This window comes from Streptomyces sp. NPDC004610, assembly GCF_040609715.1.
Lineage (GTDB): Bacteria > Actinomycetota > Actinomycetes > Streptomycetales > Streptomycetaceae > Streptomyces.
In genome coordinates, this window is record NZ_JBEXLA010000011.1 from 113,096 (window position 1) to 163,479 (window position 50,384).

A 50,384-nucleotide genomic window follows, 5' to 3' on the forward strand; every position below is an offset into this window, starting at 1 on the left:
CCCCGTGCAGGAAGGGCAGATACGCCTGGTCCAGATCGCGGGGCCGCCAGGCCAGCAGCGGGGTGTCCAGCGTGACGACCAGCACCGAGAACCCGGACTCCCGCGCCCGCCCGAGAAAACTCCGGGTCACCTCGCGGTCCTTGGACCAGTACAGCTGGAACCAGCGCTCCGCGTCCCCCATCGCCTCCGCGACCTGCTCGATCGGGGTGCTGGACGCCGAGGACAGGATGTACGGCACACCCTGCGCCGCGGCGGCCCGCGCGGCGGCCGGTTCGGCGCCCGGATGCATGATCGACAGCACCCCGATCGGCGCCAGCGCCAGCGGGGCGGGCAGCGGTCTGCCGAGCACCTCCACGGACAGATCCCGCTCATGGACATCGCGCAGCATCCGCGGCACGATGCGGCGCCGCCGCAGGGCCTCCCGGTTGGCGCGGGCGGTGCTGCCGTCCCCGGCGGCGCCCGCCACATAGCCCACCGGGCCGGGACCGAGCCGCTGCTCGGTGAGCTGCTCCAGCCGGGTCAGATCGGTGGGCAGCCGGGGTACCGCCCCCGTCATCCCCTGGAGATAGATCTCGTACTGGAAGTCCGCCCAGTGCTTGGCCATCCGTGCCTCTCCCGTCCCGGGGGTTCGTGGCCATACTCACCGGTCGGTACGGGGGTGTCCAGGGGCGGGGGGCAGGGGGCGGGGGTGGGAGGGCGTGAGGTGGTGGGGTGATGCGGACGGGGGCGGTCCTGGTGCGGTCGTCGCCCGGCGGAGCGCCGCCCGCTTCCCCGCCGTCCTGGGCCGCAATCGCCCTCAGGCGGAGGGCGTGCCTCTCCCGGCCTCCGCCAGCACTCCGGCCAGCTCCGCCGGTCTGGACAGCATCGGCCAGTGGCCCGTCGCCAGTCTCACCCACTCCCAGCGCTCGCCGCGGAGCAGCTCCGCCAGCCAGGGCGAGGGGGCGTCGCCCTCCCGCAGGCATTCCACATAGGTCGCCGGGAGGTCGCCCAGCGGGCGGGCGAGGACCGCCGGTTCGGTGAGCGTCGCGCCGGGATGCGGGGTGCCGTGCGCCACCAGGCGGGCGATCTGCTCCTCCGTCAGATCCTCGCCCGCGTAGCGGTCGGCGCCGGGCGGCGGCCAGAAGCCGTCGTTCTCCTCGATCGACCGCACCACCTGCTCGCTCGGCCAGGCGTCGAGGAACGACTCGCCGTCCACCGGCACATTGGCGTCCACGAACACCACCCGCCGCAGCCGCTCGCCGATCCGCTCCGCCGCCTGGCCGACCGGGACACCGGAGTAACTGTGGCCGACCAGCACCACATCCCGCAGATCAGCGCGCTCGACCTCGCTGACGATGTCCTCGACGTGCGTCCGCTGCCCCGCCGGGACGCCCGAACGCTCCGCGAGGCCGGAGAGGGTGAGGGCGCGCACCTCATGGCCCGCCGCCCAAAGGTCCTCGGCGACCTCGTCCCAGGCCCAGGCGCCCAGCCACGCGCCCGCCACCAGTACATAGTTCGTCATGCCGCCAACGTAGACGGCGGCACTGACAATCACCGGTGCGCCGCCGCGCGACTCCCGTTGCGCCCGCCCGCCTCACCCGCCTCGTGGAGCCCGGGAGCAGCCTGGGCGGGCCCGCGCGCCCGCCCGCCCGCCTCAGGCCACCCTCGCGCGCCGAGCCGTTCTGGCGTCCGGCCGCCTCCCCCCCCACAACGCCCTGGCGTCCGACCCGCTCCCTTTACAACGCCCCGGCGTCCGGCCCCCCTCCCCTCACGACACCCCGGCGTCCAGCCCCCTCCCCTCACGACACCCCGCCGTCCGGCCCGCTCCCTCCACGCGCCCCGCCATCCGGCCCCTGCGCCCTGACCCGCTGCACCTGCTCCAGGGACGCGCGCAGTTCCGTCAGCCAGTCGTCCTCGTGGCGCCGCACCAGCCGGACGCACCAGGCGAGCGCCTCGCTGCGGCTGCGGGCGACCCCGGACGCGACCAGTGTGTCCAGCACCCGCCGCTCCGGCTGCCGCAGCCGGGTCATCACGGGCGCGGCGACATGGGTGAACAGCGCGCGTTCCGGTCCGCACAGCACACCCCAGGACACCTTGCGGCCGAACCGGTGCTCGGCCTCGCGGGCGATCCCCATCCGGGTCTCCCGGGTCCGCTCCCGGAACTCCTGGACCCGGCCCTGCACCGCCGCCTCCCGCTCGGTGTCCGACACGTCCTCGGTCAGCCGGGGCCGGGGAATCCGCCCGATGACGGTGATCTCCTCACGGTCGACCGTGACCTCGGCCAGCTCCTCGAAGAGATCCTCCGGCAGCCGGCCCGCGAACCAGCCGCGTACCTTCTCTGTCTGCTCAGAAGTAATCATGTAATGACGATTACTCCGGAATTTCGGGAAGGCAAGCGCGGGTGGGGCCGGTCCGCCGAGAGCGGAATCGGAATGTTTCAGGCCGATTAACGAGCCGGGACGAAACGACCATCCGGCCAACTCCGGCGATCAAGAACCTTGGGGAATCGCGGCGGTGTGGCGCGCATTCCGTCACTTCACGCCACTGATTCAATACGCAAGGTTACTGAAATCGATGGGGTCGAGATGAGTTTCCGGGCCGGACTCGGCAGACTCGCGCTCGCCGCTCGCCCCACCGGGCAGTGGCCCCCGTTCCCTCAAGCGGAAGGATGCACACAATGCGGAACACCGCGCGCTGGGCAGCGACCGTCGGCCTCACCGTCACGGCCGCCGTCAGTGGTCCGTTCACCGGAGCCGCCCTCGCCACCCCCGCCGTCACCCCGGTCACCACCCCCGCCGCCACCCCGGTCACCACCCCCGCCGCCGCCCCCTCGTCGCTCTACGCCCCCACCGCCCTGGTGCTCACCGTCGCCCGCGGCGAGGCCGCCACCGCGACCGCACCCGACCGGGCCGTCACCCTCAGTTGTGCCCCCGCCCCCGGTGGCACCCACCCGGCGCCTCAAGCCGCCTGCGCCGAACTGACCCGGGTCGGCGGCGACTTCGACACCCTCACCGCCGACGCCGCCGTGATGTGCACCCGGGACTACCGGCCGGTCGTGGTCACCGTCTCCGGTGTCTGGCAGGGCAAGCGGGTCGGCTATGAGCGCACCTTCCCCAATGACTGCATGATGCGCGCCCACGGCGCCGGGGTCTTCTCCTTCTAGGCCGCCGCCCAAGGACCGGGATCGCCGGTTCCCGTGAGCGCAGCGGGCGGCCCGTGAGTGGGGAGAGCGGGTGCCTGTCACGGGGTCGCCGGGATCCCGCACAGGGGGTCGGTGGGCGGAGTGGGGCCGCCCGCCAACCCCGATGGCCTCTCGCAGGGGTCATCCTCGTATGCCTTGACTGGCATATAACCGGTGAGGCATATTGAAGCCATGTCCGACGACTCGCTCTGGACCGCCCTCGCCGATCCCCATCGGCGGACCATCGTCGCGCTGCTCCTGGAGCGGCCGAGGTCCGTCGGTGAGCTGGTGGAACGCACCGGGCTGAGCCAGCCCGGCACCTCCAAGCACCTGAAGGTGCTGCGCGAGGCGGGCCTCGTACGGGTACGGCAGGACGCGCAGCGCCGGGTCTACGCCCTCGACCCCGCGCCCATCGCCGCCCTCGACGCCTGGCTCACGCCCTACCGCAGCCTCTGGAACCGCAGCCTGGACGCCCTCGGCCACCGCCTCGACGCGGCGGACCCGGCGGACCAGGCGGGCCCGGTCGACGGCCCGGACCAGCCGCACGGAGCGCGCCCCCGTCCGTCGGACCGCACCGAATCACCTACCGCCCCGAAGGACTGATCCCCCATGACCGCCGACCTCACCGGCACCTTCCTCACCCTCGACGACGGCCGCCCGGCGATCCGCTTCAGCCGTACCTACGCCCACCCCGTCGACCGTGTCTGGCACTTCGTCACCGACCCCGCCGAACTCGCCGGATGGTTCCCCGCCCGCGCCGAGATGGAGCTGCGGCCCGGCGGCGTCGTCGCCTTCCCCGGCGACCCGGGCATGGCGGACCACCCCGGCCGGATCATCGCCGTGGACCCACCCCGCCATCTCTCCTTCGAGTGGGGCGGCGACGAACTCCACTTCGACCTGGAACCCCTGGACGACGGACGCACCCGCTTCACCCTCACCAATGTGCTGGTCGCCGAGGACACCGCCGCCCGCAACGGAGCCGGTTGGGAGGTCTGCCTCTCCGCCCTGGACGCCAGGGCCGAGGGCACCCCCTTCGAGGGCCCGCACGCCGGACCCACCGCCCCCTGGCAGGGCTTCTACGACGGCTATGTGGCCGCCGGTTTCCCGTCCGGCGCCGCGATCCCCGGCACCGGCTCCTGACCCGGACGGACCCCGGCCCCGCGCCGCGACGGCCCGCTCACGCCGGTTCCCGCAGGACACCAGCGGTCACGCCAACTGCCGTCGCACCAGCTCGTGCAGCCGCCCCCCGGTGTCCGCGAGCAGGGCCGCGGGCGGCCCCTCCTGGGCGATCGTGCCGTTCTCCATGACGATCACCCGGTCCGCGTCCAGGACCGTCGACAGCCGGTGGGCGATCACGATCCGGGTGGCGTCCAGGGCCTTGGTGCTCTCGATGACCCGGCGCTGGGTCCCGTTGTCCAGGGCGCTGGTCGCCTCGTCGAAGAAGAGGATCCTGGGGCGGCGGATCAGGGCCTGGGCGATCATCAGGCGCTGCCGCTGGCCGCCGGAGACCGCCCCGTTGCCCGCGACGACGGTGTGCAGGCCCATCGGCATCCGCCGGATGTCGTCCGCGAGGCCCGCCAGCTCGGCCGCCGCCATCGCCTCCTCGGGCGTGTACGGCTCGGTGCCGCAGATGACGTCCAGGATCGAGCCGGAGAACGGCTGGGCGTGCTGGAGGACCACCCCGCACTGACGGCGGACCGCCGACCGGTCCAGCGCCGCCAGGTCCTGGCCGTCGTACAGGACGCTGCCCGACAGGGGGCGTTCGAAGCCGATCAGCAGGCGCAGCAGGGTCGACTTGCCGCAGCCGCTGGGGCCGACCACCGCCACGAACTCGCCCGGCCGGACGCTGAAGGACAGGTCGTCCAGGACGAGCGGGCCGTCGTCGGAGTAGCGGAAGGACAGCCCGCGTGCCTCGATCGCGCCGGTCAGCGGGCCGGGGCTCGTGCCGGTGCGGGGGACCTCGGGCACCGCCGTGAGCACCGGCTTGAGTTCCTCGTACAGCGGCAGGGCGCCCACCAGGGAGACGAACGCGCCGGTGAGCTGGGTGACCGAGGTGAGGAGCATCGTGACCGAGGTGAGGAAGGCGAGGAAGTCGGCCGCCGACATGCTGCCCCGCGCCGGGCCCGCCAGCAGCATGAACATCAGCAGGGAGCACAGCGGGAGATGGACCGCGCCGAGGACCGCCGTCAGATTCCTGATCCGGCCCACCCGCCGCTGGAGCTCCCGGCCGCGCGCGAACTCGCCCGCCCAGGCCGCGTAGGCGTAGTTCTCGGCCGCCGCGACCCGGAGTTTCGGCAGTCCGCGCAGGGTCTGGAACGCCTGGTTGTTGAGTCGGTTGGTGAGCACCACCAGCCGCCGCTGCCAGCGCACCTGCCACAGGCCGAGCCCCAGGAACACCCCCGCGATCAGCACCAGCACGCCCAGCGCCGCCAGCGCCATCGGCACACTGAACCAGAGCAGCAGCCCCAGGTTCATCACCGCCACCGTCACCGACTGCGCGACCACCGGGCCGACGCCCGCCAGCAGCCGCCGGATCGCGCTCACCCCCATCGCGGCGGAGGCCAGTTCGCCGGTGGAGCGGCCCGTGAAGAAGGCGGTCGGCAGCCGCAGCAGCCGGTCCCACACCGCGGGCTGGAGGGTCGCCTCGATCCGGCCCTCCAGCCGCAGGATCGTCATGTTCTGGAGCAGCAGGAACGCCGCCGCGACCACACTCGACACCATCACCGCCACACAGACCCGGGTGATCAGGTCCGTGCGCGCCGCCGGTACGAACTCGCCCAGCACCCGGCCCGTCGCGATCGGCACCAGCGCCCCGATCGCCACCGTCACCAGAGCGGTCAGCACCAGCGCCGCCCCATCGCGGCGGGTGCCGCGCAGGACGAACCGCAGCAGCCCGAGCGGGCCGAGGGGCCGGTCCGGCAGCGGACGGTAGAACATCACCGCGCGCGGCTCGAACTCCGCCGCGTTGCCCTTGCCGACCGGGGTCTCCCGCCCGCTCGCCGGATGCACCGCCGCATAACCGCCGCGCCGCCACAGCAGAGCCACCGGCGCCCCGGACAGCGCCCGGTGCCCCACCAGCGGACCCACGTCCTCCCGCCACCAGCGCCCGGCCAGCCGGACCGCCCGGGTCCGCACCCGGGCGGCGCGCGCGATCCGCTCCACCGGGTCCAGCCGCTCGCTCCCGGTACCGCCCCGCTCGGGCTCCGCCAGCACGATCCCCGCCGCACCCGCGACCAGCTTGCACACGGCGTGGGTGGCGTCCGCGTCGGCGGCCGTCGCCCGGCGCCCCGCGCGCGGGCCGATCGCGGCCAGCAGCGTCCGGTCCGCCTCGGCGCGCACCGCTTCACCGGCCCTGATCCCGGCGGCCGTCCGGGTCTCATGGGTGCGTTCCAGCTGCTCGATCCAGCGGTCCAGGGCGGTCAGCAGCCGGTACTGCTGGTCGACCAGGCTCTGCCACAGCGCCGGGTCCATCAGCAGATCGGCGGCGGCCTCCGCCCCGTGCGCCGACCCGTACTGGACGCTGCCCGGCGGGACCCGCATCCAGAAGACCTCGTCGTCGCCGACCTCCGCCCGGCCGTCCGGGGCCGTCGTCGCCTGGAACAGCACCGCCAGTCCCCGGCCCACCCCGAGGGCGAGCGCGTACTCCAGCGGACTCGTCGCCGGTGGCACGTACTGCGGGACGCCCTGGGCGTCGTACGCCCATGTCTCGGTGGGGGTGGGCCCGTACAGCTCGCGCAGGGCGATCCGGTGCATCACGCAGTCGCGGGACGGACGGGCGACCAGGGTGTGCTGGGGGCCGGTCACCGGGCCCAGCAGCAGCGACCCCGCCGACAGCCGGCCCAGATGGTGCCAGTGGCCCTGCCCGGCCGCGTCCACCGCGAACAGGTCCAGCGTCCCCGCCGCCACCAGCCACAGCGTCTGCGGCCCGCCCAGGTCCAGCCGCCCGAGCCCGGCGCACTCCAGCCGGGTGCCGAGACCGCCCAGCGCGTCCCGCACGAGGTCGCCCTCGCCCGCCTCGGGCATCTCAGCGCTCCCCGACCAGGGCCGCGTACGCGCCGCCGAGTGCCATCAGGTCGTCGTGCCGACCGCGTTCCACCACCGCGCCCTGGTCCAGGACCACGATCTCGTCGCTGTCGCGGACGGTGCTCAGCCGGTGCGCGATGAGCACACAGGCACAGCCCCGGCGGCGCAGATTGTCCATCACCGCCCGCTCGGTCTCCGCGTCCAGCGCGCTGGTCACCTCGTCCAGCACCAGGACGCTGGGGCGGCGCACCAGCGCCCGCGCGATCTCCAGCCGCTGCCGCTGCCCGCCGGAGAAGTTCCGCCCGTCCTGCTCCACCCGGCTGCGGATCCCGCCCGGCCGCCGCAGCACCACCTCGTACAGCTCCGCGTCCTTGAGCGCCGCCACCACCGCCTCGTCCGGCACCGACGGGTCCCACAGCGCCACGTTGTCCCGCACCGACCCCTCGAACAGGAACACCTCCTGGTCGACGAAGGACACCGACGCCGCCAGCGCCCCGCGCGGGATGTCCGCGAGCCGCCGCCCGTCGATCCGGATCACCCCGTCCCAGGGCGCGTACAGGCCCGCGATCAGCCGGGACACCGTCGACTTGCCGCTGCCCGAGCCGCCCACCAGCGCCACCTGCCGTCCCGGACCGACCGTCAGATCGAACCCGGTCAGCAGCGGCGCGTCCAGCGGGCTGTAGCCGAAGGACACGTTCACCAGCTCCACATGGCCGTGCAGCCGCCGGGCCGACCCGGCGCCGGTAAGGGTGTGCGGCGGGTCGGCGCGGAAGTTCTCCACGTCCTTGAGCCGGGCCACGTCCGCCGCGAAGTCCTGGATCCGCCCCGCGACCCCGTTCAGCCGGGTCAGCGGCGCCGTGAACCGGGTCACCAGCGCCTGGAACGCCACCAGCAGCCCGATCGACAGCTGCCCCTCGACCGCCCGCATCCCGCCGATCCACAGGATCAGCGCGCTGTTCAGCATCGCCAGCGTCGGCGCCACCACCCCGAGCCAGGCACTCGGCACCCCCAGCCGCTGCTGCTCCTCCAGGGTCGTCGCGTGCTGCCCGGCCCAGGTGCGGAAGTAGCCGTCCTCCCCGCCGGTCGCCTTCATCGTCTCGATCAGCTGGAGCCCGCTGTACGCCGTGTCGGTCAGCCGTGCCGCGTCCGCCCGCAGCTTGGCCGTCCGGGTCGCGCGCAGCCGGATCACCACCCGCATCGCCACCAGGTTCATCAGCGCCACCCCCACCCCGACGAAGGTGAGTTGCGGATCGTAGGAGTAGAGGAGCAGGGCGTACAGCACCACGACCACCGCGTCCACGCCCGCCGCCGCCAGATCGCGGGCCAGGGTCTCGGCGACCGCGTCGTTCGACTGGAGCCGCTGCACCAGATCGGCCGGGCCGCGCTGGGCGTGGAAGGTGACCGGCAGCCGCAGCAGATGCCGCAGGAACCGGGCGCTGGACAGGGTGGAGGAGATGATCCGGCCGTGCAGCAGATTCGCCTGCTGGAGCCAGGTCAGCACCGCCGTCAGCAGCACACACCCGCCCATCGCCGCGAACAGCACCCCCAGCAGCGAGGTCTGCCCGCCGATCAGGAACATGTCGATGTAGGTCCGGCTCAGCGCCGGGACCGCCGCGCCCACCAGCACCAGCAGCAGACTGGCCAGCACCGCCGCGGGCAGCGTCCCGGCGGTGCCGCGCAGCCGGGCGGGCATCGCGCCCCACACCCCCGGCCTGCGCCCGCCCCGGGTGAAGCCGTCGCCCGGCTCCATCGTCAGGACGATCCCGGTGAAGCTGCCGTCGAAGTCCTCCATCGGCACGAACCGGCGGCCCTTGCCGGGGTCGTTGACGTACACGCCCCGGCGGCCGAGGCGGCGGCCCGTGCCGTCGTAGACGACATAGTGGTTGAACTCCCAGAACAGCACCGCCGGGGCCCGCACCCCGGCGAGCGCGGCCAGGTCCATCTGCATGCCCTTGGCGGTGAGCCCGAAGCCGCGGGCCGCCTTGAGGAGATTCCCGGCCCGCGAGCCGTCCCGGGAGACCCCGCACGCGATGCGCAGCTCCTCCAGCGGGACATGGCGGCCGTAGTGGCCGAGCACCATCGCGAGACAGGCCGCGCCGCACTCGACGGCCTCCATCTGGAGCACGGTCGGCGTACGCACGGCACGGGCGCGGCTCTTCCCGGGGGCCGTGCGGCGGGGCGGCGGGGCGGCCCGGCGCCTGCCCCGGGTGCTCTGGTCGGTGGTCACGGCGGGGGCTCCGGGCTCGCGCAGGGGGTGGTGGGGTTCATGGCAGCAGCCAGTCGACGGGCCGCTGACCGGCCAGCCGGACGGTACCGGTGGCCAGGGTCATGGACGTCAGCCGGTACGGCGGTCCGTCGGCGGACGACCAGCGGTAGCCGCTCTCGGTGGCGGCGGAGGCGTCCAGCCGGACGGTCACCGCGACCGGACGGCCGTCCGCGGTGAACTGCTCGCCGAGCGCGCTGTCCCCGAGGAACGCACCGATGCGCTGCGCGGACTGCGGGGAGCGGTCCACCGACGCCACATGGCCGCGCAGCACCCCGTACTCCTGGCTCGGCACGGTCTGCACGGTGAGGTCGACGGGCGCGTCGGCGGGGATGGCGGCGGCGCTGTCGGCGGGCACGTACACCGTGGCGTACAGCGGGCCGTCCGCGCGGGCCGTCCTCTCGACGGCGGCCACGTCGGCGCCGGTGGTGATGATCTGGCCGACGGTCGCGGCCAGCGTGGTGAGCCGCCCGGCGGCGACCGCCCGGACCTCGCGCTCACCGTCGGCGGTGCGGACGGTGAGGACGGGGGACCCGGCGGGAAGCTGCTCGCCCTCCTTGGCGAGGACGGCGGTCACCTGCCCGGCCACGGGGCTCTGGAGGACGTAACTGCCGCCGCCGTGGGTGAGGATCGCGGGCGCGCTGACGGTGGAGGTGACCGTGCCGGTCAGCGCCCACACGGACGCGGCGGCCAGCGCGGCCACCGTCACGGCGAGTGCCGCCCGGCCCTGGGGACGGGCGAGCCGGACCGGGAGGTCGAGTTCCTCGGGGGACCGGAGCTTGGTGAGGGCCTGCTGACGGAACTTCATGGGGGGACGTCCATGGCCGCAGGGCCCCGGAGCCGGGCTACGGCTCCGGGACCCGACGGCACAACGGGCCGGATCAGAGACCGGCGACCAGGTTGGTGACCGGGGTGGTGCTCAGACCGGTGACACCCTCGACCGTGCCGACGACCGTGTCGACCGCACCGGACAGCGGGGCGATGCCGTCCACCGCGCCGGTGACGGTGCTGACGGCGTTGACCGAGAGGCCGCCGGAGACCTGGTCCAGCTCGGCGTCGGAGATCTCGGCGGTCTCGACCTGGGGGGTGGAGGTCATGGGGGAACTTCCCTTCGCATGGTGCGTACGGATATTTCACATGGGGGGAGAGCGGCCTCCTCTGGGGACAGACGGAGGGCCGCCACCGCGAGGGGCCCGGCGCCCTTTCCGGAGCACCTTCCGGCCCCCGCGATGCGATGGATCAAAGCACGCCCCGCGTCCGCCCAGCCACTCAACCACCGCCCCCACCAGGCGACTTGAGGCCAGCGGGTGACCGGCCCTGCACGGGCGCGCACCACATGGTGGCGACTTCTTCACACCGGCCGACGCATATCCGCGGCGCCACCGTCACCGGCGCGGCGGCGAATCCGGAATGCCGGAATCAGTGGGTGGGGAGGGGGGCTCACGCATGTGCAGAACCGCGGAATCCGGTGCCCTCGATGAGTATCGGATGTGCAGATTCACCGAATGGAGGATTCGGGCGGGGGAATTCGGCGGTGCGTGCGCGGACGCCTGCGGAACGTGTCGGCGGGGTGGGTCTGCCCGGAGGGTCCGGAACGGGTCGGCCGAGTGGACCCATCCGGAACGCGCCGCCGCGAGAAGGGGCGGTCAGCCGAGCAGCGCGTACACCGTGCTCGCGCGGGCCGCCAGTTCCCCCGACCCCGCCTCCGTCAGGGTGATGTCGGCGAACGCCGTACGGCGGCCCAGCTTGGTCACCACCGCCTCGATCAGCACATCCGCGCCCACCACCGCCCGCTGGAACGACGTCGACTGCTGCACGGTCGTCATCGGCCCGTAGCCGCCCCGCGCCGCCGCCACCGCGATCACCGTGGCGGTGTCGGCGGCGGCCATCAGGGCCTGCCCGGACAGCGCACCGCCCTCCCGCGCCAGCCGCCCGGACCACGGCAGCCGCAGCACGGCCCGGTCCCCGTCCACCGCCTCCACGGTCAGGCCGAGTTCACGGACCCAGGGGGCCAGGTTGTCGGCGAGGATGCGGTCGGCCTGCTCGGGCGTCAGCGTCATGCGCGGATCGTTCCCGCCGCGCGACGGGATTGAACGCCCCGCCCGCCCCGCGCGTACCAGTGGCCAGTCAGGCGCCCCCAACCGCCCCCGCACGGAGGCGGAGCCCGTCCCCAGGAGGTCGAGTAGGTTGAGTCACCAGCGAATCCCGAAGCGCAAGGCCGCCATAGCGGTGGGCGGTGTCGCCGCGCTGGGGGCGGCGGCCGTTCTCCTGCCGAACGCCAACGCGTCCCAGGACGGCGCGTCGCAGCCGGCCGCGCCCCGCACGCTCAAGGCGGGCGACGCCTCGGACCTCGCCTCCCGGCTCGCCGGCTCGCTGGGGGACGCCTTCGCCGGCTCCTACTACGACGCCGACAACCAGCAGCTCGTCGTCAATGTCGTGGGCGACGACAACCAGCTCGTCGTCCGGGCCGAGAGCGCCGGGGCCGCCGTACGGCAGGTCGACAACAGCACCGCCGAACTCACCTCGGCCGCGCGGACCCTGACCAGCGAGGCGACCATCCCCGGCACCTCCTGGGCCGTCGACCCGCGCACCAACAAGATCCTGGTCACCGCCGACTCCACCGTCACCGGCGGCGACTGGGACACCCTGGAGTCGGCCGTGCGGCGACTCGGCGACGGCATGGCCACCCTGAAGAAGTCGTCCGGCACCTTCAAGACGTTCCTCTCCGGCGGCGACGCCATCTTCGGCGGCGGGTCCCGCTGTTCGGCCGGTTTCAATGTCACCGCGGGCGACGGCGCCCCCGCCTTCCTCACCGCCGGGCACTGCGGCGTCGCCGTCGAGCAGTGGTCCGACGCCCAGGGCGGCGCCCCCATCGGCACCGTCGACCAGGCCGTCTTCCCCGGCGCCGGTGACTTCGCCCTGGTCCGCTACGACGACCCGGCCACGGTCGCCCCCAGCGAGGTGAACCTCGGTGACCAGACCGTGCCGATCAGCGCCGCCGCCGAGGCGACGGTCGGCCAGCAGGTCTTCCGGATGGGCTCCACCACCGGGCTCTCCGACGGCCAGGTCCTCGGCCTCGACGCCACCGTCAACTATCCGGAGGGCACGGTCACCGGGCTCATCCAGACCGATGTGTGCGCCGAGCCCGGCGACAGCGGCGGCTCCCTGTTCACCCAGGACGGCCTGGCCCTCGGCCTCACCTCCGGCGGCAGCGGCGACTGCACCATCGGCGGCGAGACCTTCTTCCAGCCGGTGACCACGGCCCTGGCGGCGGTGGGCGCGACGCTGGGCGCGGGGGACGGCGGCGACTCCGGGACCGGCGGGGATGTTCCGGGCGCCGGTGACGACGGTTCCGGGACCGGCGGCGACGCCCCCGGCCTCGGCGGCGACGCCCCCGGCTACGGCGCCGGGCAACAGCAGCAGGGCGGGCGTCAGTCCGACGGCTCCGCCCTGACCAGGACCCACTGACCGCACCCCCCGCCCGCGGTCGGTGGCGGTGAGTCGGCCCGGCCCCCACGAGAGGGCCGGGCCGCTCGCGCGAGGACCGCGACGACCGTCCCCCGTCAGCCCGCCAGCCCGCGCGAGGACCGCGACGACCGTCCCCCGCCAGCCCGCCAGCCCGCCAGCTCGCGCGAGGACCGCGACGACCGTCCCCCGCCAGCTCGCCAGCCCGCGCGAGGACTGCGACGACCGTCCCCCGTCAGCCCGCCAGCCCGCCAGCCCGCCAGCCCGCCAGCCCGCGCGAGGACCGCGACCACTGTCCCCCGCCAGCCCGCCCGTCAGCCCGTGGCGCGCAGTACCAGCAGGGCCACGTCGTCCGGCCGTTCCCCCTGCGCCGAGCCCCGCCGCATCAGCTCCTCCGCCAGTTCGTCCGGCGGCAGATGGCCCGCCCGGCAGAGCCGCTCGCTCAGCTCGGCGAGGGCGTCCTCGATGTCGATGCCGGGGGACTCGATCAGCCCGTCGGTGTAGAGCACCAGCACCGAACCCGGCGTCAGTTCGACCTCCGTCGTCGGATAGGCCGCCGCCCCGTCGATGCCGAGCAGGGGACCGCCCGCCAGATCCAGCACCCGCACCTGGCCGTCCGGCCGTCGCAGCAGCGGCGGCGGATGACCGGCCCGCGCCATCACGGCCCGGCCGCGCGCCGGGTCCAGCCGCAGATACAGACAGCTCGCGAAGAGATCCGAACCCAGCTCGATCAGCAGCCGGTTGGTGCTGCGCATCACCTCGTGCGGCGGCTGCCCGACGGTCGTGTAGGCGCGGACGGCGGTCCGGATCTGCCCCATCAGCCCGGCCGCGGTCACATTGTGTCCCTGGACGTCACCGATCACCGCGGCGGCGGCGGCCGTGCCGGTGGCCGGGACGAGGTCGTAGAAGTCGCCGCCGATGTCCATGCCGCGGGTGCCCGGCAGATAGCGGGCCGCCGCGTCGACGCCGGGCAGCGGCGGCAGCGAGCTGGGCAGCAGCGCGGCCTGGAGACCGTGCGCGAGCTGGTGCTTGGCGTCGTAGAGCAGGGCCCGCTCCAGGGCGAGCGCGATCAGTCCGCCGAGGCTGCTCAGCACGGCCCGCTCGTCGGTGGAGAACGCGTGCCGCGCGGCGTAGGCCAGCACACAGGTGCCGACCTGGCGGCCGGAGGCGATCAGCGGGAGATAGGCCCAGGCCGAGAAGCCGTCCGGGGTGGTGTGCCGCGCCGGGTACAGCCGCTCCAGTTCCTCCCGGGACGCGAAGAACGCCGGGACCGCGCTGGTCAGGGCCTGGACGCCCGGGGTCGGTTCGGACATCGGGGTGCCGTCGAAGCGCTCGACGGCATGGGTGTCCGGGTAGCCGCGGTGGCCCAGGACATGCAGCCGCCCGCCGCGCGAGGTGAGCAGGGCGACGCCCTGACCGCCCACGGCCGGCGCCACCTCGTCCGCGACGAGCTGGACGATGTCCTTGACGCTGGCCGCCCGGGTCAGCGCGCTCGCCAGGCTGAGCACCGTCGAGATGGTCACCAGCCGGGACTGGGTCCCGTCCCCGCCGCCCGGCCCGGAGCGTACCGTCTCGGCCACCGCGCGGGCCCGGCTGATCCGGACGCTCAGCCCGCTGCGGCCCGGGTAGAGCCGGAACGACAGCCAGTCGCCGGGTGGGCGCAGCGCCACGAACGAGGTGATGCGCTGGCTGATCAGCGCCGCCCGGTAGCGGTCCTCGTACACCGGGTCGTTGAGCCAGGGCACCGCCGCCCACAGCTGGGTGCCCAGCAGGGCGCTCACCGGGACCCCGATCAGCTCGGCCGCCGCAGGGTTGGCGAACCCGATCCGGCCGTGCAGATCCAGCGAGCACAGCCCGTACGGCAGCCGCCCCGCCATCCGTACCGCCTCGACCGGCCCCGGGGTCCCGGCCCCGTCGCCGGGCGGCCGGGCACCCGGCAGATCCGGCTCCCGGGGCAGCGGGCGGCTCTCGTGCGCCAGCTGTTCCAGGCGCTGCGCGAGCGCCCGGCAGGCCGTCGTCAGCCGCTCCCGCTCCCGGTCGGCCAGTTCCTGGGGGTGCGAGCCGGGCCAGGTCACGAAGACCGCCCCGTACACCGCGGTGTCCGTGGCCAGCGGCAGCGCGGCCACCGCGAAGGGGTACGGCAGCACCACCGCGACCCGGGGATAGCGGCTCGCCATCTCCTCCTCGCCGCCCACCCACACCAGCCGCCGTTCCCGCGCCGCGTCGGCGACCGGGATCGGGGCGCTGAGCCCCACCCGCTCCCAGGGCGCCGCGAAGGTCCGCGGCAGCCCCGCCATCACCGCGATCTCCAGCACCGGCTCGTCGTGCGCGAGCAGATACACCGCGCCGGAGTGCGCGTGCACGCCCTCCATCATCTCGATCAGGGCGAGGGACAGCAGCGGTCGTCCGGCCGGGCCCCTCGGCCGCCCGGAGGGCTGCCCGTCGGACATGCCGACCACCTCCTCGACCGGCCTCGGGACGGCCTTCAGGCAACACACTCTCTCCCGGCCCGGCGCCGGGCGCACGGCGAGCGGTGGGGGACGCGGACGAGCGCGGTCCCACCCGGCCGGGAGCAGGCCGTCATACCTAGTTTTTGGCGTGCTTTTATCCTATTCTCACCAATTCTTGGCGAGAGTCGATGGTTGCGATGGGTTGCGATGAGTTCCTATGAATTCTGATGGATTCCGGTGGGTCCGTCGGCCGACCGCACCGGCTGCTGCACGGGGGCTGCGCCACCGTCGCATACGCGCTGTAATGACGGACGTGGTCGAAGAGGGCGCTACGGGACGTGGGACGCGGGTCGCGCGTGCCGGGGCGGCCCTCCAGGCGCTCGCCGCCGAGCCGGACTCCGCCGAGCGGCGCCACCGGGTCCTGGAGCAGGTCCTCGCCTTCACCCCCGCCGCCTTCGCGGCCGTCTACACCCCCTCCGGCGACACCGGACACCTGCGCCTGACCGACTCCGCCGGAGCCCCGCGCAGCCTCTACGGACTGCCGGACAGCTACGCCGCCGACCGGCCCCCCGTGCCCGGCTCCGCCGCGCACCGCCTCGCCGTGCTCCCCGCCCGCGACGGCGACCGGCTGCTCGCCGTCACCGAGGCCCCGGGCGGCTTCGGCGCCGAGGACCGGGCCTGTCTGGAGCTGATCGCCGACGCCGTCACCCCCGCCGTGCCCGAGCGCCCGCCCGCCCCGGCGGAGCTGCCGCCCGGCGGTTTCGTGCTCGCCACGGACACCGGCCGTATCGACGCGGGCCGGGAACTGCTCGACCTCTTCGGGCTCGGCCCGCAGGACTTCGACGGCCGGGTCGAGACCCTGCTCGGCCTGACCGTCCCCGAGGACGTGCCGTCCCTGATGTCCGTGGTCGAGGCCGGCCACCGGCCCGTCGGCGAACGCGAACTCGACTTCCGGGTGCTCCGCCCCGCCGGGCCACCGCGCTGGCTGCGGCTGCGCGGCCGTCCGCTGCCCGCCGCCGAGGGCCGCGGCGCCCGGCTCGTCGGCACCGTCACCGACGCCACCAGCGGACGCTCCGACGCCACCGACGTGGCCCGCGTCCAGCGTCTCGCCGCCGCGCTGGCCGCCGCCGGAACCGTCCGGGACGTCAGCCACGCCGTCGTCGCCGCGCTGCGCGGGCCGCTGCGCGCCGACCGGATCGCCCTGGCCGAACTGGAGGGGGACCGGCTCGTCGTCACCGTCCTCGACCCGCCCGAGCCCGAGTCCTGGCCCGAGCTGTGGCGGCTGGAGTGGCGCACCGAGTGGCCCGAGGCCCCGGTCCGGGCGATGCCCACCCTCGCCGCCGCGCTGCGCGAGGGCCGCGCCCGGATATGGCCCGCCGGAGCGGCCCTGGAACCGGCCCTCGCCGAGGTCGGCCCCGGCGGTCTCGCCGTACTGCCGCTGCCCGCCGGGACCAGGATGGCCGGGGCCTGTCTGATCGGCTGGGACGACCCGCACGACTTCGGCCCCGACGAACGCGCCCTGCTCACCGCCTCCGCCGGACTCGCCGGACAGGCCCTGATGCGCGCCCACGCCTTCGACGCCGAGCATGAACTCGTCGGCATGCTCCAGCGCCAGCTGCTGCCCCGCCGCCTGCCCCGCCTCCCCGGCGCCACCGCCGTCGCCCGCTATCTGCCCGCCACGGCCGGTCTGGAACTGGGCGGCGACTGGTACGACGTGATCCCGCTCCCCGACCACCATGTCGCCCTGGTCATCGGCGACGTCCAGGGGCACAGCGCCGCCGCCGCGACCCTGATGGGGCAGATGCGGACCGCGCTGCGCGCCTACGCCGCCGAGGGCCACCCCCCGGACGTGGTGGTCTCCCACGCCAACCGGCTGCTGCTGGAGATGGAGACCGACCTCTTCGCCACCTGCGCCTATGTCGATGTCGACACCGAGGAGGGCTCCGCCTGGTGCGTCCGCGCCGGACACCTCCCGCCGGTGCTGCGCCACCCCGACGGGACCACCGAGATCGCCGGGGCGGAGGGCGGGCCGCCGCTCGGGGTGCTCGCCGGGGCCGAGTTCCCGATGACCGAGCTGCGGCTGCGCCCCGGCACCCTGATCGCCCTGGTCACCGACGGTCTGGTGGAGGTCGCCGGGCACGACATCGACGAGGGCATGGACCGCCTCGCCCGGGATCTGTCCGGCGCCGACCCCGCCCACCTCGGCCTGGTCGCCGACACCCTGCTGGTCGGCGCCCACCGGGGCGACGACATCGCCCTGCTGCTGATGCGCTACGACGGCCTCGCGGTGCGCCCGAGACGGGAGAGCTGGACGGTGTGGCGGGTCCCGGAGGCGGTCCGCCACGCCCGCCGCTTCACCCGCCGCACCCTGCGCGCCTGGGGCGTCACCGACCCCTGCGACTCCGCGCTGCTCGTGGTGTCGGAACTGGTCACCAACGCGCTGGTGCACACCGGCGGACAGGTCCGCCTGGATCTCACCCTGGTCGGCGCCCGGCTGCGGGTCGCGGTCGCCGACTCCTCCCCGCGCAGCCCCGTCAAACCCACCAGCATCGGCTGGGAGGCCACCGGCGGACGCGGACTGCTCCTGGTGGAGGCCCTCTCGGGCACCTGGGGCACGGTCCCCGTCAGCGGCGGCAAACAGGTCTGGAGCGAACTCCCCATCGACGTGCCGTGATCACTCAACTACTCGGCGTCAGAAGTCGTCCGCGCCGGCGCACGCCCCAACCGTCCCGCGCGGCGCGCGTTTTCCCCAGATGACGCCTCGGGAAACAGCAGTCGGAATGGAGTGATACGGAACCACAACGGAGCACCTCCATTCCGGCCGTTCCTTGGCTATGGTGTGCCAGATGAAGGCACTTGTGCTGGCCGGCGGCGCCGCAACACGCCTCCGGACGATCATCCACACCCCGGCCGGGCACCGCGTCCCGGCCGCCCACCGGACCGTGCCGCTCCACGGCCCGCAGTCACCCGCCGGAGCCGGGATCACCGGGGCGGGTGCCGTCGAGCGGCGGATCGAGGGCGACACGGACGCGGTCCCCGGGGCCGGGACCGGCGGCGGGGCGGACGCGGCCCCCGGGACCATAGGCCGGGTCGTGGCCGACGACCACAGCACGGTGCGGATCCTCCCCTGACCCCGCGGTTCCCGTACCCGTATCCGTACCCGTATCCGTACCCGTACCCGACGCACCACCTGCAATCCCCCACCGCGCCCGGTCCGAGCCGGTCGCGCCCCCCGCAGTCCCAGACATGACCAAGGTGCAGATCCCTACATGAACCTCCTCGTCACCGGCGCCGCCGGGTTCATCGGCTCCACGTATGTCCGCGGGCTGCTGGCCAGGCCCGGCGGACCGCGGGTCACGGTGCTCGACCGGCTCACCTACGCCGGCACCCGGGACAACCTGCCGGAGAGCCACCCCCGGCTGGAGTTCGTCCACGGCGACATCTGCGACCCGGCCGCCGTCGACCGGGCGATGGCCCGCGCCCGGCAGGTGGTCCACTTCGCCGCGGAGTCCCACGCGGACCGGTCGGCGGACGGCGGCAGCGAGTTCGTCCGCACCAATGTGCTGGGCACCCAGACACTGCTGGACGCCGCCGTGCGGCACGGCGTCGAGACCTTCGTCCAGGTCTCCACCGACGAGGTGTACGGATCGATCAAGACCGGGTCCTGGCCCGAGGAGCACCCGCTGCGGCCCAGCTCCCCCTACTCCGCCTCCAAGGCCTCCTCCGACCTGCTCGCCCTGGCCTACCACCACTCCCACGGCATGGACGTACGGGTCACCCGCTGCTCCCACAACTACGGACCCCACCAGTTCCCGGAGAAGGTGATCCCGCTGTTCATCACCAACCTCCTGGAGGGCAAGAAGGTCCCGCTGTACGGCGACGGACTCACCGTCCACGACTGGCTGCACGTCGAGGACCACTGCCACGGCATCGAACTGGTCCGCACCAAGGGCCGCCCCGGCGAGATCTACAACATCGGCGGCGGTACCGAACTGACCAACAAGGAACTCACCTCCGTCATCCTCGACGTCTGCGGCGTCGGCTGGGACATGGTGGAGTTCGTCAGCGACCGCAAGGGCCACGATCTGCGCCACAGCGTGAACTGGACCAAGGCCCGCGCCGAACTCGGCTACTTCCCGCTGCACGACTTCGAGTCCGGCATCGCCACCACCGTCGCCTGGTACCGCACCCACCGCGCCTGGTGGCGCGCGCTCAAGCAGCGTGTGGTGCCCACATGACTCAGATGAGCCAGATGAGCCAGATGAGCCAGATGCGGCAGATGAGCTACCTGAGCCACCTCAGCCACATGAGCCCGGCCCGCCCGCACCGGCCGTCACCCGAGAACCACCCCCGGTATGAAGCACTGCCCCTGATCCGCGAGGAGTCACCTGCGTGAAACGCCATGAGTTCCTGCGCGGCCTGCACAAGGCCGCCGCCAACCGCAACTACCTGGAGATCGGCGTCAACGACGGCCGCAGCCTCACCCTGTCCCGGGTGCCGAGCATCGCGATCGACCCGGCGTTCAAGGTGGTCAGCGAGATCCGGTGCGATGTCCATCTGGTGAAGGCGACCAGCGACGACTTCTTCGCCCGCGACAACCCCCTCGCCCACCTCAAGGGCGGCCGGCACCCGCTGCGCAATCTCGCCCGGGGCCGCAGCCCGATCGGCCACTGGCGGCGCACCACGCTCGATCTGTCGTTCATCGACGGCATGCACCTCTTCGAGTATGCGCTGCGTGACTTCATCAACATCGAGAAGCACTCCGACTGGGCGAGCGTCATCGTCTTCGACGACATGCTGCCGCGCAGCATCGACGAGGCCGCCCGCGACCGGCACACCAGCGCCTGGACCGGCGATGTCTACAAGCTGGTGGAGATCCTCAACCGGCACCGCCCCGACCTGGTGACCGTCCTGGTCGACACCGAACCCACCGGCCAACTCGTGGTGTTCGGCGCCGACCCCGGCAACACCACGCTCAGCGACACGTACGACGAGATCATGGCCGAGTTCGACGTCCCGGACCCGCAGAAGGTGCCGGAGGCCATTCTGGACCGGGTCCACGCGGTCCGCCCCGAGGATCTGCTCTCGGCTGGCTTCTGGGGCCCGCTGGCCCGCGCCCGCAACATCGGCGCAGGCCGCACCCGAGGCTGGCCGGCCCTGCGCCGCGCCCTGGAGGGCTACGCGGTCAACCGCTGACCTGGCGCCGCTCGCGGTAGGGGGGAGGGGCGGCGGCCCGGAAGGGGGTTCCTTTCCGGGCCGCCGCGCTTGGTCTGTGACCGGGATCGGGGTGGCTGGTCTGTTGCCGGGATCGGGCGGCTGGTCCGTCATCAGGACCAGGGCGGCTGGTCCGTTACCGGGATCGGGGTGGCTGGTCTGTCACTGGGACCAGGGTGGCTGGTTCGTCACCAGGAGCAGGGTGGCGGGTTCGTCACCGGGATCGGGGCGGCTGCCGTCGTCCGTCCGTTCGTCGCCCGTCCGTTTGTCGTCCGCCCGTCCCTCGTCGCCGCCGCCCCGCGCTGATCACCAACGGCGGCGCTCGTCACCGTCCGCTGCCGCGCAGCACCCGACCGATCCGCCGTGCCAGCCGGGCCAGCGGCCCCGGTCGGCTCGCCCGCACCACCTCGACACCGCCGCCCGCGCCCGCCCGCAGCCGCACCGGGAGCGCGTGGAACCGCGGCTCGTCCGCCTTGGGCACCAGATTCAGCGACGGCCGCCACTCCCGGCCCCCCAGGGACTCCACCGGCAGCTCCGCCTCCAGCAGCGCACCCGGCGTCCGCGGGGCGAGCGTGCCCGGCACGTCCAGGGTCGCGTCCGAGCCCACCGCCGTCAGCCGCAGCATCACATCGGTGCGGGCCGGCACATACAGCGGCAGCCCCGCCTCCAGCCGCCGTCCCGCGCAGGACGGCACCGACCGGTCCAGCGCGAGCCCCTTGCGGGCCCGGTCGACATCCAGCGAGAGATTGCCGTGCGGCTGCGTCCAGTACGGCAGCACCACACGTCCGGCGACCACCCCGGCCGGGGGCAGCGTCCGGTGCGCGGACCGGGCCGGGCCGATCCGGCGGCTCTTGGTCCAGCCGCCCAGCTTCAGCCGGGCGTCCAGGTCCCACAGCCCGCCGGGCGGCGGGGCGCCGTCCACGCCGGTGGCGCCGTCGAGGGAGGCCGTGCCGCGCAGGACCAGCCGCACCCGCGAGCCGTCGCCGACCGGCACCCGCTCATGGGTGAACTCCACCGGCTGGAAGTGGACGGCGGAGCTGGCCCGTTCGCGCAGCAGCACCTCCAGGGTCGCCCGGTCGAAGCGGGCGGTGGTGTCCGCGCCGACCCAGTCGATCGCCGCCGCCACATCGAGGGGCGGCTCGGCGGACAGCTCCGCCGGGGCGTCGGCCGGGAACGTCAGCGGCTCGCCGTGCACGGTGAACTCCGCGCTCAGTCCCACCCGCAGCGTCCCGTCCGCCCAGCTCACCTCCTCCGGCACCGCCTTGAGCGCCACCCCCGACTCCCACTCGGCGAACGCCTTCACCTCGTCGTAGCGGCCCGCCGCCGCCAGCGCGGCCACCACCCGCTGGGTCGGCTGGAGCCCCTCGTACACGCCCGGCCCGAACCGCTCGCCCACCACCCGGTGGATCTGCGCGAACAGATCCCGCCGGAAGTCCTCCGGCGCCGACAGGAAGCGCTGCCCGCGCAGCCGCTCCACCATCTCGTTGCGCAGCCAGCGCCGGTACAGCCGGTCGCGCACCGCGCCCGGCTCGGTGTACCGCTCCACCACGTCCAGCGCCTCGCACAGATTCCCGAAGTACCCGGCGGGGTCGAACCGCTGGAACCCGGCGTTGGAGGAGTCGTCGCGGCGGACGTGGTAGTAGCAGACATAGTCACTGAGCACCGAGACATTGGCCGCGCGCAGAAACGCCTCGGCGACGAAGACATGGTCCTCCAGCCGTCGGCGGCCCTCCGGGAAGCGCAGCCCGCTCCGCTCCAGGAACTCCCGGCGGACCATCTTGTGCGGGGTGAGACTGTCGATCAGCGGGGCGTTCTCCACGGACGCGCGGGGCCGGTTGACCCGGAACAGCTCGACCGGTACCCCGCGTCCCTTGCCCGCCATCTTGCCGATCACCACATCGGCGCCATGGGCCACCCCGTAGTCGTACATCCGCTCCAGGGCCTCGTCGCCGAGGTAGTCGTCGTTGTCGACGAACATGACGAACTCGCCCCGCGCGGCGGCGATCCCGACGTTGCGGGGCTTGCCGGACCAGCCGGAGTTCTCCTGGTGGATGACCCGCACCCGGTCGTGCTCGGCGGCCACCGCGTCCAGCTTCGCCGGGGTGGCGTCCGTGGAGCCGTCGTCGACGAAGATGACCTCGTAGGCGTCATGGGGCAGGGACTGCCGCAGCAGCGAGTCGACGCAGTCGTCGATGTAGTGCCCGGGGTTGTACACCGGAACAATGACACTGACCTTCACCGGCAACGTCAGGCCCCCCTCAGGGTTCTTTCGCCGTTCACGCAAGAGAAATTCGAATGGTGCCCGATGCTATCCCGGTGCGCTGTGCGGGGGCCGTGGGTGGGTGTCGGGGGTGGGTACCGGGGGTGGGTGCCGGGGGTGGGTCGGAGCCGGGCCGGAGCCGGATCGGGGGTGGTCAGGGGCGGTCCGGGGCGGTCCGGGGCGGTCAAGGATGGGTCTTGGCGAGCAGCTCCAGCACCTCACCGGTGGTGCCGGTCTCACCGAGCCTCGGGAAGATCCGCCGGACACTGTTGTCGTGCGCCTCGGCCACCCGGTCGCCCATCGCGTCCACGGCCAGGGTGACGTGGTAGCCGTGCTCATGGGCGGCGCGCGCGGTCGACTCCACCCCGATGCTGGTGGAGATACCGGTCAGCACGATCTGGGTGACGCCCCGGCGGCGCAGCTGCACATCGAGATCGGTGCCGTGGAAGGCACCCCAGTTGTGCTTGGTGACGACGATGTCCCCCGGGTGGCCGCCCAGTTCGGGCACGATCCGGTCCCAGCCCTCGGGCCGCGCACCGCCCGCCCCGCCCGCCTCGGTACGGCCGGGCACGGCGTCCGCGAAGTCCGGCGCGAAGGACACCCGGACCAGCACCACCGGCAGCCCGCGCGCCCGAAACGCCCCGGCGAGCGCGGCGGACCGCGCCACCACCTCGGCCGCAGGCGACGGCTGGACGGGCATGGCCACCACCCCGGCCTGGAGATCGACCACCACGAGGGCGGTACGGGGGTCGAGAGTCGTCAGAGTCATGGTCAGACCTTTCGGGGAGGGCGGGAGGACATGGGGGTGAGCGAACCGAGCGAGTGTTCGGCGGCGGTGGTGCACGGCAGAAGCAGCACCGAGCCCAGCAGCATCGGGGCGATCAGCCGGCGGTCGAAGGCCACAGGGGCGATGAGGGAGGGGGTGCGTGCGGGCCGCCTCCGCCGATGAGGGGACGGACGAGGGGACAGGCGGGGGACGGACGGGGACAGAGGCGGGAGCACGGACGGGCGGACATTGGGATCATGGCCGGGTCAGCCGGTCCAGCACGGTCAGTGCCTCCAGCACCGCGAGGCGCTCCGCCTCGGTGCACCGGTCCTGGAAGGCCCGCGCAAGCCACTCCTTGCGGGCCTCGCGGTTCCCCTCGACCCGGTCGTGCCCGGCGTCCGTGAGTGTCACCAACTGGCGGCGCCCGTCGTCCGGGTCGGGCCGCCGCCGGATCAGCCCGTGCGCCTCCAGCGCGCCGAGGGTGGCCGCCATCGACTGCGGCCGTACGCCCTCCAGCGCGGCCAGCGCGCTCGCCGTCGCGGCGCCGTGCTTGCCGATCACCACCAGCGCGGACTCCTGGGACGGGCTCAGATCCTCGCCCCCGGAGATCTCCCGGCTCCGGCGCCGCAGCCGGTTCAGCACGAGCCGCAGCTTACGGGCGGCACGTGCGGCGGAGTCGGAGAGGGGGGCCGGGGAGGGGGGAGGGGATTGGGGTGGGGATCCGGGTGGGGGTGCGGCTAGGGCCATGTCCGTCAGGGTAATTCAACAGCCGGGACTGCGCAGTTGCACCTGAACAGTTTTACCTGGCGATACCAGCAGCTCTGACACCGTGGCGCAAGCCTCATGCGGTGCACGCCCGGGGAAGATCCTGCTGGATGTGACACGTGCGGTCGCGCTCGGCGCAGACTGTCTCGCAGACACCCGCCAGGAACCGTAGGCGCCGCCACAACGATCGTCTCTCTGCGGCGGGACTCACGCTTTCCCACCGGACGTCGCGTGATGGTTCGGCGCAGCCGGACGGAACAGGTCGTGCGCGGGCCCCTGGTGCGGTCCTTCTCCGGCGGCGTCGTCCAGGCGGCGTGGACGCCATGGCGGCGGCGGAGTCGGCGGTTCGCGGCATGCCGATGGAGCATGGAACGACAAATGACAAACGACAACGGCGTAACTGGGCAGCGAGCGGGCCTCGATGTGGACGGCCGTCCGCCGGGCCCCGCGACTGGCCGTGGCGCTCGCGGGCCGGGACCCGGACGCGAGTGAGGAGAAGGGCCGGATCGCGCGGGCGGAGTACTTGAGGCTGCTCGCGCTGGGGCTGACCCCGTCGCGGGCCGAGCTGGTTCTCGGTCGCACCGGGTTCGGCGGACTGCGTGGTGGTGACCCGGTGTTCGAAGGTGCCCGCGACGCCGTCAGCGCGGTCTCGGAAGCGTTCGCATGCACCGGGCACGTTCCGGCTCCGGCTCACCCCGGCACGGATCCTCCGCTTCCTGGAGGCGCTGAGCGAGCCCGGCGCGACGGTGGTCGGAGCGGCGGCAGGGGTGAGCGGCCGTCGTTCGACGAATCCGCGCCGAGACCGAGCCCCTTGAGGCTGCCCGGTCCGGCCCGGCTCGCAGCAGTCCCGTCGGCGGCAGGACCCGTCCATCCCGCTCGGGGTCGCGGGCGGCTGGATCATCCAGCGAGTGGCATTCCTTGGTGCGCCGGGCCCGTCATGATCGAGTTCCGGGGGTTCAACACTGGGAGTGTGGTGTGAAGGACTGGCGGACCGATCCGGCGTTCGCGATGTGCCGGGAAGTGGCGGCGGGGGCGGACCCGGACTTGTTCTCGGGCGGCCCGTTCGACGTGCGGGCGGTGGTGGCCGGTGTCCTGTCCGAACCCCGGCAGGACCTGGACCTCGATGCCGTCCCATGGGGCAACTTCCCTCACGGGCACGACGCCCGGAAGGCCGTTCACCTCCTGCGCACCGGCGGCGAACCCGGCGTGGACGCGACGGGTGTGCTGTGGGACCTGTGCGCCCATGACAGCCGCGCCGCTGCCGCCCTGGCCGTGCCGTTCCTCATCCCCCTGGCCACCGACGCCCACCACCCGCACCGCGCCGCCGTCCTCGCCGTGCTCTCCGGCCCCGCCCGTGCCCGGCACCACGGCATCGCCTCTCGCGAGGAACTCCTCCTCCACCGCATCGAGCCCCGGCGCGACGCCCCCGGCGCCCACGACGACTACGGCTACGAGGTGACCGGCTACCCGGCAGGCTGGTCGGTGGCCGCCGCCCGAGCCGCGATCACCACGGACACCTCCGCACTCCTGCCCCTCCTCGGAGACCGAGCCCCCACCATCCGCGTCGATGCCGCCTACGTCATGGCGACCGCCGCCGACCCAGGCCACACCGTCCGGACCGCCTTGGCCAACCGATTCGCCGCCGAAGGTGACGCCATGGTCCGCGCCGCCCTGCTCCTGGCCACCGCCGAGGTCACCCGGGCCCGCCCGCACCCGCCGACCGCCACATGGCTGAGTGAACGGTGGCACGACCGGACGGAGGCCCCCGAAGCCCGCCTGGCGGCGGCGGTCGGCTGGCTCTGCCTCACCGACCAACCCGCACCCGAGGCACTCCGCCGGACCGTCGACGCCCTCGCCGACGACAAGCGCGCACACACCATGGAGACCCTGCCGTGGATGAACGCCGCCTCCGGCACCAACGAACCAGGACTCCTACGCTGTACACGCTGCATGCTCCGCCCGGCAGAACCCGACCCGGAAGCCGCCCTCTGGGACTCCCTGTTCTGAGCAACCGCGCTGCGGCTGTGCATCTGCTGTTCCGCAACCACTCCGCCGCCCGGGTCGCCGCCCGGGTCGCTGCCCCGCGCCAGAGTCTGCCGGACGAGTTCGACCCGGCCTTCACCGATGGGTCCGCCGCCCGCCCTGAGGCACTGTGCGAACACACCCTGACGACCCTCAAGGCGGCGGAGTACGCACCGTCCATGGGAGGCCACCGCGGCCCGAACCTCCCGGGCCGCGTCCACGCCACCTTGCCCCTGTGCCGATGCGCCGACCTTGGCCGTGCCGCAGGTCATCTCCAACCACCTGGACGGCGTCGACTCCCCCTACGACGACGACGCCCGCAGCCCCGTGCACGTCCGCGCGCGGCGCGCCGCGCGGTTGGGCGGTCCGCTGTGGCTCACCGGCCCCGGAGGATCAGCGGGCCGACGAGGGCACTGACCGATCACCTGCGAGACCCGGTCGCGCGGAATGAGGACCAGGTGCTGAGCACATCGCAGCCGAGCAGTCCGAGGTCCGCCGGAGTCATCCCCGCCGCGGCGAACTGCGCGGGACTCGGACCTCCCGTACCACCGAAACCGGTCGCGGTTCTGGCGAAGGGCCAACCTCCGCGCACCACCCCTGCCGCACTGCTCCAGGGGCGGGCTGCACGTCGGAGACTTCAACGGGACCGACGACGACCCCTCTCCGGCAGGGCCAGGACCCCTATGGGGACTGTGACTTGATGTGATGTCAGGGATTCGTGGGATAATCGGCTGCCAGGGTGTGTGAAGTGTGATCGGGGGGCGCAGTGACGCCGGAGGTTGCCGGGGATGGTCCCGGCGGGTGTGCAGCGCATGCCGGGCAGGTCGCGTGAGCCGCGCAGCCGGCTGGACCGGCCGGGCCCCCGCTCCCGGCCGGACGGCCACGACCGTCCTGACGGCGCCCTACCGGGACACCGACGCCGACCAGCTCTCGTTCTCCCTCGACTGCACCGCACGGGACGCGCTCGCGGTGCGTGAACTGGTGGTGGGCGGACTGGATGTCCGGCTCAGGCTCCTCGGCGCGTCGCATCAGGTGTTCGCGGGACCGGTCGCTGAGACCGTCGCGTGTCTGCCCGGCGCGGAGGGAGGTCTGCCGGACACGGCCCGGGACTTCGACGGCTGGGGCTACCGCTTCGCCGCGCGCGTACGGACCTTCGCCACCGGGGAGTTCAGCGCGCGGGTGACGGACATCGTGGAAAGGTGCGCGGCGCATCCGCGTGCGCTCTGCGGTGTCTTCCCGGGCGTCCCGGACGCGGTCACGGCGCTGGTCGCCAACCCGCTGGACCAGGGCGGCCTCGACTGGCACACCTGGCACACCTACCCGCAGAGTCACCGGATCGTGGCGACGCGTTCCCGGCTGGAGGCCCGATGAAATCCGTACGACGCGATGCAGCGCTCCGGCGCGGCACCCTGCCCCGGCGTGCCGCGATGACCGGGCGCGGCCCGGTGACGCTCCTCGTCATGGGCGCCGTCGCCGGCGTGCTCGGGGCGTGTTCGGGCGGCGGTGAGACGCACAACGCCGTGCCCCAGCAGTGGATCGGGGACCAGTACGCGGTGAACCCGAGCCCCATCGGCTACCGGGACGCGGCAGACGGACCCGCCGAGGTCGCCGACGAGATCGACGGCCGGGCGACCGCCGTCGCCCGGAGCAGCGGAGGGCGTACGGTCTACCTCCGGTACCGCGATGACATCGTGGCCGTCGCCCCTCTCGGGTCGGGCAGCCTGATCGAGATCGCCGACTACCGCACCGGCTACCAGCGATGGCAGACCAGTCTTCCGTCCTCGTGGCCGCACCCGGACTCCGACAACTTCCGGGGCGGGGGTCCCGGCTCCGGAAAGTGACCAGGCGGGGCCGCAGCCACCGCAACCCGTACCAGCCGCTGTCACCCTCACCCTCACCCCCCCCGCTCCCGGTCCGAGGCCCTCCCGCCCTTCCTCTCCTCCCCGCCCTCCCCGAAAGGCTTTCCGTGACAGAGATATTTGAGTCGACTGGTGTTGCGCTGCTCTACGGTCTTGTCGGATTCGTCGTGATGGGGGCCGGATTCGTCGCGCTCGACCTCGTCACCCCGGGGAAGCTGTTCCATGTGGTGTGGAGTGAGCGCAACCGGGGCGCCGCCGTTCTCCTCGCCGGTCAGACGGTCGCCATCGGTCTGGTCATCGAGCAGTCCATCCGGGCCAGCGAGTCCGAACAGGGCCTCGGCTACGGCCTGTTGAGCACCCTTCTGTACGGTCTGGCCGGAGTGGTCATCATGACGCTGGGCTCGTGCGTGGTCGGCCTGCTGAGCCCTGGGCGGATGGGCGCCGCGGTCCTTGAGGACAACGGTGACCGTCCCCATCCCGCGGCCTGGGTACAGGCGGCCCTGTATCTCGGCACGGCCTTCATGGTCGGCGCCGCCGTCTCCTGACCCCACCATGAGCACCCTCACCACAACCACCACCGCCGCCGACCGGCCTGCCGCGACCGAGTCTCCCCGGCCCGGCACCCCGTCCCGGGGGCGGGGGTCACGGTTCCTGCTGCTGCTCGCCGTGTTCATCTGCGCGGCCTGCGGGCTGACCTACGAACTGGCGCTGACCACGCTCGGCGGCTACCTCATCGGCAACACCGTCACGCAGACCTCCGTGGTGCTGGCGGTGATGGTGTTCGCCATGGGGATCGGCTCGCTGGCCGCAAAACCGCTCCAGCGGCGGGCGGTCGGGGGGTTCGCCCTCGTCGAGGGGGCACTGGCGCTGGTCGGCGGCCTGTCGGTGCTCGTCCTGTACGTCGCGTTCGCCTGGCTGCGGATCTACACGCCGGCCGTGGTCGTGGTGTCCTTCGCGGTCGGTCTGCTCATCGGCGCCGAGATCCCCTTGCTGATGACACTGCTCCAGCGCATCAGACGGCAGGAGGCGGGCAGCGCCGTCGCCGACATGTTCGCCGTGGACTACGTCGGCGCCCTGGTGGGCGGCCTGGCCTTCCCCTTCCTGCTGCTGCCGGCCTTCGGCCAGCTCAGAGGGGCCCTGGTGGTGGGCGCGGTCAACGCGGTGGCCGGCGTCGCGGTGGTGCTGTGGATCTTCCGCCGGGAAACCCGCCGGGCGGTGCGCGCCGGTCTGCTGGCCGGGATGGCCGCGGTCCTGACCGTCCTCGGCACGGTGTTCGCACTGGCCGACGACATCGAGGTCAGCGCCCGTCAGCAGCTCTACCGCGACCCGATCATCCACGCGCAGACCAGCCCGTACCAGGAGATCGTCTTCACCCGGTCCGTGGCGTTCACCGGGACGCCGGACACCCGGCTCTTCCTCAACGGCGACCTCCAGTTCTCCTCCGTGGACGAGTACCGCTACCACGAGGCCCTGGTCCACCCCGCGCTGTCGGGCAAGAGGTCGTCGGTACTGATCCTGGGCGGCGGCGACGCCCTCGCCCTGCGCGAGGTCCTGCGCTACGACGATGTCGAGGACGTGACCCTGGTCGATCTCGACCCCGCCATGACCGATCTCGCGCGCACCTTCGGGCCGCTGGTCGACCTCAACGGCGGCGCGCTCGGCGACCGGCGGGTCACCGCCGTGAACGCCGATGCCTTCAACTGGCTGCGGGACGCGAGCCGGCGCTACGACGCCGTCGTCATCGACTTCCCCGACCCCGACACCGCAGCGCTGGCCAAGCTCTACAGCGTGGAGTTCTACCACCTGCTCGGCCGGGTCCTGAACCCCGACAGCCGGATACTGGTCCAGGGCGGCTCACCGTTCTTCGCCCCCAAGACCTACTGGTCCATCGCCGCCACCCTGGAAGAAGCGGGCTACACCACCACCCCCTACCAGGTCGATGTCCCCAGCTTCGGCAACTGGGGCTTCCTCCTCGCCCAACCGGGCGCGGACGGCCCGCCCCCGCCCCTGCGGCTGGCCCCGGACGCGCCGCCCCTGCGGTTCCTGGACGCCGCCGTCCTGCGGGCATCCACCGTCTTCCCCCTCGACCGACGCCCGCAGGACGTACGCCCGAGCACCCTGATGGACCCCAGGGTCCTGGAGTACTCCCGCCACGAATGGCAGAACTACTAGTAGCGCTTCGTCGGGTCTTTTCGTTGTCGCGGATCAAGAGCAGGTTGGGGTGTGTGGTCGCGCGTGAAGTGAAGCGCCGACCCGCCGACCGGCGAGGACCTGCGCGAAGTCGTCCGTTACCAGCACGAGCACCCCGGCGACATGCTCCACGTCGACGTCAAGAAGCCGGGCCGCATCCCCGCCGGTGGCGGTTGGCTGATGCACGGCCACGGCACACGGGTCCGGATACAGGGAAGGTCGACTTCACACCTACCTCCACTCGGCGATCGACGACCATTCCCGGCTGGCCTGCACGGAGGCGCTGGACGACGAACGTGCCGTGACCGCATCAGCGTTCTGGCATCGGGCCGTCGCGTTCTTCGCCGTCCACGGCATCACGCTGATCCACAGAGTCCTCACGGACGACGGTTCCTGTTTCCGCTCGCGGGACTGGGCCGCCGCGCTTGCCGATGCGCGCACCAAGCACAAGCGGACCCGGCCGTACACGCCGGGCGGACCAACGGGAAGGTGGAGGGGTTCAACGGGACGCTGGCCCGCGAGTGGGCTTGCGTGCGCGCCTACACGTCCGAGCGCAAACGTCGGGCCGCGCTGGCCGACTTCCTGATGAGACACCACAGCTAGACGCGTCATTGTCGGGACGGCATCGGTGAAGCGCAAGTGTCACTGGTGGATCCCCTGGGCAGTGCGAGAGGGTGACGGAACTGAAGCCCATCACCTTTCGTTTCGTGCTTACTTGAACCCTGCGGAGTGCTGCATCAGATCCAACTCCGTCCCGTTCTCAGAGTCCAGCATCCTCGAGAGGCGGGCGGTGACCAGCTAACAGGCGCTCAGCAGCAACCGGGTCTCGATCAGCAGGAATTTTGAGTGAAACCGCGGGCCGCCGGGTGCGGTCGGTCTCCTCGTCGACGCTGATCTCGGTGTCCATGCCTCCTTCCTCCAAGCCGGGTTCGTCGGTAGCCCGCGGCGGCGGTTCGAGATTGGCGGGGTGGTCGACCGTGTTGCTGCCGATCCGCGCGGGCTCGGCGATGAGGCTGCGGTTGACTCTGCTGTCGCTCGCCGGGGTGTGCGGGATGCCGTTCGAAGACGTGATGATCCCGTACTCCACCTGGTGACTTCCACCAGTCCCACTCCTGGCAGCCGCTTCCGGACAGCGGCCACCGTGCCCTGACGGGCTACCACGCCGCCATCATCCTCCTGCGGAGTATGGCGAAAGGCCGTGGGTTCGAGTTTTCCGAAGGGGGCTCGTAGCCGAACTCGCGGGTGGTGCGTCCAGAACGGCGCCGGAGCGGGCTCGGGTACGTCTCGGGTCACCGAACCGTCGGTACCAGACGTGTAGGCGGGCAGAATGCTTGGCATGGATCAAGCGTGAGCAGCCTTGCTCGGTGCCGCAGTCGGATCTGCCGGAACTGCCGCGGCAGCGGCGCTTACTGGAGTCTCTGCTCGGTGGCAGGTACGGACACAGGGGGCTCTGCAGCACAGGCAGGCACAGCGCCAGGCTCGTCGGGAGGCCTACAGCGCCTTTCTGGCCGATGCATCGCGTGCTCGGGACGACCTGTCTGCCGTTTGGCACCAGCTGCGTGCCGATCACGTCGACCTCGCCGAGACTGAGCGCCTGCGCCACCGCAAAGACCTCTGTGCACGTGGCGCAGCGGGCTGGTGCGACGGTGACCGTCGAAGGGCCGCCCTCCATGGTCGACGCCACTCGGGACGCATTGGCCAACCTAGCGGTGCTCTATGCGGCCCTGGGCGCCTACAGGGTCTGCCGGGTCGAAGACGGGGATGCTTCCGAGTACATCGCGACCTGCGTTCTGCAGCGCCGCGATGTGCGCCTGGCCATAGACACCTTTGCAGCGGCTGCACAAGCCGCGCTCAGCGACCCGGGACTGGAAGGGCGAAGGCTGTGACCCAGGGCCCGATTCGGAGCATCTGGCCTGGCTCCAAAGCATCTACGCGGAGCGGATTCACATGGAGGTCCAAGCTGGTGACAGGCCCGGGGACCTCGGTTTGGACTCCATCAGCGCTATCGCCGTGGGGGGTGAAATACGGCGGCGCTACGACATCCCGCTGATCGTTTCCTGGGAATGGCTCATGACCCTCACCGCAGAACAGATCGCTGCTCAGCTCGCTTCCGCATCGGCATACCCAGGACAGGAGTCGCACGGCGCAGGTAGTTGAGGACTTCGTTCGAGACACAGGAGGCCACGCGGCTACTCAGTGTCCTCACCAGTTGACCTTGGAGGCGGCGCCGCATTGCGGAGGTTGAATTCAACGAGTCCGGGCTGGTCGATCGCGCAGGGCAGTGGTCTTCAGGCCGCGCAGCTGGCCGGAGGTGAGCGCGTGGAAGATGATCAAGGCGGCCAGGGCGGCCCGCGGCGCATCCTGGTCATGGAGGACTTCTCGGAGGGCATCGACCTCGATGGGCAGGGGAATGGTGGGGGTCGGCATGCCGCAGAAGATCCAGGTGGTGGGGTCGGTGAACATGATCCGCCGGTTCTTGAGCGTTCGCAGGATGTGCCGCAGGCCCTGGAGCATGTCCACGCGCGGGGTGCCGCTGTCAGGCAGGACTGCGAGGACGTCGGCACGGGTGACGGACCGGAGGGAGTCCGTGCCCTGGTCCGCCCAGGATCGCAGGGCGGGAAGCGCGTGTGTCACCATCCGCTGAATCCACCCTGGCGGTCGCGCTTTGACGCGCGGCGTGGTGGTGCTGCCGGACAGCTTCAGTTCGAACCAGCTGGTGAGTTCGCCGAGCATCGGTTCGGAAAGGTCGGTGGTGCGCTTGTGGAACCAGAGGACGATGCCGGGGGTGCGGTCGTCGTCCAGTATGTCGAGCTGGGCCAGCAGCTTCAGCAGGGGTCTGGCCGGAAGGAGCAGGTCGCGCAGTAACAGCACGTCGGAGGCCCTGAACCGGGTGGAGCGGTCCACCCGACAGCCCTCGGCGAGGGAGAGACACGGCCCTCGGAGACAAGGGGCGCCACCCGTTCCTGGTGTCCGCCGACTTGTCCAGGTTCGTGCGGTGGCCGGTGCAGCCAGGCGGCCACCACCCGGGCGGCAGGAGGCGGCGACGGGGTGGCGGCCTTGCCGAGGTAGAGGGCGGTGAACATCCTGGTGTGCTGGAGCAGCGAGTGGGGTGCTTGGACTCGCTTCCTGATCACCAGCCGCCGCGCACAACGGATGCGCGCGTCGGCCCCTGGGACCCGTCTTCCCCAGGGTGGCGGCCCTGGCGGTGCAGGTCGGCTGGCGGAGCTGACCGTCGCCGGGCCGGACCCGGACAGACAGATCGGGTTCCGGAACCTGACGGGGACCGTGAAGGGCGGTCGGTCCCCCGGTGAGGAGGTTGCCCGCGGGTTGGCCGTAGACGACCATTCGGCCATGAGATCCGAAGTGCAGACGTTCGTCGCTGATGGCCCGCTTCCCGGCTGGGATGACGACGAGGAGGAGATCGACAGGCGTGACCGGCAACTCCGCGCGATCCGCAGGCCGGTCACGGGAGAGGAAGCGAAAGCGCTCCTCTCCTGCTTCGGACCGGACGACTGCTACGGCATCGCCTGGACGCTCCTCCATCTCATCGAAACCGGCCCGAATCCCGTTCTGGGCGCCGACCCCGGGCCGGACGCCAACGAGTGGCACCAGCGCCTCTACAACCGCGCCGCGAACTCAGGACTCATCTCCTGAACCTGACGGTACGTCCGCCCGCCGGGGCGCCTGGCTGACAGGTACGCCCCCGCGGCGGGGCGGTCCGGCGCGTAGGTGTCCCGCGGCGGTGATGAGGCGGCGGAGCGCGGCGCGGGTCGCGGTCCGCCGCAGGACCGGCCCGGTTACAGCAGTCCCCCCACCGGAAGGACCCGTTCGGCGAGCCGTCCGCGCAGTCGGCCGCCAGCGGTTTCGGCCTCGGTGAGCCAGTCGGCGGCGACCAGCAACTGCGCGTACCCGGTGATCTCTGCGGGCGGGAGTGTGGTGAACTCCGCGGCCCGGTCGAGGTCGAGCCCGTCGTCACCGGGTCCGAGGCGGCCGTCGGGGCGGGAGTGGGCGGCGGTGTACAGGGCCAGGAGCCGGTCCGGGGTGGTGGCTTTCTTCTTCCGCGGGTTTCCGGTCGCCGACCGTCTTCTGGGCCCAGCCGGAGATCTTGGAGCGGGTGGTCTTGCCGAAGGCGAAGGGGCGGGGCCCACCGGGTAGCAGGGCGGGCACGGTGTAGGAGGTGGGGTCTTCGGACCGGGAGGCCATCACTGCGGCGACGGTACCGGGCAGGCTCAGCCATCTGGCCGCCACGAGCCGGAACCGGTCCGGCCCCGTCCTGGAGCCAGCCGGTGAGGTCCTGGCCGGTCACGTTCCCCGTCCCGGCGCGCGCGGCCCGCAGTGTCAGCACCAGGACGATGAGACGCGCTTCGGCGTCCGGGTACGGGGTGCGGAGGCGGACACGGCCGAGCACGGTGCGGGCGCGTTCGGCCTGGCTGCGGGTCAGCAGCCGCTCCACCACCGGCCCGTCGCCGACATCACCGTCATCATCAGCGTCGGCGATGGTCTGGCCGGTCCGGTTCCGGTGCAGCCCCCGGTGGTCCGCGCCGCCGCCTCGGCCCGCCCGTCCCTCAGACGCAAAGGCGCGTCACCGCTCGCCCCGGCCCACAGGGCGAAGGCGCGGGCTTTGCGCTCGTGGAGCCACGCCAGCAGGGCGAGATCGGGCTCGGCACGCTGCTGATCGGCGCGGAACGCGGCACCGAGGTCGATGAGTTCCGTGGGCAGGGAATCGGGCTGGAGGGTCGTGGGGCACGATCCGCTGAGCGATTTTCCTCCCTCCCCACGGCTTCGCCCGCCGTGACGGGCCGCCGGGGGTGGCGGTGCGGGCACCCGGGGCCGGTACGGGTCCGGCGGGCGCGGGCGGGGCGGGGGAGGGGGCGTGGTCGGAGAACACCGCCGCGCCTCCTGCCACCGCGGCCCGTGCGGGTGTCCCGTCCGTGTCCGCTCCTCCCGCGCCCCCGGCCGCGCCCGGCTGGCACGGGACGGGGTGGGGCTGGGCGGTGTCCAGGACACGGCAGCCGGGTGTCGCGGCCGCGCACCGCGCGCACATCTCCGCGATCCGCCACAGCCTCCCGGCGGGGATGTTCCCTGGCGGACGGTGCACTCGCCCGTCTCGACCCCGCCCGTCCCGCGCTGCGGGGATGCTCAGAAGGTCCGGAACGTGCTCCGCGACTGCGCCGAGTCGGTCCCGCGCTGCGGGGATGTTCCGACGCAGGGGGTGTTCGGTGTGCTGTTCGAGCTGTCGGTCCGGCTGCGGGGGTGTTCCGATGGTCCTGGGCGACGGCGCGATCATGGCCGGGCCGGGCCTGCCCGGCCGGGGTGTTCCGGCCTCGTCCAGCATCGGGGCGCTCATCGGGTCGTCGGCCTCCGTGCGTAGGTGAGGGATCCGGTTGAGCGGCGCGATCGAGCGGCAGGAGGCGGCGGCGCGCCGAGGCGAGGAGAACGATCTCTCGGGCTGTCCAGGGGGCAGGCGGTCGAGCGGGCATGGAGCCTGGCACGCCATCAGACCAGCGAGGCTGGATGCCGTCCTCGCTCCGGTGGTCGCTGTCGTGGTCAGGAGCGGCGCCTGCCCCGGAGCCAGCGCCTGTCACATGTCGTCGACAGGGCCAGGGCCAGGGCCAGGGCCGAGCCGGGCCGTCTCTTTCTGATCCAGCATGATGATCGGCATGAACACGGAAGTCTGCGACCCGGCCGAGTTGGCCACCCTCCGGGAGATCTTCGCACCCCGTCCCGAGGCGGCGCCGCCGACCGGCTGGGAGGCGGTGCGGTCCTTCGAGGCGGGGCACGGCATCGTGCTGCCGGAGCCGTACCGCACGTTCGTGGCGGAGGTCTGCGACGGCCTGCGGGCCGGGCCGCCCTACTGCGGTCTGCTGCCTTTCGCGCAAACACCCTCGGACTGGGGCTCCGGCCGCCCAGAGCGTCTGCTTGCCCAGCCGTTTCCCCTCACGGCGACGTGGATATGGGAGAACGACGAGGAGGCGCTGTCGGAGCAGGAGCTCGAGGCCCGGATGGACGCCGTGTTCGGCCACGGCTCCCTGTTGCTGGGCACCGACGGCTGCGGCATGTACTGGCACCTGGTCGTCACCGGCCCGCAGCGCGGTCAGGTCTGGCTGATCGACGAATACGGCGCGATGCCCTTCGGTACCTCACCGGGCACCTCCCCGATGCCGGGCAACCCTGGATTCACCGGATGGGTGACCCACTGGGCCCAGGGCCGCTCCTGGTTCACCAGTGCTCCGGGAGGTGATCCGGAAGAAACGGCCAAGTGATGTGAGTCGGAGATTCGCAGGGAGTAGCGGGCGACTTCGTGTGGATATCACTCTCCTGCGGACAGCCATGATCCCGGGCTTCTTCAGCTGGTCAGCCCGCCGATTCTGCTTGGCGTCGCGGATGCCGATGCCCGCAATGCCGCCGCGTCACGAGGCCCAGGCAGCAGCGATCCGGTCCACAGCCGCCCCGGAAGCCGACGTCCACGGTGTGCCAGGGGCTGGACTGCGCAGTGACGCCCCTCAGCGGAAACAGCGGAAACGCGGCCGATGGCGCGGTGCTGTTCAGTTATCCGCACCACCGTCAGCTCCGCGATCATGGCGTCCAATCATCGTGATCAAGGAGCTGAAGATGGACCTACGCCACGCGCTCATGGAGGGGGCGGAGTGACCGACAAAGCGCCCCATTACTCGCTCCAGAGCGGCAGGCCCCGTGGGGCAGTCGGATCGGATCAGAACGGCTCAAAGCTCGGCTCGACCGGACCAATCTCGCCGCGTTCTGCCAGTTCGTTGAGGTCTTCCGGCTCAAGGAACTCCAGGGCATCTGGGTCGATCCCGTGGTGCGGGTCCACGTCGCACAGACGCTTGACGAAGGCGAGCACGAAGTCGATGAACGGTCCATCGAAGACCTCCGGGTCGGCCCCGTTGATGTTCGTGACGATCTTCCAGCGGTCAGGGTCCGGGTCGCACGGCCAGAAGAAGTGCTCGTCGCCGGAGTAGTCGTATCCCCAGGAGATCAGGCCGCCCGAGGCGGGGTGGAAGGGGAACGGGCACTCGTCCGAGTCACGTCGCCAGTACTGGCCGAACGATTCGTGGATCTTCCGCATCCGAACCAGCAGCGGGCTGGACCCGCGGGGGTGGAAGACCACCAGCTCTCCGCAGATCAGACCGGTGCCATAGGCGTCAAGGAACGCCTTGAAGTCGCCTGGCAGCGCTGAGCCGACATAGCCCTCGACCTCGGCCCAGTCGTCGGGGGACGGGTCTCGGACCGGTGGCGGGCCGAACAGTTGCACCAGGTCATCCAGCCCCGCCATACGCCCCACCTGCTTGATCGTCGCTTGCTGGCGGCAAACCTAGTCAGGCGCGGTTGCGGGGATCAAGGGGGGATTGGGATCGGCAGGCATCCGCTGAGCCACATCACGACGTTGATCGCTCGCGACTACGGCAAAAAAGTGCACAGGCAGGGAAGTGCAGAGAAGCCTGCATCCGCTGTCCGATGCTGCACATGAACCCGATGATGCCGACCAGACTCGACGAACTTGAGGAAGACCTCCAGTCGCGGCGACTACGTGCCGAGGCCGAAGGATGGACCGGCGAAGTCGAAGGTCTCGACATCACACTGACCTTCCTCCGGGCCAAGAAGGACGAGACGAAACGATGGAGCCGCCGACCTGCCGTCTACCTCGGCATCCCGAGGCCGAGGTAGACGGCCAGCAGCGACTCCCGGACGGGTCAGGAGTCCTGAAGGACGTGACCTGATCTCAGTGGCGGAAGCGAGCCTTGTCACCACTGATGCGAAGGAGGAACGCTGTGAGCGGCGCCCCGCCGTCAACCGGGGCGAGAACGAGTCCTTGCGCATGGATCGCTTCGTCGGCTTCGACCGCAGCTTCTTCGGAGCCGCTTTCGCCAGGCGTCGCGGGAGGCATCGAAGAGGGGACAGAGATCCTCCCAACCAGGCCCTGGCGCAAAGGGACAGTCTGTCCAGAACATGTCGACTTCTTCCTCGACCAGCGTCCCGACCAGGCGCCCTCCTTGCATGAGCTGCCAATTCCGCTCAGCCACGCCATCTCCTCGCTGATTCCCGGAGCACATTGGCGCTCTGGACCGACAAGGGATCACAGATGGCGCGGTGTGGCCGACCCGGCCCACCTCATCGAGGAAGACACCGAGTTCCTCGCCAGGGCATACCCGATCACCCGGGACACGATTGGCGCCCTGCGGCCCGGCCACAGCGACTGACTCGTGCGCCATCTCCGCACCTCGAACGCGTGAGGGGGCCACACCACCGGTACCACGGCCTGGTGGCGTCCCGCTCACGGACGGGCCTGCGATCCGGTGCGCTGAACACGCCACCGGGGGCCGCCCCGGCCCAGGACCGGCCGAGACCTCGGCGCGAAGCCGAAGCCGTACGCGCTCGCCCGTATGCCCACGCCCGCCGCTGCCTCGCAGGATGGCGACCGCGTACCGGCGTCCGTTGGTGGAGGTCCGGGGGTGTCAGTCGGATGGCGCCGGTACCGGGTAGAGCGCCGCGACATAGGCCGCGCCGCCCGCGACATTGACGACGGTCGAGTCGGCGTCGGCTCTGGTTGCGCGGCAGGCCGCGCCGGCGAAACCGTGTGCGCCGGTGAAGACGCCCCAGACGACCACCCAGGGCACCAGACGGCCGTCGGCGTCGGGGAACAGCTCGGGCTCGGGCCGGACCCGGCGCTGGATGACATACCCGCCGTCGAGGGCGGCATGGAGGTGCTCGCGCCACACCTCGGGCGTCGTCCGCTCCTCCCAGCCGAGGACGATGCCCGCACCGCCGTGCAGGGAGGTGGGCTTCAGCACCAGGTCGTCCCTGTGGGTGAGGGCGTAGCCGAGGAGGTCGACCCGGCGCCCGTCCTCCAGCGCGGTCTCCCCCCGGCGCACCGCCCTCGTCCAGGGCAGCAGCCGGTCGACGCTGGCCAGTTCGGCGGGGGTGAGCAGATGCCGGTTGCGCTCGTCGGAGAGCATCGCGAGAGCCCCCTTGCTCGCGAACAGCTCCGAGTCGAGCGGGCTGAACATCCGCACCCGGCCCGCGGCGACCGCGTTGAGCAGCGGCCTCATCCGGGCCGGTGCGTCGGCGGACTCCAGCAGATCCTCGGCGAGGAAGGTCCGCAGCACCACATCGACCGGCCGTTCCCCCAGCCACACCCGGTCCTCGCCGTAGCGGAGCTGGCCGATGTGGCAGGGGTACGCGTCCAGTCCCAGCTCCCGCAGCCGGGCGCAGTAGCGCTCCAGGAACGGGGCGAGCTCCTCGTAGCTGCTGGGCCAGTCGACCATGGCGACCACGGGCCGGTCCGCGGCCGTCAGCCCGGTCTCGGCGAGGAGGTTGCGTATCTCCTCCCGCATGGTGTCCACATGGCCGAGGCCGTGTCTGGTGGCGAACTCGTCCAGCAGGGGGTGGGCGAGCAGCGCCCGGCACATCTCGGCGTTGTCGCGACCGCCGAGCGCGCTGTTGAGATTGAGTTCCAGGAGCCGGAACCCCGACGCGTCGAGATACAGGTCCGCGCGCCCCTGACGGCTCACGGCCCCGCCCCCGTTCCCGCTCCGGCTCCGGACGATCGCCTCGGTCTGGTCCTCGGTCATGCCGACATCCCGGGCGAACGCCTCGATGTCCCCGCCGTACAGCCGGTCGGGCAGGCCGGTCAGGGCGGTGTGCAGGTGCTCCAGGTCCGCGGTGAGCCGGGCCACGTCCCGGGCGTCCAGGAACACCGGGCGGGGCAGGAAGCGGCTGTGGTGGTCGCCGGTGAAGTAGCTGGTGAGCAGCTCCGACTCCGGGACGCGGGCCAGCAGTTCGGCGGCCGGTACCCCCTTGCCGCCGATCAGGTCGAGGTAGGACCCGGTGAGGGTCTCGCGGTCCGGCATGGTGATCACGCTCCGTTCGTCACGTCGGCCGCCCGGCCGGTTTCAGGGCCGGGCCGGGACGGCTGCGCGGGCCGTGTCGATCAGGGCGGCGAGGGCACGGATGTCGGTCTGGCGCATGGCCTGCGCGGCCCGTACCCGGACACCCAGCTCCTCCTCGATCGCCACCAGCAGCCGCGCGGTCGCCAGCGATGTCCCGCCCGCCGCCGCGAAGTTGTCCTCCAGCACGAGGTCCGGCAGGTCCAGGATGCGGCGGCAGATGGCGAGCAGCCGCAGGCCCGTGTCCGGGGCGGCCGGTGCGGTGGCGGAGGCCGCGGCGGGGGTGGTGGTGCGGGTGGTGGTGGGGGTGGGGGTGGCGGCCGTCGTGGTCCCCGGGTCGGAGTCCCGTGTGAGAGCTCGGGTCAGTTCAGCCCGGTCCACCTTGCCGTTGGCGTTCAGCGGGAACTCCGTGACGAAGCGCACCCTGGACGGCACGGCCTGCTCGACCAGCCGCGCCCGCGCCGCGTCCAGCACGCTTCGCGCGTCCCGAGGCGCCCCCTCCTCCGGCCGGACGAACGCGGCGAGCAGCAGATCGCCCGCCGGGCCGCGCACGGGGATGACGACGGCGCTGTGCACCGACGCGTGCCGTTCCAGCGCCGACTCCACCTCGGTCGGCTCGATCCGTACACCGCTGACCTTGACCTGGTCGTCCATCCGGCCGAGGAAGACCAGTTCCCCGTCGCCGTCCACCCGGGCCCGGTCCCCGGTGCGGTAGACCCGGCCCGGCCCGCCGTCGGCACCGGCGCCCGCGATGTCCACGAAGCGCTCCGCGGTGCGCGCCGGATCGACGTACCCGAGAGCGAGCCCCGATCCGCCGACCAGCACCTCACCCGCCTGTCCCAGCGGCACGGGCCGCCCTTCGGCGTCCGCGACCAGCACGGTCACCCCCGGGCGCGGCAGCCCGATCGGGATGACCGTGTCGTCCGGCACGGTGCTGGTGGGGGGCAGATGATGGACCGTCGTCACCACGGTGGCCTCGCTGGGCCCGTACACATTGTGGACGCGGGTGGCGGCACCGGCCGGGGGCCGGGTCCGCATCCGGTCGCCGCCCACGGTGAGATGGCGCAGTGCCAGGTCGGCGGGCCAGTCCAGGCCGAGGACCAGTTCGGCGAGCGGGGTCGGCAGAAAGGAACTGGTCACCCCCGCCCGCGCCCACCACTCCAGGAGTTCGGCCGGGGACAGCCGCGCCTCCGGCGGTGCGATATGCAGTGCCGCCCCGGAGGTGAGGGTGGCCCACAGCTCCATCTGATGGGCGTCGAAGGTGGTTCCGGCCAGCAGGCTCAGCCGGGACTCCGGGCCGAGACCGTTCATCTCGCGGTACCAGCGGACCACGCCTTCGAGCGCGGGCCCGGTCAGCAGGACCACCTTGGGCCGTCCGGTGGTCCCCGAGGTCGTCACCGCCGAGAACGCGTCCCCGGTGCCGGTCCGCGGCGCTGCCGGCGCGGGGGCGTCCGGCCCTCGGAAGAGCGGGGTCACGCAGGCCGCGCGGGGGTTGCCCAAGGGCACCGGATCGGCCGGTTCCCAGTGAGGGCGAGCGGGACCGGTCCCGCCCCCGGTGAGCAGGCAGCCGATTCCCGCGTCGTCGGTGATGTCCCGCAGCCGGGCGTCGGCGGGGCGCGGGCCCAGCGGCAGATAGACCGCGCCGAGCCGGGCCAGCGCGACCGCCGCGGCCACCAGCGCGGGCGACCTGTCCAGGCACAGCCCCACCAGCTCACCCGCCCCCACCCGGCCCTCCAGGGCATCGCCCAGCATCCGGGCGGCGGCGTCGAGTTCCCGGTACGACCAGGTTGCCTCCGCGTCCGACACCGCCACGGCGTCGGGCCGCCCGGCGACCCAGGAGTCGAACGCCTCGACCAGACCGGACCCCCGTCCCTGCCCCTGCCCCCGTCCCTGCCCCCGTCCCTGCCCTTGCCCCGGCCCCTGCCCCTGCCCTTGCCTGGAGCTGTCCGGGCGCCCGCTGCCTCCCCACAGCACGCTCAGCGACGGATGACGGTGGCTCTCCTGGCCTGTTCCGGTCATCTCATCGTCCTCGGAGGTGGTGATTGCGGTCATGGGGTCGCTCTTCTCCTACAGCGGCGGTTCACAGCGGCGTTCACAGCGGCTTCTTCACTACGGCTTCACTACGGTTTCGGACGGTCAGACTGGCGTCTGCGGCAGTTGCGGGCCGCGTGCTCGGGCGAGGGCGGACGGAACATCGAGGGCGGACGGAACATCCGGGGCGAGTGACCGCAACGGGGCCGCCGGGTCGCGCAGATAGTCCTTCAGCAGCTCCGCGAACAGCGCCTGGAGGCACTCGATGTCCGCGCGGTCGAACAGATCGGCGGCGTGGTCCCAGAGCAGGATCATGCCGCCCACCGCTTCCACCCGGGGGTTGACGGTGCGCCGGGAGTCGGGGATGAGCACGACATCCAGATCGAACCGCGATGTCCCGGCGTTGAACGCCTCATGCACGGTGACATCGAGACCGAGGCCCTCGATGACCGGCAGCGGAGCGTCATGCGCGCTGAACATGACCTGGAACAGCGGGGTGTCCAGGCCGGTGCGCGAGCGCACACCCAGCTCCCTCGCCAGGTCCTGCACCGCGATGTGCTGATGCGGCAACGCGCGCAGCAGTACCTCGGCGGTGTCGTCGGCGGCGTCCAGGCCGGGCCCGTCGGGGCACAGCCGCAACCGCAGCGGGATCGTGTTCACGAACATGCCGACGGTCTCCCCGAACCCCGGCGGACGGTTGCCCACCGCACTGCCGATCACCAGGTCCGCACGGCCGGTCAGCCGCCGCAGCAGTTCCCCGAACAGGGTCAGCAGGACCACGTAGGGCGTGTGACCGTCGCGGCGGGCGGTGACCCGGAGCCGTTCGGCGAGTACGGGATCCAGCTCCTGCCGGACCTGGCCGCCGGTGATGTCGTCGCGCACCCGGGGGCCGGGGCCCGCCGCCGGGAACGGCAGATCGAAGGCGGCTCCGTCCAGCGCCGAACGCCAGTGGCCGAGCGCGGCCCGGTCGGCCGTCGGCCGCCCCGGTCCGTCCGCGCCGAGGTCACTCACATGGTCGGTGAAGGGCCGTGGAGCGGGCAGGTCCGCGGCGGCGCCCCCGACCCGGCTCCGGTAGACGGTGAACAGGTCCCGCAGCACGATGCCGAAGGACCAGCCGTCATGGATCAGATGGTGCTCGGTGTGCACGAGCCGGTGGTCGTCCGCCCCCATACGCACCAGGCACCAACGGATCAGGGGGGCCTCGGTGAGATCGAAAGCAGTACCGTGCTGCGCGGCCAGCACCTCCGCGAACTCCGTCTCGGCGGCCGGGCTCCCCGACAGATCGAGGGAGCGGTAGCGGGGCGTACACACCGGGCTCACCCGCTGCCGCGGCGGCAGCCCGTCGCCGACCAGCTCCAGGCGCAGCCCGGCATGACGGTCGAGCACCTCGGCCAGACTCCGGCGCAAGGCGTTCTCGTCCAGCGGTCCCTTCAGCTCCAGTACGGCGCTGAAGTTGTACGCGTGACTGCTCGGGAAGAGTTCCTCGTGCAGCCAGATGATCTCTTGGGACCGGGTCAGATCGAACGATGTCACAGGGCCTCCACCTCCCTCTCGAACGGCTCGAACGGCTCGAAGGGGTCGAAGGGGTCGACGAACATCTCGAACGGCTCGACGAACATCTCGCGGTCGGGGAAGCCGAGCGTCCCGTCCCCGCCTCCGGCCACGTCCTCGTCCGCCTCTCCACGGCCGTGGCCGTGCCCGCCGCCGTCCTCGTCCGTGCGCCAGGCCGCGCTCAGCCCGGCGTACGGTGTCTCCGTGGCCGTGGCGAGCCGCGCGAACGCGTCGTCCACCCGGTGCCGGGCCTCCGCGCAGAAGACATCCGCCAGCTTCCCGGCGGCCGGGTGTCCCGCTGCCGTCATCCGCGCGGCCCGCGCCAGGACCGCCGCCATGGCGAACAGGTCATCGGCCACCCGGGACAGCAGGATCAGCGTCCGCTGCCGCTCGAAGAGCCGCTCCGGCTCCGGATGCGCCCGTACCAGCGTCCGGCACCGCTCGCCGAACGCCCGCGCCCGCCGGTCGACCCAGTCGGCGTGATCCGCGTTCCGGCCGGTGAGGGGGACCGGGGCGGTGTACGGCACGGGCCCGGCGGGTTCCCCGGCGTACAGGGCGGCGAGCTGAGCGCGTGCCGACCGGTGGCCGACCAGGAAGTCGACCCCGCCCGCGACCCGCAGTCCGCGCGCGTCACGGAAGAGACGTTCCATCGGCAGCGGACGTGCTCCCCTGGCCGTCTTGCTCCGCGCGGTCTCCAGCCCCTCCGTCGCCAGCAGGGACAGCGCCCGGTCGACCACCCGCCAGCAGGCCAGGGAGGTCAGGTTCTTGGCCGCGATCCGCTCGGCACCGGCATCGACGCCCGGCTCTGCGCCCGTGCCGCCTTCCTCGGCGAGGAAACACCAGTCCACCACCGTGTCCAGCGCGAAGACATCCGCCAGCGCCCCGGCCAGCAGCCGCTGGACCTCCTCGTACGTGCCCAGCGGGCGCCCGTCCACCCGGCGGTCCCGGACGAACTCCCGCGCGCAGCGCACCGCTTGACGCGCGAGGGCACCGGCCGTGGCGGCGACCGGGTACAGCCGCCCCCGCGAGGCGAGCGCCCGCAGCGCGGCACCGGTCAGCTCGTGGTCGCTGTGGGACGGCTCGCGTTCCGCGCCCGCCGCCCCCGGCTCTCCGTCGGACGCCCCGTGCTGCCCGTCGGACGTTCCGTGCTGCCCGTCGGACGTTCCGTGCTGCCCGTCGGACGTCCCGTGCTCCCCGTCGGACGTCCCGTGCTCCCCGTCGCCGGATCGAGGTCCGGGGACGGACCCGGGCTGTGTGCTGCCGTCCGGCTGCCGTCCGATCTGCTGTTCCGGCCCCGCGCCGGGCGGTGGCCGGAACAGCAGACCGGAGTGGGGGACGAAGACCCGGTCGAACCGCAGCGTCCCGTTGTCCGCGCCCCGGAAGCCGAGGAACTCATGGCGGGCGGTGACGGTGAGGCCCGGTGCGTCGCCGTCCACGAGGAACAGCGAGGGACCTTCGCCGCCAAGGCCCGTCGGCGCTTCGCCGCCCGCCGAGCGGGACGTTTCGCTGCCCGCCGCCCCGGCCGTTTCGCCGCCCGCCAGCCCGGACGTTTCGCCGCCATCCGCCCCGGCCGTTTCGCCGCCATCCGCCCGGGACGTTTCGCCGCCATCCACCCCGGACGTTTCGTCGCCCGGAGCCTCGGACGGCCCGCCGACAGGGGCGGCGAGTGTCCCCCCGCCGTCGAGGATCGTCGCCGACACGAGCAGGAGCCGCGCGGCCTCCGCGTTCTGGACGAAGATCTTCTCCCCGCTGAGCACATACCCCCCGGCGACCGGCTCGGCCGAGGTCGCGCGGTGTGCGTTGGCCGCCCCGCAGGGCTCGGTGTCGGCGTCCGCGAAGACCGCGCCCTCGGCACAGGCCCGCACGATCCGGTCGGACAGCTCGCCGTCCCGGAGCAGCGGCAGATAGGCGGCGGCCCCGAACCCGAGGTGCAGGGCGAGCGCGAGCGCCACCGCGGGGGACCATCCGGCTGCCGCCCGTACGACCCGGAAGGCGTTGTACGCCGACAGCCCGAGACCGCCCTGTGCCACCGGCAGGCACAGGGCCAGATACCCGCGCTCCGCGCACTCCCGCAGAAGGCCCTCCGGCAGCCGTCCCGTGCTCTCCACCACCTCGGGGTCCACGAACTCCCGCAGAAAGGCGCCGCACCGCCCCACCACCAGGTCCCCCGCCCTGCGTTCGCTCTCCGACTGCTCGGGAAAGTCGCGCAGCAGGTCCCAGCGCACCCGGCCCGCGTACAGCTCGGCCATCAGACTCACCCCGCGCACGCTCATGCCGCCCCTTCCGGCGCCCCGCCGGGCCCCGGGACCGGCGCGAGCAGATCCCGTACGTGGGCCAGCAACGCGGCCCGCTGCTCCCGCAGATAGAAATGACCGCCGGGGAGCCAGCGCACATCCACTGGACCCCGGGAGTGCTCCCGCCATGCCTCCAACTGCTCGGCCGTGACCCGGTCCGCGGCGCCCGCCACCAGATGAAGCGGCACACTCAACGGCTCACCCGAGGTATGCCCGTACGTCTCCACGATCGTGAAATCGGCGCGATGCGGGACCATGACGAGCCGCAAAAGCTCGGGGTCCTCGGCGATGTCCGCGGGCAGGGTCCCGTACCTGCCGGAGATCGCCGCCAGCATCTCCGTGTCGTCCAGCTGGCGGATCGGGGGAAGGCTCCGGCGCAGATGCGGGGCGGGGCAGGCGGACAGGAACAGCCGTTCCGGTCCGGGGCTCCCGCGGCGGCGCAGTTCCCGGGCCACCTCGTAGGCGACCAGCGCTCCCAGGCTGTGGCCGAAGAACGCGAACCGGCCCTCGAAGGAGACCTCGTCGACGATCGCCGTGACCAGGGTCCGCATGTCGGTGAGGACCGGTTCGTCGATCCGGGTGCCCCGGCCCGGGAGCTGTACGGCACGGATCTCCACGTCGGGCAGTTCCGCCGCCCAGCGGGCGAACTCCCCGGCCGATCCGCCACTGTGCGCGAAACAGAACAGACCGGGCGCGCCCTCGCGCGGACGTCTGCGCACCACCCACGGCGACCGCGCACCCGCGCGTGGCGGACCGGCGGCGCCGGGCATTTGGGGCGCCGAGGGAAGCGGGACCCCAGGGGGTGCGGGGGGTCCGGGGGGTGTGGAGGACATGAGGTCTACCTCTCTCCCTCGGGGCCGTTCCGTCCGGCCGTGTCCGTGACCACGACGGCGAGCCGGGCCGGAGTGGGGGCGGCGAACACGTCCCGGACGCTGACCGGGACACCGAACTCCGACGTGACCGTGCGGCAGAGCTGGAGCGCGCTCAGCGAATCGCCGCCGAGTTCGAAGAAATTCTCGTCCGGACCGACGTCGTCCAGCCCGAGGAGCAGACCGAAGATCCCGACGACGCGCTCGGTCGCCGTCACGCCGGGTACGGGGTCGTCGACGGCCTGGCCACCCGCCGGGGTGTCCTGGGCGGCCTGGGCGTCCTGGTGGTGCGGGGCGTCCAGGTGGTGCGGGGCGTCCGGGTGGTGCGGGGCGTCCGGGGTGTCCGGGTCCTGCGGGGCGTACCGCTCCCGGAGGAAGGGATGGGTGGGCAGATCCACCCGGCGTCGCCGCCGACCGCCGTGCAGCCGGGCCCAGTCGAGGTCCACCCCGGCGGCCCACAGGGTGCCCGCCGCGGACAGCAGGGCGAGGTCGGCGGGTACGCCCTCGGAGCCGTACGGCAGGCTGGACACCACCGTATGACGGTCGGTGCGGCCGGGATGCCGGTTCGCGAGGCCGGCGAGCGTGCGGCCCGGCCCGATCTCCAGCAGCGCCGCGTCGGGGGAGGTGAGCAGTGTGCCGAGGACCTCCGAGAAGCGCACGGTCCGGCGCATGTGGTCCACCCAGAAGCCGGTGGTGGGCGCGGTCCCCGGCGGGAACCAGGTGCCGGTGCCGTCCGCCACCCAGGGCAGCTCGGGCGGCGTGAACCGCACCTCGGCCACCTCGGCCGCGTAGGCGTCCAGGACCGGTTCCACGGCCGTGCTGTGCGCCGCCACTCCGATGTGCAGCAGCCTTGTGTCCACACCCGCGCCGGACAGCTGCGCCCGCGCGCGCTCGACGGCCGCCGCCGGACCCGACAGCACACACTGGGCGGGACCGTTGACCGCGGCCAGATCGACCTCGTCCACCAGGAGCGTGCGCACCTCGTCCTCCGGGGCGGACACCGCGAGCATCGCGCCCCCGGACAGGGGCTGCATCAACCGCCCGCGCACCGCAACCAGATGCAGCGCGTCGGCCAGGTGGACGGCCCCGGCGACGCACGCGGCGGCGAAGGCGCCGAGACTGTGCCCCGCCACCGCGGCCGGTTCGACACCCCAGTCCTGCCACAGCCGCGCGGTCGCGTACTGCACGACGAAGACGGCGGGCTGGGCGACCTCCATACCGGCCAGGTCCTCGCGTACCTCACGCGTGTGACGCACATGGCGTACCTCGGCAGCCCCGGTCCGCGCCGTGCTCGCCGCCGAGTCCCCGGAGCGGATGAGGGCCAGGACGCGGGCGCCGAGAGCGGGCCCGAGCAGGCCGACGCACCTGTCCACGGCGTCACGGAACACCGCGTGGACGGCGTACAACTCCCGCCCCATGCCCGCGTACTGTCCCCCATGACCCGAGAACACGAAGGTCACCGGCCGCTCGGCGACGGCACGGTGCCCGGCTGGCGCGTCGGTGAGCGAGTCCGCCGCGTGCGCGTGGCCGCGGGCGACGACCGCACGCCGATACGGGAAGGGGTGCCTGCCCCGCTGGAGCGTCCAGGCGATGTCGGCCAGTTCGGCGTCCGCCGGACGGACCGCCAGCCGGACCGCCGAACGGTCCATCGGTGCGTCCGGCAACCCGTTGCGCAGCCGGGCGGCGAGCCGTTCCGTGGCGCTGTCCAGCTGATCGGGCGTACGCGCGGACACGACGAGCAGTTGAGGAAGCGATTCTTCGCGGTGGCCGTCCTCGGGATGACGCTCCTCGTGCCGCTCCTCGTGGCGCTCCTCGGGCCGGTACTGGTGGCCGCCCACGTGACCGCCGCCCGCATCCGGTGGTGGCGGTGCGGGCAGCTGAGGAGGCTCCTCGATCACCACATGCGCGTTGGTGCCCCCGATCCCGAAGGAACTCACCCCCGCCCGCCGGGGCACCCCGGACGGCTCCCATCGCACCAACTCGGTGTTGACGGTGAACGGGCCGCCGTCGAAGTCGATCTCCGGGTTCGCGGTGGTGAAGTGCAGGCTGGGCGGGATGAGCCCGCGTTCCACGGCCAGCACCGCCTTGATGAGACCGGCCACCCCCGCCGCCGCATCGGAGTGCCCGATGTTGGTCTTGACCGATCCGATCCGACAGAAGCCCCGCGCGTCGGCACCCGCCTCCCGGAACGCACGGGTGAGCGCGGCGATTTCGACGGGGTCACCGAGCGCCGTGCCCGTCCCATGGGCCTCCACATAGGTGACCGACTCCGCCTCGACCTCGGCGACCGACAGCGCGGCCCGGACCACCTTGGCCTGCCCGGCCACCCCCGGGGCCGTGAAACCGATCTTGTCGAAGCCGTCGTTGTTGACCGCGGTGCCCCGCACCACCGCGCGGACGCGGTCCCCGGCGGCCACGGCGTCGGCCAGCCGCTTCAGGACGACGATCCCCACCGCGCTCGCACCCACGGTGCCCGCCGCACGGGCGTCGAAGGCGCGGCAGTACCCGTCGGGGGAGACGATGCCGCCCTCGACGTACTCCCCGAACCGCTGCGGGTACTGGAGGGACACCCCACCGGCCAGCGCCGTGTCGCACTCCCCGCTCAGCAGCGCCTGAGCCGCCGTGTGCACGGCGACCAGGGAGGTGGAGCACGCCGTCTGCACGGTGACGGCGGGCCCGTCCAGCCCGAGTTTGTACGCCACCCTGGTGGTCAGGAAGTCCATCCCGGAACCGAGCTTGAGCTGCCAGTCGGTCACCGGGCCGAGCCGGTCGCGACGGGCGTTGAGCGCCTCCAGGTAGGACGTCGGGCTGCTGCCCCCGTAGACCCCGACCGAGCCGGGGCAGGCGCGCGGGTCGTACCCGGCGTTCTCCAGTGCCTCCCAGGCACACTCCAGGAAGAGACGGTGCTGAGGGTCCAGCAGCAGCGCGTCCCGGGGTGAGCAGCCGAACAGTCCCGCGTCGAAGCGGTCGGCGTCCGCCAGCAGACCCGCCGCGGGAACATGCCCGCCTGACGGTGCGGCATCGGGAAAGCGGGTGACGCTGTCGACGCCCGCCGTCAGATTCGCCCAGTACTGCTCGACGTCCGCCGCTCCCGGGAACCGTCCGGCCATCCCCACCACGGCGAGGAACGGCCCGCCGGGGTCGTCGAGGCGCAGGTCGTCGATCACTCTCACCTCGGTCATGACACCCTCATGTCGTGGCTGTCGTGGCTGTCGTGGCTGTCGTGGCTGTCGTGGCTGTCGTGGCTGTCGTGGCTGTCGTGGCTGTCGTGGCTGTCGTGGCTGTCGTGGCTGTCGG

At 72.7% G+C, this 50,384-nt stretch carries 43 protein-coding genes and 1 pseudogene (1 of these 44 cut by a window edge); 20 read left to right on the plus strand and 24 right to left on the minus strand.

The window, feature by feature from the left end:
* From ABZX40_RS14760 to ABZX40_RS14770, 3 genes are all read right to left on the minus strand, one after another.
* A protein-coding gene (locus ABZX40_RS14760) for a lactate 2-monooxygenase (RefSeq protein ID WP_355738047.1) crosses the window boundary here: on the minus strand, positions 1 to 604 show its 5' portion. Its footprint begins 575 nt before the window's first position; the window shows 604 of its 1,179 coding nt (coding positions 1-604); the start codon lies at positions 602 to 604; its stop codon lies off the left edge, out of view.
* Between the two features lie 192 nt (positions 605 to 796).
* A complete protein-coding gene (locus ABZX40_RS14765) occupies positions 797 to 1,501 on the minus strand; it encodes an alpha/beta hydrolase (protein WP_355738050.1) in 705 nt (234 codons plus the stop codon).
* A gap of 277 nt (positions 1,502 to 1,778) precedes the next feature.
* Positions 1,779 to 2,339, minus strand: a complete 561-nt coding sequence (locus tag ABZX40_RS14770; RefSeq protein ID WP_355738053.1) for a hypothetical protein — start codon at positions 2,337 to 2,339, stop codon at positions 1,779 to 1,781.
* A 317-nt stretch (positions 2,340 to 2,656) separates the two neighbouring features.
* Here ABZX40_RS14770 and ABZX40_RS14775 point away from each other — a divergent pair, with 317 nt between their 5' ends.
* The 3 genes from ABZX40_RS14775 to ABZX40_RS14785 all read left to right on the plus strand — a co-directional run bounded on the left by ABZX40_RS14775 (position 2,657) and on the right by ABZX40_RS14785 (position 4,300).
* A complete protein-coding gene (locus ABZX40_RS14775) occupies positions 2,657 to 3,142 on the plus strand; it encodes a subtilase-type protease inhibitor (protein WP_355738056.1) in 486 nt (161 codons plus the stop codon).
* 210 nt (positions 3,143 to 3,352) lie between these two features.
* Positions 3,353 to 3,763 (plus strand): metalloregulator ArsR/SmtB family transcription factor, encoded by a 411-nt coding sequence (locus tag ABZX40_RS14780; protein WP_355738058.1) that lies wholly within the window; start codon positions 3,353 to 3,355, stop codon positions 3,761 to 3,763.
* A gap of 6 nt (positions 3,764 to 3,769) precedes the next feature.
* Positions 3,770 to 4,300 (plus strand): SRPBCC family protein, encoded by a 531-nt coding sequence (locus tag ABZX40_RS14785; RefSeq protein WP_355738060.1) that lies wholly within the window; start codon positions 3,770 to 3,772, stop codon positions 4,298 to 4,300.
* A 66-nt stretch (positions 4,301 to 4,366) separates the two neighbouring features.
* On the opposite strand, the gene ABZX40_RS14790 is transcribed toward ABZX40_RS14785, so the two are convergent.
* The 5 genes from ABZX40_RS14790 to ABZX40_RS14810 form a co-directional block, all read right to left on the minus strand.
* Positions 4,367 to 7,183 carry an NHLP bacteriocin export ABC transporter permease/ATPase subunit gene (locus ABZX40_RS14790; protein ID WP_355738063.1) on the minus strand — a complete coding sequence of 939 codons (2,817 nt, stop codon included), beginning with the start codon at positions 7,181 to 7,183 and terminating at the stop codon, positions 4,367 to 4,369.
* Between the two features lies 1 nt (position 7,184).
* Entirely contained in the window at positions 7,185 to 9,410 is a 2,226-nt protein-coding gene (locus ABZX40_RS14795) for an NHLP family bacteriocin export ABC transporter peptidase/permease/ATPase subunit (RefSeq protein WP_355738066.1), read from the minus strand.
* A 37-nt stretch (positions 9,411 to 9,447) separates the two neighbouring features.
* Positions 9,448 to 10,254: an HlyD family efflux transporter periplasmic adaptor subunit gene (locus ABZX40_RS14800; RefSeq protein ID WP_355738069.1), complete on the minus strand. Its 807-nt coding sequence runs from the start codon at positions 10,252 to 10,254 to the stop codon at positions 9,448 to 9,450.
* Between the two features lie 73 nt (positions 10,255 to 10,327).
* Positions 10,328 to 10,543, minus strand: a complete 216-nt coding sequence (locus ABZX40_RS14805; protein WP_355738072.1) for a type A2 lantipeptide — start codon at positions 10,541 to 10,543, stop codon at positions 10,328 to 10,330.
* A gap of 549 nt (positions 10,544 to 11,092) precedes the next feature.
* Positions 11,093 to 11,506, minus strand: coding sequence for a PaaI family thioesterase (locus ABZX40_RS14810; RefSeq protein ID WP_355738075.1), 414 nt, complete (start codon positions 11,504 to 11,506; stop codon positions 11,093 to 11,095).
* A gap of 127 nt (positions 11,507 to 11,633) precedes the next feature.
* Here ABZX40_RS14810 and ABZX40_RS14815 point away from each other — a divergent pair, with 127 nt between their 5' ends.
* Positions 11,634 to 12,914, plus strand: coding sequence for a S1 family peptidase (locus ABZX40_RS14815; protein WP_355738078.1), 1,281 nt, complete (start codon positions 11,634 to 11,636; stop codon positions 12,912 to 12,914).
* 311 nt (positions 12,915 to 13,225) lie between these two features.
* Here ABZX40_RS14815 and ABZX40_RS14820 read toward each other — a convergent pair whose 3' ends face one another.
* On the minus strand, positions 13,226 to 15,361 hold the full coding sequence (locus tag ABZX40_RS14820) for a SpoIIE family protein phosphatase (RefSeq protein ID WP_355738080.1): 2,136 nt from the start codon (positions 15,359 to 15,361) through the stop codon (positions 13,226 to 13,228).
* Positions 15,362 to 15,665: 304 nt separating this feature from the next.
* Between ABZX40_RS14820 and ABZX40_RS14825 the strand changes: the two genes are divergently transcribed.
* From ABZX40_RS14825 to ABZX40_RS14845, 5 genes are all read left to right on the plus strand, one after another.
* Positions 15,666 to 18,035: a SpoIIE family protein phosphatase gene (locus tag ABZX40_RS14825; protein WP_355738083.1), complete on the plus strand. Its 2,370-nt coding sequence runs from the start codon at positions 15,666 to 15,668 to the stop codon at positions 18,033 to 18,035.
* 172 nt (positions 18,036 to 18,207) lie between these two features.
* Positions 18,208 to 18,492: a hypothetical protein gene (locus ABZX40_RS14830; RefSeq protein WP_355738086.1), complete on the plus strand. Its 285-nt coding sequence runs from the start codon at positions 18,208 to 18,210 to the stop codon at positions 18,490 to 18,492.
* Between the two features lie 138 nt (positions 18,493 to 18,630).
* Positions 18,631 to 19,599 (plus strand): dTDP-glucose 4,6-dehydratase, encoded by a 969-nt coding sequence (rfbB, locus tag ABZX40_RS14835; RefSeq protein WP_355738088.1) that lies wholly within the window; start codon positions 18,631 to 18,633, stop codon positions 19,597 to 19,599.
* Positions 19,596 to 19,757: a hypothetical protein gene (locus tag ABZX40_RS14840; protein ID WP_355738091.1), complete on the plus strand. Its 162-nt coding sequence runs from the start codon at positions 19,596 to 19,598 to the stop codon at positions 19,755 to 19,757. The genes rfbB and ABZX40_RS14840 overlap by 4 nt, the downstream gene beginning before the upstream one ends.
* Positions 19,754 to 20,557, plus strand: coding sequence for a class I SAM-dependent methyltransferase (locus ABZX40_RS14845; RefSeq protein WP_355738093.1), 804 nt, complete (start codon positions 19,754 to 19,756; stop codon positions 20,555 to 20,557). Before ABZX40_RS14840 ends, ABZX40_RS14845 begins: the two co-directional genes overlap by 4 nt.
* Before the next feature lie 343 nt (positions 20,558 to 20,900).
* On the opposite strand, the gene ABZX40_RS14850 is transcribed toward ABZX40_RS14845, so the two are convergent.
* The 4 genes from ABZX40_RS14850 to ABZX40_RS14865 form a co-directional block, all read right to left on the minus strand.
* The gene (locus ABZX40_RS14850) at positions 20,901 to 22,820 is read right to left on the minus strand and encodes a glycosyltransferase family 2 protein (RefSeq protein WP_355738096.1); all 1,920 of its coding nucleotides are present in this window, start codon (positions 22,818 to 22,820) and stop codon (positions 20,901 to 20,903) included.
* A gap of 199 nt (positions 22,821 to 23,019) precedes the next feature.
* Complete coding sequence (locus ABZX40_RS14855) at positions 23,020 to 23,604, minus strand: hydrolase (RefSeq protein ID WP_355738097.1); 585 nt, start codon at positions 23,602 to 23,604, stop codon at positions 23,020 to 23,022.
* 2 nt (positions 23,605 to 23,606) lie between these two features.
* Complete coding sequence (locus tag ABZX40_RS14860; RefSeq protein WP_355738100.1) at positions 23,607 to 23,738, minus strand: hypothetical protein; 132 nt, start codon at positions 23,736 to 23,738, stop codon at positions 23,607 to 23,609.
* 118 nt (positions 23,739 to 23,856) lie between these two features.
* A complete protein-coding gene (locus ABZX40_RS14865; protein WP_355738102.1) occupies positions 23,857 to 24,348 on the minus strand; it encodes a MarR family transcriptional regulator in 492 nt (163 codons plus the stop codon).
* Between the two features lie 993 nt (positions 24,349 to 25,341).
* On the opposite strand from ABZX40_RS14865, the gene ABZX40_RS14870 reads away from it, so the two are divergent.
* From ABZX40_RS14870 to ABZX40_RS14900, 7 genes and pseudogenes are all read left to right on the plus strand, one after another.
* On the plus strand, positions 25,342 to 26,373 hold the full coding sequence (locus ABZX40_RS14870) for a hypothetical protein (protein ID WP_355738105.1): 1,032 nt from the start codon (positions 25,342 to 25,344) through the stop codon (positions 26,371 to 26,373).
* Positions 26,374 to 26,646: 273 nt separating this feature from the next.
* Positions 26,647 to 26,805 carry a hypothetical protein gene (locus ABZX40_RS14875; protein ID WP_356162543.1) on the plus strand — a complete coding sequence of 53 codons (159 nt, stop codon included), beginning with the start codon at positions 26,647 to 26,649 and terminating at the stop codon, positions 26,803 to 26,805.
* A 411-nt stretch (positions 26,806 to 27,216) separates the two neighbouring features.
* Positions 27,217 to 27,759 carry a DUF2617 family protein gene (locus tag ABZX40_RS14880; protein ID WP_355738110.1) on the plus strand — a complete coding sequence of 181 codons (543 nt, stop codon included), beginning with the start codon at positions 27,217 to 27,219 and terminating at the stop codon, positions 27,757 to 27,759.
* Positions 27,756 to 28,229, plus strand: coding sequence for a DUF4247 domain-containing protein (locus ABZX40_RS14885; protein WP_355738113.1), 474 nt, complete (start codon positions 27,756 to 27,758; stop codon positions 28,227 to 28,229). Before ABZX40_RS14880 ends, ABZX40_RS14885 begins: the two co-directional genes overlap by 4 nt.
* Positions 28,230 to 28,354: 125 nt before the next feature.
* Complete coding sequence (locus tag ABZX40_RS14890) at positions 28,355 to 28,792, plus strand: DUF350 domain-containing protein (RefSeq protein ID WP_355738115.1); 438 nt, start codon at positions 28,355 to 28,357, stop codon at positions 28,790 to 28,792.
* Positions 28,793 to 28,799: 7 nt separating this feature from the next.
* The gene (locus tag ABZX40_RS14895; protein ID WP_355738118.1) at positions 28,800 to 30,419 is read left to right on the plus strand and encodes a polyamine aminopropyltransferase; all 1,620 of its coding nucleotides are present in this window, start codon (positions 28,800 to 28,802) and stop codon (positions 30,417 to 30,419) included.
* 80 nt (positions 30,420 to 30,499) lie between these two features.
* Positions 30,500 to 30,965 (plus strand): annotated as a pseudogene (locus ABZX40_RS14900) (DDE-type integrase/transposase/recombinase); the annotation flags it as partial.
* A 232-nt stretch (positions 30,966 to 31,197) separates the two neighbouring features.
* On the opposite strand, the gene ABZX40_RS14905 reads toward ABZX40_RS14900, so the two are convergent.
* The gene (locus ABZX40_RS14905) at positions 31,198 to 31,524 is read right to left on the minus strand and encodes a hypothetical protein (protein WP_355738121.1); all 327 of its coding nucleotides are present in this window, start codon (positions 31,522 to 31,524) and stop codon (positions 31,198 to 31,200) included.
* 424 nt (positions 31,525 to 31,948) lie between these two features.
* Here ABZX40_RS14905 and ABZX40_RS14910 point away from each other — a divergent pair, with 424 nt between their 5' ends.
* Entirely contained in the window at positions 31,949 to 32,323 is a 375-nt protein-coding gene (locus ABZX40_RS14910; protein ID WP_355738124.1) for a hypothetical protein, read from the plus strand.
* A gap of 361 nt (positions 32,324 to 32,684) precedes the next feature.
* Here ABZX40_RS14910 and ABZX40_RS14915 read toward each other — a convergent pair whose 3' ends face one another.
* The gene (locus ABZX40_RS14915) at positions 32,685 to 33,341 is read right to left on the minus strand and encodes a hypothetical protein (protein ID WP_355738126.1); all 657 of its coding nucleotides are present in this window, start codon (positions 33,339 to 33,341) and stop codon (positions 32,685 to 32,687) included.
* Positions 33,342 to 33,788: 447 nt separating this feature from the next.
* Between ABZX40_RS14915 and ABZX40_RS14920 the strand changes: the two genes are divergently transcribed.
* Positions 33,789 to 34,091: a hypothetical protein gene (locus ABZX40_RS14920; protein WP_355738128.1), complete on the plus strand. Its 303-nt coding sequence runs from the start codon at positions 33,789 to 33,791 to the stop codon at positions 34,089 to 34,091.
* 143 nt (positions 34,092 to 34,234) lie between these two features.
* Here ABZX40_RS14920 and ABZX40_RS14925 read toward each other — a convergent pair whose 3' ends face one another.
* Positions 34,235 to 34,585, minus strand: a complete 351-nt coding sequence (locus ABZX40_RS14925; RefSeq protein WP_355738131.1) for a hypothetical protein — start codon at positions 34,583 to 34,585, stop codon at positions 34,235 to 34,237.
* A 289-nt stretch (positions 34,586 to 34,874) separates the two neighbouring features.
* The gene (locus ABZX40_RS14930; RefSeq protein WP_355738134.1) at positions 34,875 to 35,261 is read right to left on the minus strand and encodes a hypothetical protein; all 387 of its coding nucleotides are present in this window, start codon (positions 35,259 to 35,261) and stop codon (positions 34,875 to 34,877) included.
* Positions 35,262 to 36,085: 824 nt separating this feature from the next.
* Here ABZX40_RS14930 and ABZX40_RS14935 point away from each other — a divergent pair.
* On the plus strand, positions 36,086 to 36,700 hold the full coding sequence (locus tag ABZX40_RS14935; protein WP_355738136.1) for an SMI1/KNR4 family protein: 615 nt from the start codon (positions 36,086 to 36,088) through the stop codon (positions 36,698 to 36,700).
* A gap of 449 nt (positions 36,701 to 37,149) precedes the next feature.
* On the opposite strand, the gene ABZX40_RS14940 is transcribed toward ABZX40_RS14935, so the two are convergent.
* Positions 37,150 to 37,731: a hypothetical protein gene (locus tag ABZX40_RS14940; protein ID WP_355738139.1), complete on the minus strand. Its 582-nt coding sequence runs from the start codon at positions 37,729 to 37,731 to the stop codon at positions 37,150 to 37,152.
* Positions 37,732 to 37,922: 191 nt separating this feature from the next.
* On the opposite strand from ABZX40_RS14940, the gene ABZX40_RS14945 reads away from it, so the two are divergent.
* The gene (locus ABZX40_RS14945; protein WP_355738142.1) at positions 37,923 to 38,123 is read left to right on the plus strand and encodes a recombinase; all 201 of its coding nucleotides are present in this window, start codon (positions 37,923 to 37,925) and stop codon (positions 38,121 to 38,123) included.
* Between the two features lie 788 nt (positions 38,124 to 38,911).
* Here the strand turns inward: ABZX40_RS14945 and ABZX40_RS14950 are convergent.
* The 6 genes from ABZX40_RS14950 to ABZX40_RS14975 form a co-directional block, all read right to left on the minus strand.
* On the minus strand, positions 38,912 to 40,306 hold the full coding sequence (locus ABZX40_RS14950; RefSeq protein ID WP_355738360.1) for a hypothetical protein: 1,395 nt from the start codon (positions 40,304 to 40,306) through the stop codon (positions 38,912 to 38,914).
* Positions 40,307 to 40,348: 42 nt separating this feature from the next.
* Positions 40,349 to 42,394: a non-ribosomal peptide synthetase gene (locus ABZX40_RS14955; RefSeq protein WP_355738145.1), complete on the minus strand. Its 2,046-nt coding sequence runs from the start codon at positions 42,392 to 42,394 to the stop codon at positions 40,349 to 40,351.
* Positions 42,395 to 42,478: 84 nt separating this feature from the next.
* Positions 42,479 to 43,906: a condensation domain-containing protein gene (locus tag ABZX40_RS14960; protein WP_355738147.1), complete on the minus strand. Its 1,428-nt coding sequence runs from the start codon at positions 43,904 to 43,906 to the stop codon at positions 42,479 to 42,481.
* Entirely contained in the window at positions 43,903 to 46,197 is a 2,295-nt protein-coding gene (locus ABZX40_RS14965) for an acyl-CoA dehydrogenase family protein (protein WP_355738149.1), read from the minus strand. The genes ABZX40_RS14960 and ABZX40_RS14965 overlap by 4 nt, the downstream gene beginning before the upstream one ends.
* Positions 46,194 to 46,940, minus strand: coding sequence for an alpha/beta fold hydrolase (locus ABZX40_RS14970; protein ID WP_355738152.1), 747 nt, complete (start codon positions 46,938 to 46,940; stop codon positions 46,194 to 46,196). The genes ABZX40_RS14965 and ABZX40_RS14970 overlap by 4 nt, the downstream gene beginning before the upstream one ends.
* 116 nt (positions 46,941 to 47,056) lie before the next feature.
* Positions 47,057 to 50,269: a beta-ketoacyl synthase N-terminal-like domain-containing protein gene (locus ABZX40_RS14975; RefSeq protein ID WP_355738155.1), complete on the minus strand. Its 3,213-nt coding sequence runs from the start codon at positions 50,267 to 50,269 to the stop codon at positions 47,057 to 47,059.
* Between the last annotated feature and the right edge of the window lie 115 nt (positions 50,270 to 50,384).

Bases quoted from the DNA above. Each gene is read 5' to 3' on its own strand.
- ABZX40_RS14805 (WP_355738072.1), bottom strand. From the start codon at position 10,543: ATGACCTCCACCCCCCAGGTCGAGACCGCCGAGATCTCCGACGCCGAG.
- ABZX40_RS14920 (WP_355738128.1), top strand. From the start codon at position 33,789: ATGAGATCCGAAGTGCAGACGTTCGTCGCTGATGGCCCGCTTCCCGGC.
- ABZX40_RS14940 (WP_355738139.1), bottom strand. From the start codon at position 37,731: ATGGCGGGGCTGGATGACCTGGTGCAACTGTTCGGCCCGCCACCGGTC.
- rfbB (WP_355738088.1), top strand. From the start codon at position 18,631: ATGAACCTCCTCGTCACCGGCGCCGCCGGGTTCATCGGCTCCACGTAT.
- ABZX40_RS14840 (WP_355738091.1), top strand. From the start codon at position 19,596: ATGACTCAGATGAGCCAGATGAGCCAGATGAGCCAGATGCGGCAGATG.
- ABZX40_RS14885 (WP_355738113.1), top strand. From the start codon at position 27,756: ATGAAATCCGTACGACGCGATGCAGCGCTCCGGCGCGGCACCCTGCCC.
- ABZX40_RS14975 (WP_355738155.1), bottom strand. From the start codon at position 50,269: ATGACCGAGGTGAGAGTGATCGACGACCTGCGCCTCGACGACCCCGGC.
- ABZX40_RS14830 (WP_355738086.1), top strand. From the start codon at position 18,208: ATGAAGGCACTTGTGCTGGCCGGCGGCGCCGCAACACGCCTCCGGACG.
- ABZX40_RS14955 (WP_355738145.1), bottom strand. From the start codon at position 42,394: ATGACCGCAATCACCACCTCCGAGGACGATGAGATGACCGGAACAGGC.
- ABZX40_RS14765 (WP_355738050.1), bottom strand. From the start codon at position 1,501: ATGACGAACTATGTACTGGTGGCGGGCGCGTGGCTGGGCGCCTGGGCC.
- ABZX40_RS14965 (WP_355738149.1), bottom strand. From the start codon at position 46,197: ATGAGCGTGCGCGGGGTGAGTCTGATGGCCGAGCTGTACGCGGGCCGG.
- ABZX40_RS14825 (WP_355738083.1), top strand. From the start codon at position 15,666: ATGACGGACGTGGTCGAAGAGGGCGCTACGGGACGTGGGACGCGGGTC.
- ABZX40_RS14855 (WP_355738097.1), bottom strand. From the start codon at position 23,604: ATGACTCTGACGACTCTCGACCCCCGTACCGCCCTCGTGGTGGTCGAT.
- ABZX40_RS14950 (WP_355738360.1), bottom strand. From the start codon at position 40,306: ATGCCGGACCGCGAGACCCTCACCGGGTCCTACCTCGACCTGATCGGC.
- ABZX40_RS14780 (WP_355738058.1), top strand. From the start codon at position 3,353: ATGTCCGACGACTCGCTCTGGACCGCCCTCGCCGATCCCCATCGGCGG.
- ABZX40_RS14790 (WP_355738063.1), bottom strand. From the start codon at position 7,183: ATGCCCGAGGCGGGCGAGGGCGACCTCGTGCGGGACGCGCTGGGCGGT.
- ABZX40_RS14810 (WP_355738075.1), bottom strand. From the start codon at position 11,506: ATGACGCTGACGCCCGAGCAGGCCGACCGCATCCTCGCCGACAACCTG.
- ABZX40_RS14865 (WP_355738102.1), bottom strand. From the start codon at position 24,348: ATGGCCCTAGCCGCACCCCCACCCGGATCCCCACCCCAATCCCCTCCC.
- ABZX40_RS14935 (WP_355738136.1), top strand. From the start codon at position 36,086: ATGATGATCGGCATGAACACGGAAGTCTGCGACCCGGCCGAGTTGGCC.
- ABZX40_RS14770 (WP_355738053.1), bottom strand. From the start codon at position 2,339: ATGATTACTTCTGAGCAGACAGAGAAGGTACGCGGCTGGTTCGCGGGC.
- ABZX40_RS14945 (WP_355738142.1), top strand. From the start codon at position 37,923: ATGAACCCGATGATGCCGACCAGACTCGACGAACTTGAGGAAGACCTC.
- ABZX40_RS14800 (WP_355738069.1), bottom strand. From the start codon at position 10,254: ATGAAGTTCCGTCAGCAGGCCCTCACCAAGCTCCGGTCCCCCGAGGAA.
- ABZX40_RS14895 (WP_355738118.1), top strand. From the start codon at position 28,800: ATGAGCACCCTCACCACAACCACCACCGCCGCCGACCGGCCTGCCGCG.
- ABZX40_RS14820 (WP_355738080.1), bottom strand. From the start codon at position 15,361: ATGTCCGACGGGCAGCCCTCCGGGCGGCCGAGGGGCCCGGCCGGACGA.
- ABZX40_RS14785 (WP_355738060.1), top strand. From the start codon at position 3,770: ATGACCGCCGACCTCACCGGCACCTTCCTCACCCTCGACGACGGCCGC.
- ABZX40_RS14775 (WP_355738056.1), top strand. From the start codon at position 2,657: ATGCGGAACACCGCGCGCTGGGCAGCGACCGTCGGCCTCACCGTCACG.
- ABZX40_RS14910 (WP_355738124.1), top strand. From the start codon at position 31,949: ATGCATCGCGTGCTCGGGACGACCTGTCTGCCGTTTGGCACCAGCTGC.